We start from the raw sequence: 48,878 nt of genomic DNA on the forward strand, positions 1-48,878 counted from the left end.
TCAATAGTTGCAGCAGTTTTATGCTCAACTATGATAGGCGTTATTTTTGGTTATATGCCAGCAAAAAATGCCTCAGAACTTGATCCAATAAATGCTCTTTCAAGAGATTAATAAAGGAGAATTATGAAGAAAAAAATTATTATATTAATAGCTTTAGGAGTTATCCTAGGAAGTTGTAGTAATCTAAAAAAAGATTATCAAAAGATAGATAGTGAGATAAAAACTTACAAGGAACTATCTAAAAATTATAATATTGATAGCAAATGGTGGGAAAGTTATGGAGATGAACAATTAAATAATTTAATAGAATTGGGATTAAAGAATAACAGTGACTTAGCAAAGGCAGCTATAAATATTAATAAAGCTCTATATCAAGCTAAAATTATTGGAAGTGATTTAGTTCCAGAATTTAGTGGAAATTTAGGTTCAAGTGCTTCTAAAAATATAGAGAGTGGTGGAAATTCAAATATAGATCACTCTGGAAGTTTTAATATAAGTTATGAGGTTGATCTTTGGCAGAGATTAAGAGATATGAAAGATGCTCAAGAGTGGGAGTATAAAGCAACTATTGAAGATTATGAAAAGACAAAATTAACTTTGATAAATAGTATAATTGATTCATATTTTTCTATAATCTATCTTGAAAATTATATAGAGATCAATAAAAGTATGAGTAAAAACTATTCAGACATAGAAAAAATAGTTGATAATAAATTGAGATATGGAACAGTAGATATTTTAGATAAAAAACAAGCTGAAAGAGAGGTAATTAGAAGTAATAATACTCTTATCTCTTATGAGAAGGATAAAAAGGAACAAGAATCACTTTTGCGTAACCTTTTAAATCTCAAACCAGATGATGAGTTAAAAATAGAGTATAAAGATATATTAAAAGTTAAAAATCTAGGAGTAAATTTAGATGTACCATTGAATGTAGTTGCTAGTCGTCCAGATATAAAAGCTTATGAGTACAGATTAAAAAATGCTTTTAAAGATGCAGTTGCCAGTGAGAAACAGCTTTATCCAAATATTACTATAAGTTCTGCTCTTAGTTCAAGTAGTGATAAATTTAATAACATTTTAAAAACACCAGTAGCTTTAGGAAGTGTAAGTATAAATTTGCCATTTCTCAATTGGAATGAGATTAAATGGAATATAAAAATTAGTCGTGCTGAATATGAAGAGGCAAAATTGAATTTTCAACAGGGGATAGTCACAGCTCTTAATGAGATAGATTATAACTATTTTTTATATGTTAAAGAGCAGGAAAATTATGTTAATCTAAAAAATATCAATGAATATGACAATGAAATTGCTATTAATTATGAAAGAAAATATGAAAATGGAAAGGTAGAACTTAGAGAGTGGTTATTAAGTCTCAATGATGAGGCATTATCAAGACTTAATATTATCAACTCTAAATACCAAATGATAAAAATAGAGAATACAATCTATCAAAGTATAGGTGGTATGGTTAAAAAATAATGAGAATATGAACTTATTTCTGTAAATTAGTACTTTCTACAATAAAATTTATTTTAAAGATTATTAATATACTAGTTAATTCAATATATTAAATTATAGTAATGACTCAGCTATGTAGTTTTGCTGAAAATATTGAAGATTTTCATTTTGATATGAATAAATGTCATATTTTTTATATTGAAATAGAAAAAAATTAACTATTTAAATAAAAAAATACAGACAAGTTCTTAGAAAATAAATTTTTATTAATCTAAAGTCTGGTCTGTATTTTTTATTATTTAATTTTAAAAATTTCTTTTTTATATTTATAATAAGTTTCTCTCGACAATTTTAAAAGTGAAATTACTTCAGAATCCTTTAAATTCCCATTAAAGTGCCGAGATAGTTTTTCTATTTGAACTTTCATTTCCTTCGATTTTTTAGTTTCAAAAGTTGTACCTTTTTTCATTCCTAAAACAATCCCTTGCTTTTTTCTTTCACTTAAAGCTTCCTTGGTTCTTTCTCTTAGGTCTTGAACTTCCTTTTCAAATTGATTAAAAGCTATTATAATCTGCTTTTCAGCAAGTTTTATAAGATATTCTCTAATTCCTTTTATTATAGTATCATTTAAATCATTATTTTTCCTCTATAAAATTCTTAAATAAATGACCGTTAGATTTGATACTAAATTATGTAAAATAATTATTAAAATAAATCAATTTTGATATTTTTTTAGTACAAGTTAAATTAAGTACTGTTATTAATTATCTGTATGAAAAAAATTTAGAAATAAAAAAGAAACAGGTAAATTATCAAAAATTGATAACAAAAGTAAGTTTCAGAATATTATCATTATTGCTAAAAGTTAAAAAATATTTTTTAATAAAAAAAACAATAAGAAGAAAACAGGAATCATTTTAAAAATTTATACAATGATGAGTATTTAGATAATATTTGCATTGATTAATTAGGTAACTTTGTTAAATTAGATTATATGACGAAAAAATTTGAAAAAATTGTAATAAAATTAGAATATGAAAAGGTAACTTCCATACTTTGAGACATATAAAAAAAGCTCTCAAATTTGAGAGCTTAATAATCAAATAAGTGGTGCCTAGAAAGGGACTTGAACCCTTACTCCTTCATCAGGAAACGGATTTTGAGTCCGTCGCGTCTACCATTCCGCCACCCAGGCACGTTTGCTATATAATAATATAATATTTACCCCACTTTGTCAAGCAAAATTAAAATAATTTTGTAAAACTATCTGGTATCTTACTAGAAAAATGAAGAACCTTTTTAGTAACAGGATGAACAAAAACTATTGTGCTAGCATGAAGTCCAAGACGGTTAATAGGATTTTTAGTTGAACCATATTTTTTATCTCCAACTACACTATGTCCTAAATCTTGCATATGTACACGGATTTGATTTTTTCTTCCAGTATCAATGCTGACCTCTAAAAGAGAGTAGTTTTTATTTCTTTTGATAACTTTATAGTGAGAAACTGCCTTTTTACCCTCTTTTGGATCTTGGCTAGAGTATGTTATAAAGGCTCTATTTTCTTTTAAATAAGATATAATAGTATCACTGTCTTTTTTTACAACTCCCTCTACAAGAGCCACATATGTTCTCTCTTTTACAGACTCATTCCAAGTTGTTTGTAAAATATCTTGAGCCTTTTCATTCTTAGCAAATATCATTATTCCAGAAGTGTCTCTATCTAAACGGTGAACAACAAATATTTTATTCTTAGGATTCTTATTTTTTAAATACTCTTTAAGCATATTATATGCAGTTTTTTCCCTCTCGTTATCAGTGGCTACTGATAAAATTCCATTATCCTTTTCCACAACAATTACATCATCATCTTCATATATAATAGCAACACCTTTCATATTGCTAATAGCCTCGCTTTTACCCCAATCAACAGTTACAGAATCTCCTGGCATTAAAGGGTGATTATATTGTGAGATAACCTCATCATTTACAAAAACTTTTCTCTTTGTAAGAAGTGACTTGATGCTTGTACGACTTTTTCCAGCAAGTTTCTCCATAAGAAAAGCCATTAATTCATTTTTAACTTCAACTTTAAACACTGTATTTTTTTTCTTCATTATATCCTCCTAAAATCTGTCAGACTATATTATACCACCTTTTACAAAAAAATTCTAAACTTTTCTATTTAAGTTAAAACTTTTTATAGTTGTATGGTATAATAAAGAGTGAAAAAAAGATAGGAGGGTGAAAATGGTAGAAGTTTTAAGTTGTAATAAAATAAAAAATGGTTATGAAATAGAGTTAAAAGAAAATGTTTTCTATCCTGATGGAAAGGGCGGACAATTAGGAGATAGAGGATATATTGGAGAGAGTAAAATTTTAGAGGTTAAAGAAAGTAAAGTTATTGTGGATAGAGAGCTTTCTTTAGGTGAGTATGAGTATTCAATAGATGAAAATAGAAGAAGAGATATAGCACAACAACACACAGCACAACATCTATTTTCAGCAATAGCTTACAATGATTATCAACTAAACACAGTTGGATTTAGAATGGCTGAAGAATATACAACAGTAGATTTAGATTCAAACACTATCAGTGATGAAACAATAGAGGCGTTAGAATTTAAAGCGAATGAAATTATTGAAAAGGCTATTCAATTAAAAATATACATTATGAACCATGAAGATGCAATGAAGGTTGAAGGATTGAGAAAAGCTATTAAAGATAAGGTAACTGGAGATGTTAGATTTGTAGAGATTCCAGAGGTTGATTTAGGAGCTTGTGCTGGTTTCCATGTAGAAAATACAAAGGATATTAGAGTTTTCAAACTAATCAACCATGAAAAGATAAAAGGTAACTATACAAGATTCTACTTTATAGCAGGAGATAGAGCTTTAAATGATTACAAGTTCAAGCATAACTTATCAAGAGAGCTTTGCCATAAATTTAGTTGTAAAGATAATGAAATAGTTGAAATGGTAGATAAAGTTTTAGATGAAAAGAAGAAAAGTGAAGGGGAATTAAAAAATCTAGCATCTAACTATGCTGAGTTATTAAGTGAAAAACTTATGAGAGAGGCTGAAATTATTGGAGATAATAAAGTTGTAATCTATTTAGGGGATAAGGTTGTAGGACAATTTTTAGGAAGATATGTTGATTTAGATACTTATCTTCTTATAACTGGAAATGATGAAAACTATTCATTAATGAGTAACAAGGTTAATTGTAAGGAGTTTATAAAGCATCTTATCACTACTCAAGGTGGAATCAAAGGTGGAGGAAGTGAAACTAAGGGAAATTTCAAAGGAAAAATTTCAAAAGATGAACTTTTAACTAATCTTAAAACTTTCCTTTCCTAGTTGTATTCAAATGAATTTTTTGTTATAATAATATGTTAATAATTTATAATTGGAGGAGTAATGACAGATAAAATCAATTTATTAAACCTAAATCAAAAGGAACTTGAAGATTTAGTAATATCACTTGGAATGAAAAAATTCTATGGAAAACAAATATTTAACTGGTTACATAAAAAAATAGTAAGAGATCTAAATGAGATAACAAATCTCTCATTAAAAGATAGAGAACTTTTAGGAGAAAAGGCATATATACCATTTTTAAACCTATTAAGACAACAAGTATCAAAAATTGACAAAACAGAGAAATTCTTATTTGGACTTGAAGATGGACACACAATTGAAACAGTACTTTTAAGACATAAAGACAAAAGAAATACACTTTGTATCTCTTCTCAAGTTGGTTGTCCTGTAAAATGTGCTTTCTGTGCAACTGGGCAAGATGGGTTTATTAGAAATCTTGATGTAAATGAGATTATCAACCAAGTTTATACAGTTGAAAGAAGATTAGTTAAACAAGGAAGTAACATTAATAACATAGTATTTATGGGAATGGGAGAACCTCTATTAAACTTAGACAATGTTTTAAAAGCTTTAGACATTCTTTCAAATGAAAATGGAATCAATATCTCTAAAAGAAAAATAACTATCTCTACTTCAGGAATTGTTCCAAATATTGAAAAAATACTACTTGAAAAACTTCCTATTGAATTAGCTGTATCTCTACACAGTGCAATTAATGAAAAGAGAGATGTAATTATACCTATAAATAGAGCTTATCCTTTAGAAGATCTATATGCAGTTTTACAAGAGTATCAAAGACAAACAAAACGTAGAATTACTTTTGAATATATTCTTATAAATAATTTCAATGTTTCAGATACAGACGCTAATGCTCTAGCTGATTTTGTACATGACTTTGATCACGTAGTAAACTTAATACCTTTCAATCCTGTTGCAAATACAGAGTTTGAAAGACCTTCAGATAAGAAAATAGATAAATTCTATACATTCTTAAAAGATGTAAGAAAGGTAAATGTTACATTAAGAAGAGAAAAAGGAACAGATATAGATGGAGCTTGTGGACAACTTAGACAAAAAGGAGCAAAAAAATAGTATTTTTATCCATAAGGAGCGTTGAATAATATGAAATCACCTATAAAAACAATATTAAAAGTTTTTGTTGTTCTTATTCTTCTTGGAGGACTTGCTACTGGCGGACTTGTTCTTGGAGTAATATCAAAATACTCAAAGGAGTTACCTGATATAGCTACTTTAATTGAGGATTACTCACCTTCTCTCCCTACAGTATTGTATGATAGAAATGGTGAGGTAATTGATACTATTTATAGAGAGTCAAGAGACAGTGTAAAATTAAAAGAGGTTCCACTTTATAGTAGAAATGCTTTTTTAGCAATTGAGGATAAACAATTTTATTCACACCATGGAATACATTTAAAAAGACTTTTTGGAGCTATTGTAGCTAATATAAAAAGTGGACGTGCTGTTCAAGGGGCTAGTTCTCTTACTCAACAACTTGCCAAAAATGCCTTTCTTTCACATGAAAGAAAGTTATCAAGAAAGATAAAAGAGGCTATAATTACTTTTGAAATAGAGAGAAAGTATACTAAAGATGAGATTTTGGAAAAATATTTGAACGAGATCTACTTTGGTTCAGGAGCTTATGGAATAAAAACAGCAGCTAAACAATTTTTTAGAAAAGATATATCTAAAATCAATTTAGCTGAATCAGCAATGTTAGCAGGGATACCTAACAGACCTGAAAAATATAATCCTAGAAAGAATTTGAAAGCATCTTTACAAAGAATGAATCTTATTCTTTCAGAGATGTATAATGATGGTTTGATAACAAAAGAGGAATATGATACAGCAAGTAATTGGAAGTTTATAAATGAAGATGATCTGCCAAAAGATTTTAAACTTGATGATAATACAACTATTATTTACAATAAGAAAACTAATGTTGTAACAAACTACCCTGATTTTACAAATTTAGCTGAAGAATTTTTAGTTGATACCTTTGGTGAAGGTAAAGTTTATACTGAAGGGCTAAAAGTTTATACAACTCTTGATGTTAAGATGCAAAAAGTTGCAAAGGAAACTTTTGAAAACTATGATTTCTTTAAGAAAAACCCTAAACTTCAAGGTGGAATGGTAACTATTGATCCTGATAATGGGCATGTTATCTCTATTGTTGGAGGGCGTAACTTTAAATCTGGAAACTTTAACAGGGCAACTATGGCTAAAAGACAGTTGGGATCATCATTAAAACCTTTCCTTTACCTATCAGCTATGGAAAATGGAATGGAGATGAACTCTGTTGTAGACGATTCATTTATCTCTTTTGGAAATTGGATACCTAAAAACTATGGTAGCAGATATTCTCACAATGTAACTCTTTTAAATGCACTAGATAGATCGTTAAATATTGTTTCTATTAAACTTTTAGAGAAAGTTGGAACAAAGACATTTATAGAGATGATGGGGAAAATAGATCCTAACTTACAAATACCTGATAACTTAACAGCATCATTAGGATCTTTTGAAAATACACCACTACAACATGCTATTGACTACTCTATCTTTGCAAATGGAGGTTATGTTGTAGAACCTGTAACTGTAATAAAAGTTGAAGATAGATATGGAAATTTAGTATATGAAAATACACCAAAGAGAGAGAAAGTCTTTGATAGTGTAAATACAAGTATAATTACCTTTATGCTTGAAAGTTCTGTAAGACATGGAAGTTCAAATAGAGCCTCTGTATTTACTAAAAATAAAGAGAGAATTGAGCAAGGGGGAAAAACTGGTACTACTAATGAAAATAGAACTATTTGGTTTGCTGGTATAACTCCTGATTATGTAACAACTATCTATATAGGTTATGATGACAACAAGCCTATCAAGGGAAATGTAACAGGGGGAACAGGAGTTGCTCCTATGTGGGCTAAATACTATCAAACCCTTATAAATAAAGGGTTGTATCTTCCTACAACATTCTCTTTCTTAGATAGCCACTTAAAAAATGGAGATCTTTATACACAAACTATGACTGTTAATAATGGACTTCTTTCTAATAAAGGACGTGAGTTTTTAGTTAGAAAGGGAAGTTTAGAGTTAGAAAGTGCTGCTAAATATGAAAATGGTATCGCAGGTATTTTCGGTCAAGGAGGATTGAAGCCTTCTGAATCTTTTGATAGTAGCAATGATTTTAACAATAACTTTAATAATAATTTTGATGTAGAAGATGAAGAGAAAGCACCAGAAAACTCTACTGCTACTGACTCACTATTTAATAGACTTTTAGGAAACTAAAATAAAAAAAAAGCTGTTGAAAATCTTTTTGATTTCTTCAGCTTTTTTTATTTGTAAAATATTTAAGGATTATTTTTATCTTAATATTAAGTTGATGTAGTAGAGTTTTTCTTTTAATTGATATTAAATAAATTTTAGTATTTGATAATGATTTATGATATAATATTGAATGGAAAATAAATGAATGTTGGAGGAAATAGATGAAGAAAGCTGTACTTTTAGACACAAGTGCAATAATGTATAGAGCATATTTTGCAAATATGAATTTTAGAACCAAAACAGAACCTACTGGGGCAGTATATGGCTTTACTAATACTCTTTTAAGCATTATAAAGGAGTTTTCACCAGATTATATAGGAGCAGCTTTTGACGTTAAGAGATCTTCATTAAAAAGAAGTGAAGTTTATAGTGAATATAAAGCACAGAGAGAGGCTGTACCTGAAGACTTATTGGTTCAAATTCCTAGAATAGAAGAGGTACTTGATTGTTACAATATAAAAAGATTTAAAATAGAAGGATATGAGGCTGATGATGTTCTTGGAACTCTAGCTAAAAAACTTTCAAATGAAGGAATTGAGGTTGTTGTAGTTACAGGAGATAAGGACTTAGCTCAAATTCTTGATAAAAATATAAAGATAGCTCTTTTAGGAAAAGGAGAGGGTGGAGATAAGTTTAAAATTATTGAAACTGATGAGGATGTTATTGAATATCTAGGTGTAGTTTCAAAGAAAATTCCTGATCTCTTCGGACTTATCGGTGACTCTAGTGACGGTATACCAGGAGTTAGAAAGATAGGACCTAAAAAAGCTATACCTATGCTTGATAAATATGGAGACTTAGAGGGAATATATGAAAATATAGATAAACTTACTGAACTTCCAGGAATTGGGAAATCTTTAGTAAATAATATGATAGAGGATAGAGAGATAGCTTTTATGAGTAGAGATCTAGCCACTATTGAACAAGATATACCTATTGATTGTAATGGAGAGTTTTTAGAGTACTCTCTTGATAAAGATAGATTAGCTGAGCTATTTAGAACACTTGAGTTTAGAGTATTAATAAAAAAACTTGAGCTTGAAAATTTTGGAGCAAAGGAGAAAAAAGAAGAGGTTGTTACTAATTCATCACCACAATTAGGGCTTTTTGGTAACTCACAAATTGGACTTTTTGATAATGTTCAAAATAATGAGATAGTTTTATCTAAAGAGAGAGAGTTTGTAATTGTAGATGATGAAGAAAAATTTAAAAAGATGGTAGATAAACTATCTAAAGAGAAAAGATGTGCTTTCTATTATACAACTACTGGACTTGGAATAAGTAGTGTAAAAGATGATTTCTATCTTCCATTGAAACATACACCACTATTTCATAAAAATATAGATTTTCAACTTGTGAAAGATTTCTTTGAAAACTCTGATATTAAATTTATCTCATATGATTTTAAACCTTTCTTAAATGAGGGAGTTAAAATTAAAAATATGGATATAGATTTAATGATAGCTTATCATCTAATATCTTCACAAACTAAAGAGGGTGTTGAAATTCCATTGGAGCATCTTTCAGGAATAGAGTTAGAGAGCTATGCTGAAAAATTTGGAAAGGAAAAAGCTGAAAATATATCTACTGAAGAGTATGGAAAGTTTATTATTGAGAGAAGTAAAGGAATATTAGAAACTTATGATATAGCTATGGAGGAGATAAAGGGGAAAAATCTTCTTGAGGTTTTAGAAAAAACAGAGATGCCTCTAATTAAAGTTCTTTCAGCTATGGAAGTAAAAGGTATTAAAATTGATCCTGTATACTTTGCTAACTATCAAAAGGAACTTGAGATAGCTATTGATAAGTTACAAAAGAAAATTTTTGAAATAGCTGGAGAGGAGTTTAACCTAAATTCACCTAAACAACTTTCAGAAATTCTATTTTTAAAACTGAATTTAAACCCTACTAAAAAGACAAAAACAGGACTGTCAACAAATGTTGAAGTTCTTGAGGGTATGAAAAATGATGGAGTAGAGATAGCTGAATATATTTTAGATTATAGAAAGTTATCTAAATTGAAAAATACTTATGTTGATGCTCTACCAAAATTAGTAGATGAAAATAATAGACTTCATACAACTTTTAATCAGATAGGAACTACAACAGGTAGATTATCATCTTCAAACCCTAATTTACAAAATATTCCTGTAAAAACAGATGAGGGAATTAAGATAAGACAAGGATTTATAGCTGAAGAGGGAAATCTTTTAATGGGTATAGACTACTCACAAATTGAATTGAGAGTTTTAGCAGAGCTTTCAAAGGATGAAAATCTTATATCAGCTTACAAAAGAGGAGAGGATCTTCATAAGGTAACTGCTAAAAAGATTTTTGAGCTTGGTGAAGATGAAGAGGTAAGCCGTGAGCAAAGAATAATAGCAAAAATTATTAACTTTAGTATCATTTATGGTAAAACTGCCTTTGGACTTTCAAAAGAGCTAGGAATTACTCAAAAAGAGGCAACAGAGTATATCAATAGATATTTTGAACAGTATCCTAAAGTAAGAGAGTTTGAAAAGAAGATTATAGAATATGCTGAAAAATATGGATATACTGAAACTTTTTTTGGTAGAAGAAGAATTATTGAGGGAATAAGTTCAAAGAATAAGAATATAAAAAATCAAGCTGAGAGAATGGCTGTAAATAGTGTAATTCAAGGAACAGCTGCAGAGATTTTGAAAAAGGTTATGATTGAGTTATATAAAGTACTTGAGGGAAAAGAGGAAGAGATTAACCTATTATTACAAGTACACGATGAACTTATATTTGAGATTAAAGAGGAAAAAATCGAGGAGTATAAAAAGATAATAGAGGATATAATGAGAAATGCTGTTAAATTTGATGATGTACTTCTTGATATCAATACAAATATTGGAAAAAACTGGGCTGAAACAAAGTAGAATGAGAGGTATATTAGAAGATGTCTTACACTTTTAAGGTAAAACAAGAGATATTGACTAATGAAATGGTTACTGATATGGAGAAAATGGCTGAACTATCAGGAATACTCCTCAGTAAAGATGCTATTTTTAAAGATAAGATAGAACTTAAATTGGAAAATATCTCTTTAGCTAAAAGAGTATACAAATTTTTAAAGGAGCTTACAAATTTAAAAATAGGTATAAAATATGTTACAAGTAGAAGACTTGGTGAGCATAATATATATATTGTTACATTGGAAAGACAAAAGGGATTTAAAGATTTTATTGAAAAACTTAATTTATCAACACCTTTGATATTAGCGAGTGAAGAGATTTTAAAAGGATTTATTAGAGGGATATTTTTAGCTTGTGGATATATTAAAGATCCTGCTAAAGAGTATGCTTTAGATTTTTTTATAGATAATGAAGAGGCAGCAGAAAGATTGTATGAGATATTACAGGCTAAAAATAAAAAGGTTTTTAAAACACAGAAGAGAAATAAACCTCTTGTATATCTGAGAAATTCAGAGAATATCATGGATATAATGGTTGTTATAGGATCTATTCAGGCATTTTTTAATTATGAAGAGATGACTATGATAAAGGATCTTAAAAATAAAACTATTAGAGAGATGAATTGGGAAGTTGCCAATGAAACAAAAACTTTAAATACAGGTAACAATCAGATAAAGATGATAAACTATATTGAAAATTCAATAGGATTAAATAATATGAGTTCTGTTTTAGAAGAAGTGGCAATCATTAGATTGGACAACCCTGAGAGTTCTCTTCAAGAAATTGCTGAAATAATAGGAATTTCAAAGTCAGGAGTAAGAAACAGATTCAGAAGAATAGAGGAAATATACAATAAGCTTTTAGAAGAGGAAGAGAAAGAACAGGGGTAAACCAAGATGAAAGTAATTAAGGATATATTTGAGACAAATGAGATTTTTGAAAATAGTTACACAGCTATTGGAACTTTTGATGGACTACACTATGGACATCAGCAACTTATAAAGGGAGCTATTGAAAAGGCTAAAGAAAATGGAGGGAAATCAGTTGTATTTACCTTTGCTAATCACCCTATGGAGATAATAAATATTGATAGAGCACCAAAATGTATAAATACTATTGAGGAAAAGATCTATCTATTTGAAGAGATGGGAATAGATTATCTTATTTTACAACCTTTTAATAAAAAATTTGCTGATTTAACAGCAGTTGAATTTGTAGAAATTTTAAAAAACAAGGTAAATAGTAAGGAACTTTTTGTAGGTTTTAATTTCTCTTTTGGAGAGGGAGGAAAGGCTAAAACTAAAGATCTTATTGAACTTGGAGAGAGTATGGGAATGAAAGTAAATGAGATCCCTGCTGTATCTATTGATGGAGAGGTTATTAGCTCTACATTGATTAGAAAAAATCTTCAAAAGGGACATTTTGAAGAGGTAAATAAGTATCTAGGACATAAGTTCTTAATAATTGGAGAAGTTATCCATGGAAAGAAAATAGCTAGACAATTGGGATTCCCAACTGCAAATATAAAGATGGCAAATAGATTATATCCACCTTTAGGTATCTATGGAGCTACTTTAAAGATAGAAGGGGAAAATATCAAAAGATATGGAGTTGTAAATATTGGAGTAAACCCTACATTAAAGCCAGGTGAAAGAAGTGTAGAGGTTCATATTTTAGACTTTGATGGAGATATTTATGGAAAGAAAATCTATGTAGAAGTTATGAAGTTTATGAGAGAGGAAAAGAAATTTAACTCAATAGATGAACTTAAAAAAGTAATTGGAAATGATGTAAAAAATTGGCAGACATTTGTAAAAGTGAGGAAAAATGGATATTGTTCTAAAGATAGATAATTTTGAAGGACCTCTTGATCTGCTTTTACATCTTATTGAAAAAAAGAAGTTAAAAATATCTGAAATTAAGATTTCACAAATAATAGATGAATATCTTTCAGTACTTGAAAAGGCAAAAGAGGAAAATTTTCATATAATGGTAGAGTTTCTTGTGGTAGCCTCTGAACTTTTAGAAATAAAGGCTTCAACTCTACTTAGTATAAATAGAGAGGAAAATAAGGAAAAAGAGTTGAAAAGACGTCTTGAAGATTATAAGCTGTTTAAAGAGATAGCTTTAAAAATTGGAGAGATGGAAAATGAGTATAATATCTCTTATTCTCGTGGAGAGGGGAGAAAAATAATAAAGAAAACAGCTAAAGAGTATGATCTATCTAAGTTAAAAGCTGGAGATCTATATAATGCTTATATAAAATATCTGAAAAAAAATGAAGATAGTGAGTTTATGGAGCTTCATTTAGAAAAAAATTATACTCTTAAAGATGAGATGGATAGTTTATATATTAAGCTTTATTCACAAAATAGAACCTTTGATTCGCTTTTCCAAGAGGCTGAAAATAGAATGCACCTAATTTATATCTTCCTTGCTATTTTAGAGTTATATAAAGATGGGCTAATCTTAATTGAAGATAATGTGGTAATGAAAAGAGAGAAAAATAATTAATAAAATAATGAGGAGTTTTTAATGTTTAAAAGTGGACTTCTAGTGATGATAATAACAATGGTAAGTAGAGTATTAGGGCTAGTTAGAGCTACAATTATAGCATATTATTTTGGAGCTTCTAGTGCTACAGATGCTTACTTTAGTGCCTTTAAGATAAGTAATTTCTTTAGGCAACTTTTAGGTGAGGGAGCTTTAGGAAGCTCCTTTATACCTCTTTACAACGAGAAAGTTGAGATAGAGGGAGAAGAGAAAGGAAAGGAGTTTATATACTCTATCCTAAATTTGATTTTTGTTTTTAGTACTATAATAACTTTGCTGATGATAATTTTCTCAAATGGAATTATAGAACTTATAGTAAATGGTTTCCCAGTTGAAACTAAAATTCTAGCATCAAAACTTTTAAAGATAATGTCTGTGTATTTTATCTTTATCAGCTTATCTGGAATGATATGTGCTATGCTTAATAACTTTAAGCAGTTTGCTATACCTGCATCTACATCTATATTTTTTAATTTAGCTATAATAGGAGCATCAATGTGTTTTAGTAAAACTTTTGGTATAGATGCTCTAGCTTATGGAGTAGTAGTAGGTGGACTATTTCAATTTTTAGTGGTTCTTCCATCATTTTTTAAGATTGTAAAAGGATACTCTTTTAAGATAAATTGGCAAGATCCATATTTGAAAAAGATATTTATAATGATGTGTCCTATGCTTGTTGGAATAGTTGCAAGACAGGTAAATACAATAGTTGACCAAGTTTTTGCCTCTTATCTTCAAGAGGGAGGGGTTACAGCTCTTGAAAATGCTACAAGATTATATCTGCTACCTGTAGGAGTTTTTGGGGTATCAATATCAACAGTTATCTTTCCAGTACTTTCAAAAGCTGTAGCAAAGGATGACTTAAAAACAGCAGAGGATAATATAGTTAAAGGGTTAAATATCCTGTTATTTTTAATAATTCCATCAACTGCTGTTCTTACATTTTATGCAACTGATGTTATAAGATTAACACTGTCATATGGTAAATTTGGAGAAGAGGCAGTAAAAGTTACTTCAGAAGCACTACTTTATTACTCATTAGGACTATATTTTTATACAGCTATCTATCTTATGACAAGAGCTTTTTATAGTATGAAAAATAGTGCTTATCCAGTAAAATTTTCTATGGTATCTATTGGTATAAATATTCTTTTGAACTTCCTATTTATAAAACCATTGGCATACAAAGGTTTGGCACTTTCAACATCAATAGCATCAGGAGTAAACTTTCTTTTACTACTATTTGTATTTAGACATAAGTATATTAATTTCTCATTAAAGAGATCTTTTATATTTTTAATAAAGGTTACTTTGACTACTATTATTGCATTAATAGCTAGTTGGTATGTGTCAAATACTATTTTAAAATTGATTGTATTCTCAGCAGTTTATATGGTATTTTGGGCAAAATCTTTATTGCAGAAGAAAATGGAAGTGTTTTAGATGAATAGTAAAAAATATAATTATTGTATTTATACTCCTCAAGATGTTGCAAAGGATATGGTGAAAAGTGCTTTAGATAACTATTTTAAATTAGGTAAAAATGAAGAGAGTTTAAGAAAAGTTAGAATAGGAGATCTATCTTGTGGAAATGGAAATCTTTTATTAGAGGCTTTAGAAGAGCTTTTAAAACTTTCTAAAGAGATAGTTGGAAAATATATCTATTTAAAAGAGTGGATAACAGGTTTTGATATAAATAGTGAGGCTGTTAAATTAACAAGAATAAAAGGTAGAGGATTATTAAAAAAATATGGAATCAATGGAGAGGTAAATATTTTATGTGAAGATTCTCTACAAAAAGAAGGGGTAAAATTTAATATTCTTTTAGGAAATCCCCCATATTTAGGAGAGAAAAATAATAAATCTCTCTTTCAAGAGGTAAAAAAAACAAAGCTTGGAGAGAAATATTATGAAGGAAAGATGGATTATTTCTATTTCTTTATTGAGAAAGGGATTGAGCTTTTGGAAGAGAGTGGAACTCTAGTATATTTAACTACAAATTATTGGTTAAGAGCTGATGGGGCTAAAATTTTAAGGGGAACTTTAAGAGAGAATGGAGAGTTTATATCTATAAAAAATTATGATAACTCGCTTTTTTGTAAAGCTACTGGACAGCATAATATAATATTTACTTGGGAAAAAAATCTAATTGAAAATGAAAAGATAGAGGTTCAGTTACCAGAGAAAAGTTTTTATATAAACAGTGAAAATCTTTATGATGAGAAGGAGAAAATCCTTTTAGCTGATGAAGAAACTTTAAAATTTAATAAGAAGATACTAAAAAATTCTAACTTTTTCTTAAAAGATCTTGTAAATATAAATCAAGGAATAGTTTCAGGATTAGATGAAGCATATATTTTTGATGAATATAAAGAGGAATTTAAAGGATATTTAAAACCTTTTTATAAAAATAAAGATATAGGAAAGTATATTACAGAGAAGAATAAGTTTTGGATACTATATTTAGATGGTAATGTTGTGCCAGATGAAAAAGTTTTAAACCATTTAGAAAAATATAGAGAGAAACTTTCTAAACGTAGAGAGGTAACAATAGGAAGAATTAAATGGTGGGAGTTACAGTGGGCTAGAGAAAGAGAGATATTTTCAAAGCCTAAAATTCTTGTGAGGCAGAGATGTAAAACAAATCAATTTGCCTATAATGAAGGGGAATTTTTTGGAAGTGCTGATATCTATTTTGTAACTAAAAACAATGAGAATATCAGTCTGTTTTATATCCTTGGGTATATGAGTTCAGAAGTTTTTTTGCAATGGTTCAAATATAATGGTAAAATAAAGGGAAAGAACTATGAATTTTACTCTACTCCATTAAAAGAGACTCCAATATACTATCCAGATAATAAAAGTGAGATAGAGTATATCGAAAAAATTATAAAAGAGCAGATAGTTAGTTTCTCAGAAGAGAGAGAAGAATTGATAAATAGTTTTTTTAAAGAGAAAGTATTAGAAAAATAATATAATGTAAAGGAAAGAGAAACGAGGTGGTTGGAATGACAGATTCATCAAATAGAAAGAAAAAAGTAGGGTTACCCCCAGGGAGTATAGTTTACACAGGTGAGAACCCGAAGCATAAAATTTCTATTGAAGTCTTTTCATACAACGACAGTGTAATAAAAAAAGAGAATTATAGTGAAGATGAGGAAATTGATTTTGATACTAGCTTTAGAGGAGTTACTTGGGTAAGTGTAGATGGAATACACAATATCCCTCTATTAAAAAAGATTGGGGAACATTTTGATTTGGATAACCTAGTATTAGAAGACTTAGCAAATAGTACTCAAAGGGCTAAAGTTGAAGAGAGGGAAGAGTATCTGTTTATAGTTATGAAACTGTTAAAGCTTAATCTAATCTCTAAAGAGATAGGTTATGAGCAAGTTTCATTTATTTTAGGTGAAGATTGTCTACTAACTTTTCAAGAGAGTCCTGGGGATTTCTTTGATGGGATAAGGACAAGAATTGAGGCTCATAACTCAAAGATGAGAAAGAAAAGTGTAGGGTATCTTGCTTATACGATAATAGATACAATAGTTGATAACTACTTTATTGTACTTGATGAAGTGGAGATGGAGATAGATAGACTAGAGGCTAAAGTTATAAATGATTCTGATAAAGAGGATCTTCAAAATATAATGACTTTAAAACAAAAGTTTACAACATTAAAGAGAACAATTGGACCTATTAGAGAGTTAATTGCTAAGCTTCAATCTAAGGGGATGACAGAGTATTTTAATGAAGATATTAAAATTTATTTAACAGACCTATTTGATCACGGAACAATAGTTTGTGATACACTTGATATTTTAAATAGTAGAGTTACAGAGCTTATTCAACTTTATCATTCAACTATCAGTAATGGAATGAATGAGGTAATGAAGATACTTACCATTATTTCAACTATCTTTATGCCTTTAAGTTTCCTTGCAAGTTTGTATGGTATGAACTTTAAGTATATGCCAGAGCTTGAGTGGAAAGAGGGATACTATGCTGTTTTACTATTGATGTTTGTTTTAGTCTTAGGAATGTTGACATATTTTAAAAGAAAAAAATGGTTGTAGGAATAGAAAAAATAACATATAATCTAATTAAATATAAATGTACTTGGGAGGGAATATGGGATTACTATCAATGTTCAAAAAAAGTAATGAAGAGGAGTATTTAAAGAAAATTTCAAAGCTGGAAGAGACTATTAGTATAAAAGATAAAGAGATAGCAAACCTTGTTAATGAAGTAGAATCATTTAATAAATTTACACCAAGACAATTAGAAGTATTTGAAAAAAATTTAAAGGAAAATAGAGAAGAGATTCAAAGGTTGAAAAAATATTTAACTGCTTATTGTATCCCATATAATTTTAAAGAAAAGTATACTTATAAAATAGAGATAGAAAAATTCTTTGCATCAAGTAGATTTCAAGAACTAAATAGTTATTTAGAAGAAAATAATATGTTGTATCTTCAAGATCTTACTTTGGAAATTCTTGAGGAGCTTTCAGGGAAAATTAAAAATATTGATGATGCTAAAAAGAAATATGGAGAGTTTTTAGATAAAAAAATGAGTTGGGATATTGTAACTCAACTTAATAAAGGTGAAAGAATAAGTAAAATATATAGCAAGAATAGAAAATTTATAAATATTTTAAGTGAAGAGTATATTGAATTTATGGATGATCTGAAAAATTATAATTTTGATAATTTAGTTGATAGTGGTTTTTCAGCTGAACAGATAAAAGAGTTTAGAAATAAAAGAGATGAGTATTATCTAGATAAAAGAGTACAAAATTAATGGAGGCTAAAATGAAAAATATACTGCTTGGAGTAACTGGTGGGATAGCTGCTTATAAATCTGCTAATATTGTATCTATGTTAAAGAAAAAAGGGTACAATGTTAAGGTTATAATGAGTGAAAATGCTACTAAAATAATAACTCCACTTACATTGGAAACACTTTCTAAAGAGAGAGTTTATGTGGATATGTGGGATAAGACTCCACATTTTGAAGTTGAGCATATATCTCTAGCTGAGTGGGCAGATGTAGTTCTTGTTGCTCCTGCTACATATAATATAGTTGGAAAGGTAGCTAATGGAATAGCTGATGATATGTTATCTACTGTTATTTCAGCTACAACTAAGCCTGTGTTTTTTGCATTGGCAATGAATGTTAATATGTATAATAACCCTATTTTAAAAGAAAATATCAATAAATTAAAAAAATATGGTTATAAATTTATAGACTCTGATGAGGGATTCTTAGCTTGTAATGTAAATGCTAAGGGAAGATTGAAAGATGAGAAAGAGATAGTAAAAATTATTGAAGATCATTTTCAAGAGGAAGAATTAGATAGATATCTAACTGGAAAAACTGTTCTTATTACAGCAGGAAGAACGGAGGAAGCTATTGATCCTGTAAGATATATATCTAATCGTTCTAGTGGACAGATGGGGTATTCTCTTGCAATAGCAGCTAAAAAATTAGGAGCAGAGGTAATACTGGTTTCTGGTCCTACTGAACTTTCTCAACCTGAAGGGTTAAAGAAATTTATAAAAGTTAGAAGTGCCCAAGAGATGTATGAGGCAACTATTAAAGAGTTTCCAGAAGTTGATATAGCAATAGCTTGTGCAGCAGTTGCAGATTATAAACCTAAAAATTATTCTACTGAAAAGATTAAGAAGAAAGATGGGGATATGACAATTGTTTTAGATAGAAACCCAGATATACTTTTTGAGATGGGAAAATTGAAAGATAAACAATTTTTAATCGGTTTTGCAGCTGAAACAGAGAATATTATAGAAAATGCTATTGGAAAATTAAAGAGAAAAAATCTGAATATGATTGTAGCAAATAATGCTTCTAATATGCAAAAAACTACAAACCAAATAAGAATAATAAAATCTGAAAATAGTATTAAAGAGATACCAGAAAAAGAGAAATCTCAATTGGCATTTGATATTTTAAGAGAGATTGAGTTATAATAAAAAAGAGTTAAGTAAATTATTGATTTATTTAACTCTTTTTTATGTATACTTTATTTAAAGTGTTCTTGATTATTCTTTTAAATTATTAATTGACATTTTAAATAGTAAAACTGAAAGAATAATAGAAACATAATCAGAAACAATTTGAGTGAAGTTAATACCTGTTAAGCCAAAAAGATTATTTAAAATATATAAAAGAGGAATATAGATAAATCCTTGACGACATATTGAGATAGCAGTAGCTAAAAAAGGTCTATCAATTGCCTGTAAACTATTTATACATAAGAATAAAACTCCCAATATTGGTCCAGAAATAGCAGTAGCTATTAACATCTCTTTACCATAGAAAATAACCTCTTTATCATTTATAAAAAATTCTATAATCTCTTTGCTAAAAATAATATATATAGCTGTTAAGATACTTCCTATTATAATAGTTAAAATTCCACTAAATTTAAATATTTTTACAAAACGCTCCTTTCTTTTAGCTCCAAAGCAGTAACCTAAAAGAGGTTGAATTCCATTGGTGATTCCCATATGAATAAAGACAATCAATAGATAAACTTTGATTATAACTCCCATAGCAGCTACTGGAGCATCTCCATACACTACTAATTTATTATTTAAAATTATATTAGATAAACTCATAAGAGCAGAATTTATTCCAGCAGGGATTCCTAAGGTTAATGTTCTTTTGGCAGCCTTTCCTAAAAGACAAAACTCTTTTAAATTTAGGGTAAGAGAGGGACTCTTTATTTTTAAATAGTAAATATAGTATAAACCACCAAATATATTTCCAATAACAGTTGCAATAGCTGCTCCTGCTGTTCCCATATTAAAAGTTAAAATGAAAATAGGATCTAAAATAATATTTACTATTGTTCCAATCATTCCCCCAATCATTGAAGCATTAGCTCCACCCTCTCCTCTTACAGCGTGACCAAAAGTATTAGTAAAAAAGATAAAGGGGGCTCCTAATGCTATATAAAAAAGATATTCTTTTGAAAATTTGTATGTATTTTCACTACTTCCAAGTAATTTAAGTATAGGATCCATAAAAATAATAATTACTATACCTAAGATAGTTCCTAAGAATAGAGAGGTATAACAACAAAAAGAAGATGTTTTTTTAACTTCTATATTATTTTTTTCACCAAGAAATATAGATATTGCTGTACTTCCCCCAATTCCTAAAAGATTTGCAAAAGCCATAAACATTACAAAAATAGGATTGGTAAGGGAAACAGCTGCAACTTGAAAAGCATTATTTGTTTGTCCTACAAAAAAAGTATCTGCCATATTATAGATAACTAATACAAGTGAAGAAACAACACTTGGAATAGCCATTTTAAAAACTGCTGATTTTACAGGCATATCAGAAAAAATTCTTTGTTGATTTTCTTTCATAAAATAATCTCCTTAAAAAAGTATGCTAGCAAACTATATTTAAAAAATAATAGAGTTGCTACAATCTATATTTGCAACTCTAATTAATGCTATTCAAAATGGGTAACCATCTTTTTCAATATGTTTTTTAAAGTTTTTACCTCTTCTTTTGTAAGAGAGGAACTTAACTCCTTCTCCATCTCCTTTCTAATAGAAAGACATATACTCTTTAGTTTTTCTCCTTCTGGAAGAACTTTTATCTTTTTTAATCTTCCATCTTCTTCAGAAGAGATACGAGTAATAAGATTTTTTTCTTCCATCAAAGTTAACATTTTTGAAGCAGTAGCTCTATTTATTGAAAATTCAAATTCTATATCTTTTTGATAGATATCTTTCTCTAAATTATCTGTTAAATAGTCTATTACCCATAAACTTGAGAGAGAACATTCTTTAATCTCTTTTCTATTATAAAAAGAGTGACTACGTTTTTGAATATGATTATTTAATTTTCTTAAATAGAAACCAATATCATTATTTTTCATAATTAACCTCTTTTATAGTTTGCTTACAAACAATTTTAGTATATGTAAAATATTTTGTCAAGAATTTTATAAAATGGAATAGTAAGTTATAAAAAATTTATAAAATTATTGCTAAAAAAGAAAGTACTTTTGTTATAAAAAATTATTATAAACTTTAATAAGTAATTGACATTTATCTCTAAATGCAGTATATTTTTTACTAAAATAAGTTATTTACACAGGGGGAGATACTATGTTAAGAAGTAAATTAATGAATTTATCAGCTATGCTTATTTTTGGAACTATTGCTATTTTTGTAAGAAATATAGAGTTGACTTCTAAAGAGATTGCTGTTTTGAGAGGAGTAATAGGAAGTCTGTTTCTTTTAGGAGTTATGTTATTTTCAAAGGAAAAAAGTTCTTTTGAAGGAATAAAAAAGAATCTGCCTATTCTTGTATTGTCAGGTTTAGGAGTAGGAGCAAACTGGATATTTCTTTTTGAAGCATATAAATATACAACTGTTTCAATTGCAACTTTAAGTTATTATTGTGCTCCAATATTTGTTACTATAATGGCACCTATAATCTTAAAAGAGAAGATCTCTCTAATAAAATTTTTATGTGTATGTACAGCTATGCTTGGAATATTGTGTATTGTAGGAACTAATAAAAATGATATAGGTGAGGGGTATAATCATTTTTTAGGAATTGTCTATGGACTTACAGCAGCTGTGGGATATGCAAGTGTTATTTTAATGAATAAGTTTATTAAAGGTTTAAAAGGTATTGAAACAACAGTGACTCAACTTATTTTTGCTTCAATATTGCTTCTTCCCTATGTAATGGTTACTTCTGGCTTTGATTTTTCAAAGATGACAGGCATCTCTTGGGGATATATGACTTTTTTAGGAGTTGTACATACTGGATTTGCTTATGCTCTTTATTTCTCATCTTTAAAAGAGTTAAAAGGGCAGACAATAGCTGTTTTAAGCTATATAGATCCAATTACTGCTGTACTTATATCAGCACTATTTTTAGGTGAACAACTTACAATATTTCAAATTATAGGTGGAATTTTAATTTTAGGTTCAACATTTATTAGTGAAATTCAAGGAAAAAAGAAATAGATTTAAATAGGGGGATTATTGTAAATAAAAAAAATAAATTGCAATATTCCCTTTATTTTTAGGAAATAATAAAAATAAAATTTTAAAAATAAAAAAAATAAAAATTTTTTAAGTTTTACCTATTGACAAATGAAAGTTTATGGGGTAATTATATATCAAGAAAGAGATACAACAGTCTAGACAATAAATTGTATCTGAAGGAGGAGATACCAGTGAAACCTTAGTGAGAACAACTTAAAGAGAACAAACAAATATTTAATATATTGATAATATACCCAAGTATTAGAAATATGCAAAGTTAAATATTTGAAAATATTCCTTATCTAAAAATGTAACTATGAAATATTTATAGAAATAAGCTTTTAGTCTAAATTTCTATTAAGGCTTTATCAAAAAAGTTTTATAGAAGTGAATATTAAGTAAAATAAAAAAGATAAAAGATATTTTATAAATTTCAAGTTATAAAAAATTCTAGAAAATTAAATTATGATTTAAAAAAAGAGATAAACATTAAAATAGATTATTTAATCTTAAATATTTTGGAAAATGTTAGAGAACATTGCTAATTATAGAAAAATAATTGAAATAATGGTTTAGACTCTAAGTAAAATATAAATTTAATTGATTATCATAGGTTATGAAGTAAGTTTAAATATATTAAAATATTTAAAATACTTATAAAGGTGATAAAATTAAAATAGAAGAACAAATTTATAGTATAGATATTGGGGTATAAGAAATCTTTAATATTTGGAAGAGCAAAAGCTTTTCTAAGAAATATGTAGATGATTTCTTGAAAAAGGAAGAAAGATGATAAGGAAGTAGAAATTAATATAGATAGGAGGCAACATTGAATATTGAGGAAATAAGTTAGAGGGGCTGTTTGGTAATCAAATATCGGACAGCCCTTTTAATCTTTTTCATTTTATTCCTCTAAATTATTCTGATATTACTATTTAGATGTTCTAGTTTTAATTCTTTTTCATTCTTTTTCTCCTCTTTTAAAAACTTCTCAATAATATTAAACTCTTCATTAAATAGATGAGAGTTATAAAACATAAAGAGAGAGAAATTTCTTTTATCTCTAAAAGTTTTCATCAATTCAATATCTTGTTTGTATGAAAAATAAGCTAAAGAGGTTAAGTTAAATTTCATTTTACACAAGGTTATTGAGTCAATACCATAATTTTTAAGTGGAAAAAATGCACCAAAATAAATAGTATAAATAAAAATAGAGAAAAATAGGATTAATCTAAATTTTCTTATCTTAAGAAAAAGAAAGATAAGTATGATTATAACTGGTATAGCTGTTTTGTAATAAAATAACTTTGAAAAAATTGTTAAAATATATATTCTCATAATTTAAATTATAGTTTCCTTTCTAATTTTTAGTTAAGTAATTCAATATCTTTTCCTTGGCTAAGTATCCATCTATCTATTCCATTACCAAAAACTTCAGCACTAATTACACTATACTTATCATTTTGCTCTAATATTTGAGCTGTAGGGATCTTATCTAGTACAGCTTCTAGAGATGTTCCACTATATTTAAAAGTTATTTTCTTCAATCTACCACCAGTCATAAATTGTACCCTTTTTCTAAACTCTCCCTCTTCAAATCTATTTTTATATATTATAGGGAAATGCTCATCTAATATTTTATAACTTTCTATTCTATCAAAACGGTATATTGTTGGGAAAATATCATCTTTATTGGCAAAATATTTCTCCTTATCTATATTATCAATATGTCCTAGAAGATAGAAATAATACTCTGAAAACATAATTCCTACTGGTTGAATAACTCTCTTCACCACTTTTTTATCCATTCTTTTGTATTCAACTTCTATTTTTAATTGATTTTGAACAGCCTCTCCTATCTCCCAAATATTGTTAATAAAACTCTTTTTATGACATAACTCCATATAGTGAAACTTTTCATTTTCAACTAATTTACTAACTTTAGTATAGTTTTCTATTGGGATACACTGTCTCATTAACTTATTGATAATAGTTATCATCTCATCTTTTAAGAAAGCTCTACTATCTAATAATATTTTACATACAGCTAATATTTCACTATTATTAAGTTTTTGATTATCCTCATTAACGAGTACATAACTATTACTTTTATCATCATAGATTATCTCTGCTGAATTATTAGTTGAAATTAAAAAATTTCTCAAATCACTAATATCTCTATGTATACTTCTTTCGCTTACTTGATATTCCAATGCTAATTTTTTTCTATTTACCTCTCTGTTATTTAATAATCTTAAATAGATATCTAAAACTCTTTGATTTTTCATAATCTCACCTTTTTAAAATCTATATAATTGTGATACATAATCTTTTAACTTTTTAAAACTAACATTTACTATCTCATCATAATCCTTCTCTGTATAAATTGTTGCAACAAACTCTTTAGTTCTTGGATTGTAATAAGGATACCTTAAATTATTGTGAAGTTTGTCATAATTTATTTTTCCTAATATCTCTCTAACTTGACTGCTTAACTGCTCTCTAATTAATTTATCAGCTACTGATATCTCTATAAGTAAAATCATTAGATCTTTAATAGAGTGCTTATTTACTAACTCATGAGTATATTTATTTTCTATAGATATAAGTTTAGAGATTTCAGATTTAATAAATTTCTCCATATATTGACTTGAAAAATATATTGCTTGGTTGTATAATCCAGCTTCTGCTAATAGTTCCCCTGCTTTTCTATCCTCTTCAGCCTTTGTTAGATAATAATCAGATATATTTATAATTGATTGTCTTTTCATACATGCCCCCTAAATTTATAAAGTATTATTAACTTTTATTTTTATTATATCTTTTTAATATAAATTATTCAATTTATACTTTTTATTTTATATGAGCAACTCTCATTTTTTCTTCTGCTTTCTTTCCTTTGCTCAAATTTTCTTTTGTAGAAAGATAGCCAGAAACTCTTCTTAATTTTTTTATGTTTTTACTATTACATTTTGTACAATGATCTTCTAAAAATATGCCAGTAGTTTTACAGTCCAAACAATAATCTAAAGGGAAGTTTATCCCCAGATAAATATGTTCCTGTTCTATTCCATATTTAATTATATCAAAAATAGCCTCACTATTTACCAATATAGGTGTTTGAAATTCAATATATGATATCTCTCCACCATTACAATATTTTAAAAACTTTCCTTCAATATCTAATTTTTCAAAAGGATTTATATCTATATATACAGGAATATGAAAAGAGTTAGTATAAAATTCTTTATTAGAATCCTCTTCTGCAAATCTGCCACTAATTCCTTCACCAGAACTTGCTAATAAAGAAAAATTTAAATGATATTTTTTTGTCCAAGTATCTGTTAACTCTCTCATAAATTTTAATATCTCTTCTCCAAGTTCAATATTTTTAATTATAGTTTGGTAATTTAATTTTTCTCCTGTTAAATATTCAATGCAATCAAAAAGTCCAATGAATCCTATTGATAAACTTCCATTAGAAAATATTTTTCTTAAATTTACATTATTTTCATCTATCCCTAAATAAAGTTTATTTCTTAAAATATAGTTAAAGTTTTCTATATCTAAACTGCAAAGAGTATTATATTTTTTTAATAAAATATTCTTACTTTTTATACAGATAGATTTTAAATTTTTAAAAAATTCTTTTTTATTTTTACTTTCTTTAGCTATTTTAGGCAAATTTATAGATATACTTGCTATATTTCCTCTATTTTTTGCTCCCTCTGTTCCATTTATATTTTTAGTTAGTAAAGTTCTACAACCCATTATACCAATATTCTTACTGTTTATATTATTTAAATATATGCTATCACAATTGAAATATGTAGGATTCATTCTAACTCCACTAACTTTTAAAGCCAATTTCAATAGATTATAATTTTCCTCTTCTTTATTTAAGTTAATACCATTTTTTATTTTAAAAATTATATTTGGAAAGATAAAGGGTTCTCCAGTTTCTAAATCTCCTAGTTCTAATCCTTTTAGAAAAGCTTCTGTAACTTTTTTACCTCCACTACTTGTTTCTAAACCTAGATTAAAAGATACATATGCTCTTTCATAACCATTTCTTAAGGGTAAATTTAATTTTTTAAATAATCTTCTTATGGAATTGATTGCTTTATCTAAAGGAACATTATCAAAAATAGTAGCCAAATCTTCATCTATATTTATATAGCCTATTCCTCCAGATTGTTCATTAGTTAAATATACAATTTCTTGAAAAAGTTTTTCTAAATTTAACTCTAGATTTTCTATTTTATCCACTTCTTTATATTCTTTTGGAGTAAATGTAATTCCTATACAATTATAAGTGACTCCATTATATTCATTATCATGAATATGGATATACTTTTCTCTATGTAGTTTACTATTTAATTTTTTTGTATTTCTAATTCTATAAGATGCATTTTGAAATATATTAGCTTGTTCTTTTCTCATTTATAATCTCTCCCTCTTTAGAAATATAAATTTTTGATTACTTGAGCCGTAAAATTTATTCTCTATTTTTAATTTATCAATATATTTTCCAACTTTTATAAAATTTAGGTATTTTAATAATTCTTTAGGAACTTCTTCTATTTCATATGAAGTATATAGTCCTATATCATAATTTTTCTCTTTTAATTTAATTACAAGTTCAAATAACTCTTTTAATTGTAGTAATGGTTCTCCACCAGAAATTGTAACTCTTTTATATGGATTTTTATGTTGTTCAATCATATTTAAAATTTTATCAACAGTTAAATTTTTTCCTTCTGTAATATCCCAAGAACTTTTGTTATGACAATTATAACATTTTCTATCACAACCTTGAAAAAATATAGTTGTTCTTATTCCTGGTCCATCTTCATATCTTAAATATTCAATAGATGATATCTTCATAATTTCTTACCCCCTTTTCTACATTAATTATACCACTCTTCACTGACAAAATTTGTCATTGAAAAGAAAAAAATCTTAACACTATAATAGCATTAAGATTTACTAAAAATTTTTATTTTTTTACTAATTTTGCCCAATAGGAAAATATTTAAACTCCTCTCTTATATGGGTATTTCTTGCATATACATTTCTTAAATCAAAGTAGAAATTACCTTTCATTCTAGCTCTTACCTTATCTAAATTCATTCCTCTAAATTGATTCCACTCTGTCATCAACACTACTGCATCTGCCTCATTTACTACTGAATATTCATCTGCACAATATGTTATTGAGTTTTCACAATCTTCCAATCTCCATCTTGCCTCTTTCATTCCCTCTGGACAATATGCTTGTATCTTTGCTCCTGCTTGAACTAAACCTCTTATTATATCTAAGCTTGGAGCATCTCTCATATCATCTGTATCTGGTTTAAAAGATAACCCTAAAATTGCTATATGTTTTCCCTCTACTCCTTCCATTTTATCAATTATCTTTTCTACCATCTTCCTCTTTTGTTTTTCATTAGCATCTATAGCTGCTTTTATCACATACATATCCTCTCCATGTTTCTTAGCTATGTCAACTATTGCCTTTGTATCTTTAGGAAAGCATGAACCTCCATATCCTGGTCCACAATGTAAAAACTTAGGTGAGATTCTGCCGTCCTTTCCCATTGCTTTGGCTATCTCCTGTGTATTTGCTCCCACTTTCTCTGCCAAAAGAGATATCTCATTGATAAATGAAATTTTTACTGCTAAGAAAGCATTAGAAGCATATTTTATCATCTCTGCTGTCTCTATATTTGTAAATACAAATGGAGTCTCATTGATAAAGAGTACATCATATACTTTTTTCATTATCTCCTTTGCTCTTTCGCTCTCTGTTTCTATTACCACTCTATCTGGTCTTAAACAATCTCCTACTGCTTTTCCCTCTCTTAAAAATTCTGGGTTTGAAACTATATCAAATTCATAGTCTAAATTTCTATTATTTAATTCTTTTTGAATAGTTTCTCTTACAAGTTTACCTGTTCCCACAGGGACTGTTGATTTATCTACTACTACTTTATAACCATTCATATATTTTCCAATATTAGTTGCTACCTCTAAAACAAAGCGTAAATCTGCTGAGCCGTCCAATGCTGGTGGTGTTCCTACTGCTATAAATATCACATCTGAATTTTCTGTTGTATATTTCATATCTGTTGTAAACTCTATTCTTTCAGCTTTCATATTTTTTTCTAATAACTCTTTTAAACCAGGCTCATAGATTGGTATTATTCCATTTTTTAAACTATTGATTTTTTCTTCTGATACATCCATACAGATTACATTTAGCCCAAATTCAGCCATTATTACACCTTGAACTAAACCTACATACCCTGTACCTACAACTCCTATTTTCATTTTACTATCTCCTTACTGTCTTTTATACCATTCAATAAATTTTTTAATCCCCTCAGCAAAATTAGTTTGAGGATCATAACCTATCATTGCCTTTGCCTTTGATATATCTGCATAAGTTTTTTCTACATCTCCAGGTTGCATAGGTTGAATATCTAAAATAGCTTTCTTTCCTAGAGCATTTTCAATAGTTTCTACCATCTCTTTCAGTGACACAACGTGAGATTCACCAAGATTAAATATCTCATAAACATTTTTATTATTGAAAAGATAGCTCATTGATTTTAAAATTCCATCTACTATATCATCAATATATGTATAATCTCTTTTAGTTGTTCCATCTCCATAAAATGGAATAGGCTTATCTTCTAGTATCATCTTAGTGAACTTATGAATTGCTAAATCTGGTCTTTGCTTTGGTCCATATACAGTAAAGAATCTTAATTGAACCATATCAATATTATATAGCTTATGGTATACATGTCCCATAACCTCACATGATTTCTTAGTTGCTGCATATGGAGAGATTGTAAAATCAACTATTGCTGTTTCTTTAAATGGAACCTCTTTATTATTTCCATAAACTGAAGATGAAGATGCTTGAACAAACTTTTTAACTCCATATTTTTTACAAAGTTCAAGCAGATTCATATATCCTCTTACATTTACATCTTCATAAAGCATAGGATCTAAAAGAGATGGACGAACTCCTGCCATTGCAGCTGGGTTAAATACTAAATCAAAACTATTTTCAGCAAAAACTCTATCCATAGCCTCTCTATCTCTAATATCCCCATATATAAGAGTAAATCTATCTGAATTAACTATCTCTATTAATTTACTGATTTTTTCATCTTTTAAAAGATTTTCAAACTCATTAATTTTATTAAAGTTATTTGTAATCTCTAAAATATTTCTAATTTTTCTGTTGTAATCATAAAAATCATTAAAATTATCTACAACAACAACTCTATCTCCGTTATTTAAAAGTTTCTCTGCAACAGTTGAACCTATGAAACCTGCTCCTCCTGTAATTAAAAAGTTTTTCATTATTTAAGCCTCCATTTTTTCTAAATATGTCAATTTAGCAAATTTTCTATCATCTTTTACATATGTTTCCTCTTTTAATACCCTATAATTTTCTAATAACTCTTCTGGAACATCATTAAAGAAAACTATTTTATTAGGTAACTTTTCATTTAAGTTATAATCATTTATCTTTTTTCCAACTCTCCAAACATCTTCTATCTCATAATTATCACTATAAATACTATATTTAGGTGGATCTTTTTGAATAATCTCTATATTTGAATATTTATTATTTAAAGTTGATCTAAAAACATTATTACTAGATTCTTTATCAAAAAAACTATTAACAGTTAAATTTACTATTAACATTAAAGCTCCACTTCCTAAAATAACTATTTTATTTAATCTCTCTTTTGAAACTTTAAATAGTATTAGGACAAATGATAAAAACAACAGAGATATTGAGATCATATAGTTTTTAGTAATAAGATTTTTACCATATCCTTTAAAAAATAGAGCAGTAGGAATAGAGATAGCAAGAACTATTAAAAAATATTTTTGAAGATAGATCAGATATCTCTCATATCTTTTTAAACTTTCCCATGTTCTGTTGTAGAAATAATTGCAAATTATTCCAACTTCAAGAACAGAGGTTATATATATTGGTATTCCATATCTTTTCTTTTTCATCTTTACTAGTGAGAGAAGAATAATTATAAAAATATTCCACCAAAATATAAATTTAGAATAATCTTTATTCTCACTATCTTTATATGTTTTTATTAGAGCAAATAGAGAGAAAAAAATCCAAACTCCCATATAGATAAAAAAATCAAGATAGTAAAATATTGATTCTGTATGTCTTGTTGTCCAAGTATTTTTCTCTTTTAATAGAACACTTACAAAAATATCTGGATATTTCAAATACATTAAAAGAGGCCAAATACTAGCTAAAACTCCTCCAACTAAAAGCATCAATAAGATTTTTTTAAAGTTTTTTCTATAATTTTCTAAGCCGAAGATAAAAATATGTGAAAGTAGAAAAGGTAGAAACAATCCATATATTGCAACAGGACCTTTGCTTAAAATAGAGGCTGCAAGAAAAATTCCACTAATTATAAAATCAAAATATCTACTTGTATTAAATCCCTTTAGTAAAAAGGTAACAGCTCCAAAAATAGCCACATATGAATATATATCCCAAGTATTTTCTCCGCTCAATTTTATTATCATAAAAGTTGTACAACCAACAAAAGAGGTTATAAAACTTGCAAAGCTATTTTTTGTTAATAATTTTACAAAATAGTAAAGTAGAAGAATAAAAACAACTCCAGCTAATGCAGAGGGAATACGTAAAATAGATTCATCTGTATAATTTTGTGTTAAATTCATAGTTAAAACTGTAAGCCAAGTAGGCAATGGCGGTTTCTCAAAACGTAAAGCTCCATTAAGTGTTGGAATAATATAGTTTTTACTCTCTATCATCTCTCTTGCTGTAATAAAATTTCTTGCCTCCATAAGATCAGCAGGTCTTATCCAAAGAATTGAGAAAAAAGCAATTATTGATATTGGAATAATTATTTTTAAATATTTGAAATCCTCTCTATTCATACTATATCTCCTAGAATTATTTTTTCTTAATCAACCATATATTTCTTGAATATATTAAAAGATTAGGTGCTTGTCCCAATATAAAAACAGGATCTTTTCTATAGATAGCATATATTAATAAAAATATACTTCCTCCTAAACTAAATAACCAAAATGAAAAGGGAACTACACTTTTTCCAGCTTTTTCACTTGCTATCCATTGAACAATAAATCTCATTGAGAAAAGTCCTTGTCCTAATAACCCTATCAACATCATAAAATCTAAATTAAACATAACTCTCACCTAATCTTTAATCTTGTAGTTTAATTTTCTTTGTTCCATCCATCTAACAGCAAAGGCATCTTTTAAACCTTTAAATAGACGGTTAAAAATTCCATATTTAGAAGTTCCAAACTCTCTATCATAGTGTCTAACAGGTATTTCTATAACAGAGAAACCATTTATCTTAGCCAATGTTGGTAAAAATCTATGCATTCCCTCAAAAAGATAGAAACTTTTTACAACCTCTTTTTTAAACAGTTTAAGAGGACAACCAGTATCCTTTATATTATCTCCTGTAACAAAATTTCTAACTCCGTTTCCAACTAAAGATGAGATTTTTCTTTTAAGTCCATCTTCTCTACTCTCTCTCATTCCATTTACCATATCATATTTTTCTATATATGGTAGCAAAGTATAGATATCTTCAGGGTTTGTTTGTAAATCAGCATCCATAGTGACTATCAAATCTCCAGTAGCAATTTTAAACCCAGCATCTAAAGCAGCTGTTTGTCCATTATTTTTAGTAAAATGAGCAACTTTTATATGTCCATTTTTATTAGCCTCTTCATCTAACAACTCTCCACTTCCATCTGTACTTCCATCATCAATTAAGATAATTTCATATGATAAAAATCTCTTCTTTAATGTCTCCTCAATCTTAGTGATCAACCTAACTATATTTTCCTTTTCATTAAAAATAGGTGCTATTACTGATATTCTTTCCATTATTTATCCTCCAAATTATATTCAATTTTTGTTAACAAGTTTATGTTAAAATAGAAATATTAAAAAATGGTTAAGAAAATTAAAATAAATAAATTTTAACTTAAATTTAACATTGAGGGTGTATAATAAAAAAAACAGTTAAGGAGGAGCTATGAAAACTATTCTCATTATAGAAGATGAAAAGAAAATAAGAAGATTTTTACAACTTGAGTTAGAGCATGAGGGATACTCAGTTATAACAGCTGAAGATGGAGAAGAGGGATTGAATAAGGTAAAAAATAATCACTATGATATTGTACTTCTTGATCTTATGTTACCTAAACTTTCAGGAGAAGAGGTGTGCAAAGAGATTAGAGAGTTTTCAGAAATTCCAATTATTATTCTTACAGCTAAAGATCAAACTCTAAATAAAGTTGAACTTTTAGATATGGGAGCTGATGATTACTTAACTAAACCATTTGCAATAGAGGAGCTTTTAGCTAGAATAAGAGTAGCTCTAAGAAATAAAAAGGATTTTACTGATAATAGATTTTTAACATACCACTCTTTGAAACTTGATTTAGAGACAAAAATTTTATATAGAGATGATGAGGAGATCTCTCTTACTAAAAAAGAATTTAATCTTTTCTACCTTCTTATGTTAAATAAAGAGATTGTTATCTCAAGAGAAAAGATTCTTGAAGAGGTTTGGGGATATGATTTTCTAGGAGATGAAAAAATTGTTGACGTATATATAAATGCTCTTAGAAAAAAAATAGAGAATGAAGATGAAAAATATATCCAAACTGTTAGAGGATTTGGATATACTTTAAAAAGTAGAGGTTAAAATATGAAAAAAATATCAAAGGAGTTAAGAAAAAGTTATATTGTTTTAATTTTTCTATTTTTACTATCTTATATTGGAATTGTAATCTTTTTTGCTTGCTATATTAATAAAGTAACCTATGAAGATCTTAAAACAACAGATGGTTTTATGAATTATGAATTAGGGGAATTTGAGCATAAATTGAAACTTGGAAAAACTATTGAGAATCTTTTTCAAGGAGCTTTAGATGAGTGTCCTAAAATAGATGGACTTTCAGCTCTTTTTATTTATAATAATAAAATTTATGGAGAAGATTATCCAGAAGATACAGTTAAAAAAATAGAAAAAGAGATAAAATCACAAGAAGTTCAAAAATTAGGTTTTTATAGGTATCAATTTATTTATAGAGAAGTTAAAGTCAATAATAATATTAAATTTGATCTTATCTTAGTAAAAAATATGCAAGAGGATAGGGAAATCTTACAAGGAATTATTAAAATTATACTCTTTTTAGCTATTTCTACTATTTTAATTGGTACTTATATATCAAAAAATTTTTATCATAAATTTATGAAACCTCTAAACAGTTTGCAAGATATAACTAATAAATTAAACTTAAATACATTAGATAACAAATTTAATACTTCTAGTCAATTTATAGAGTTTTCAAATATTATCACAGCCTATGAAAATATGTTGAAAAGATTAAAAACACAAACTGATTCACAAATAGACTTTGTTAATAATACTTCTCATGAATTGAAAACACCTATTTTTATAATTAATGGTTATATCAATCTTATAAAAAGATGGGGACATGAAAATCAAGAGATTACTCAAGAGGCTATTGATTCAATAGAGGAGGAAACTAAAAATATGTCAACTTTAGTTTCTAAACTTTTATTCTTAGCTAAAGATAATATAAGTGATATTGAACATAGAGAGTTTTTTTTAAAAGCTCTTATAGAAAATATTATAAGTGATTTAAAAATAGTATATCCATATGAAAAAATCAATCTTATTGGAGAAGAGGTATCTATAATCTCAGACTATAACCTTATCAAACAACTTTTAGTAAACATCATAGAAAATAGTATAAAATATGGAAGAAAAAATGATATAGATATTAAAATTATTAAGGGACAAAATATAGTTATTGAGGTAAAAGATAGAGGGGAGGGAATTAGTAAGGAAAATCTTGAACATATTTATGATAAGTTCTTTAGAGTTGATAAGGCTAGAAGTAGAGAAATCAACAGTCATGGACTTGGACTTTCAATAGTAAGAAAAATTACTGATGCTTTAAATATTGATATAAATATAGAGAGTGAATTAAATGTGGGAACAACAGTTACACTTACATTACCAAAATTATAATAATTTACTAATTAAGCTCACTTCCCTAGCATATCGTTAGATTTTGACAAAGTTCCTTTGTTATTTGTGAGTATTAGTCAAGTTTAGTTATTCAAGTTTCTTTTTAACATCAAGTTGTCTCCATGTCAGTGAATAAAGAATCTCTATGGCTCATTTCGTTGAAAATGCAAAACTCGACTTCGTCTCAAACACGTTGCATTTTCTTAACTTCATTTCGCTGAGGAATTCTAATATTCACTTCCAAATTACGTCAACTTGATGTTAGGGATAATTTATTTTTTTTAACTATTTAGGGGATACATTACATTTTTTAACTAAATCTTAATTTTTATATGAGAGAATAGAAAATATTTAAAAGGAGGCAACTATGCAAAAAATCTCATATAAGAATATTTTTAAAATTTTATTTATCTATCTAATAATCTATATCCCAATAGCTTTAACAAGGTTTCCAGATATAAAAAATGAGATAAAATACTATGCAATAACAGATAATCTAATTAAAAGCAGAGAGTTTTTTATCTTGAAATATTTTTCAGAACTCTACCCAGATAAGCCACCACTATATTTTTGGTTAATCAGATTTTTTAAAGAAAGCTTTGAGAATTTTAATTTTTTATCTATTGTATTTGGAAGTATCATTCCCTCTTTTATAATAGTTATTTTAATGTACCATCTTTTTGCCAAATTAAAAAGTGAAAAATTTGGTTTTTTAGTTGCTATTTCATTAGCAACAACTCCATTTTTTATGGGAATATCTGTCTTTTTAAGAATGGATATGTTGATGAATCTATTTATAACTATTAGTTTATACTATTTTTTTAGTATATACTTTAATTTGATAAAAAATAGTTGGATTAATAAAGTAATTTTATATCTTTCAATCTTCTTAGGAATTTTTACTAAGGGGATAGCAGGAGGAATGGTTCCCCTTTCAATTATCTTGGGATTTTTAATTTTAGAGAAAAATCTTATTTTTTTAAAGAAGATAAATTTTTTAGCAGGGTTAGGACTTATTCTATTTTGTGCTTTAGCTTGGTTTTTATTTATCTATCTGCAACCAGAGGGAAAAGAGTATCTATCTTTAATGTTTAAACAAGAAACAGTTGGAAGAATTGTAAAGGCTAAAACTCATATAAAACCTTTTTATTACTATTTTGTAAGATTGAGCTTTTTAATATTTCCATACTCTCTATTCTGGTATTGTGGTATTTTTCACTATTTGAAGGATATAAAAAATTATAGTAAATGGAATTATTTAGAAAAAATAGGTGTTATTTGGAGTATAGTACCTCTTATTTTATTCTCTTTAGCTAGTGGGAAATTGGATATCTATATGCTACCACTTTTTACTGGAATGATTTTATTGAGTCTAAATTTTTTTATTAAGATAAAAAATAAGAAAATAGGAAAAGTTTTATTAAAAATTCTTTCAACTATTTTGATTATTTCACTTTTTCTTAATAAAATCTTAAAAAATAGAGGAAATCAGTACAGAAGATTTTTAACAATTCCCCTTTCAATTGTAATTATCTTTGGGATATTGGCACAGGGAATGGGAACATTTAATAGATATTTTACTCTAAAACCTGTAGTTGCTCAAATCCAAGATAATAGAAAGATATATACATATAGATTTGAAGATTTTAAAAATATAGAGGGGATAGAACCTAAAATAAAAGATAGTAATATTACAAATATTCAAGAGCTAGAGAAAATAAAAGATATATTGAACAAAGATAATTCTAAAAATTATTTTGTGATAAAAAGCAAGTACAATGATAAATTTAATGATGTGAAAAATTTGAAATTGAAGTTTACTAATAATTCATACTCTATTTTTGAAAGAGAATAATAATTTACTTAAAATTAGAAAGGCTTTAAAAAATAACCATAATTAGTTAAAAGAAAAACTGTTGTAATTGATAAGTTTTACCAATTACAACAGTTTTTTAGTCTCTTATATTAAAATCTGTATTTTACCCCAATAGCAACAGATGTATCAATATATTTTTTATTAATAATACTATCCAAAGCTAGTGAATATTCAGTTGAAGAATCAGTTTTGTAAGTTGTAGTAAGATTTAAACTTTGTATATCCTTTGAAGTTTTTAAAGTTGGAATAGTGTAGTGTACATCAGGTTTAAAAATAAAGTTTGCATCATTGTCCTTGTAATTTTTCTCTCTATGATACCATTGTAAATCTCCATTTATATGTAATTTCTCTGTAAAAGAGTAGTTAAATTTCAATCCTGTTTTAAAAATAGCACTAGATTCTATATTTTTTCTCACATTTAAAGAGTAATCATCTTCATCTCTGTTAATTAGTTGCTTTTCTCTATAACTATTATCTTTGTTCCAAACATAATCTACTCCTATAAAAGGGTATAGATATTTTTTATTTGTTCCAAGAATATAGCCTGTTTCCCATCCAATAGAGTATAAATTTGAACTGTAATCACCTTTAATTTCACGTTTATTAAAATTATCCTCTCTATCTAAAATATATCTTTTTAAATCATGTCTTGAGTAACCAGCTCCTCCTTGTAAAGTGTTTAGCCAGTTGTTGTTTAAATAGGAGATACTTCCAACAACTATAAAAGAATCTATATTTTCTTTACTATTAGCCATATCTTTATAATCAACTTTACTACCTATATAATCATAGTTTAAGCCTAAAATTAATTTATCACTTATAGGAAAACTTGATTGTCCATTTACTCCGTAAGAATTATATGAGTAAGCAGGATGCCAAGAACTACCATAATATTTTCCGTGACTTCCAATTAGTTGGAAATCATTTTTAGAATCATCTTTGTTGATAATACTTTCTCTATTAAAATTATAATTTTTTTCTCTAGTTTTTAAATTATTTAGTTGATGAATATTTGATTTTGGATAGTTATAGATAGATTCATAGAAACCACCAACAATGTTTCTGTTTATAATAGATTCATCAAGTTTATTTAAAATTAAATAAATAATTCCATTATTTTTATCAAAATTATATTTTCCTTCCCAACCTTCAGCAACATTTACTATTTTTATATTTCCAATATTACTATTTTTAACATCTTTAATATAAATAGTAGGAATTAAAATTTGTTTATCATTTGTTACATACATAGAATCTATTGGTCTTTTAATAATTGTTCCTTCATTTAGTAAAGTTCCAGTAGATATTGTTGGTGTAAGTAGATCACTGACTTCTATATTCATAATTAAATTTCTATTTTTTTCTATTTTGAAATTTCCATTCATATCATTAATGGGGAATGGAGGTTGAGAAAATGCAGTATTTTTATCTTTATATTTATCAGGTACAGCTAATACAAGGTTATTATCAAGAGTCCATGTTCCAGATTTTACTGCAATATTTGAGAAATTTTTTATCTGATAATCTATTTTTGCAGTTTTTCCAATGGGGGATTCTGATAAGATTAAAGTATCAGTTCCTCTATTCCCTTCAATAATTCCCTTTATTTTTGAATCTGTTCCTAGTTCTAAAATATTATCTCCCCCACCTAAAAGAATAGCAGTTTCTCCTTTTTGAGAGATAGTTCCATGATTAACAAAGGTTCCTGAATTTTCAACTTGAACTCCATAATTCCCTTCATTAGCAATAGTTCCATAGTTTACACCGTAGCTTTTTCCTTCAATTACAACTCCATAATCTCCCTTATTTTCTATTATTCCAGAAGTTGAATTTTCAAAATTACTATTTTTAACATAAACTCCATAATTATTTCCATTACTAACAATCCCTTTATTAGTGAATTTTGAATTTTCTAAATAGATTCCATGTTCACCAGTATTTTTAATAATAGCCCCTTCATTATTTAAAACTTCAGTAACATGATCAGCATAAATACCATAATTCCCTTTATTCTCTATTACTCCTTTATTTGTTATATTTTGCCCATTAACTATTTTAATTCCATAATCGTTATGGTTATTGATGAAACCACTATCTTCATTAGTAACAGATACTATATTATCTCCTTCAATACCATAACTTCCTTTATTCATTATCATACCACTGTTTTTTATTGTATTTCCATTATATAATCCAATACCAACACTACCACCATTACTGATAACTCCATGAAGGTTGTTGGTAATGTTTAAAGCTCCCTCTCCTTCAACACCATAATCCCCTTTATTTGAGATAGTCTTGTTATTATAAACAGTAGAATTTTTTAAAGCTTGTACTCCTGTTGAATCATTATTTTTAATGACTCCATTGTTGTAAAAAGTCTCTCCTTCTTTTACATTGATTCTTTCTTTAACATCCTTATCGTTGTAAATTACCTTATCTTCAGTATAGCTAAAAAAAGAAAGAGTTAGAAAGAGTACAGATGCTTGTTGCTTCAGTTTTTTTCTTTTAAACATTATTCCTCCTTAATTTATTGTTAATTTTTTAACTTCACTTTATTTATATTAGTTAAAAGAATTAAATTCCTTTTTTTAAATAAAAATTTTTTTATCGCATCTTAACATATTGGAATTTACTGAAAGCTAGGGTATAATTAAATATATAGATGAAAGGAAAGGATAATATGAATGTTTTAATAACAGGGGCAACAGGTGGGATAGGACAAGCACTAATTGAGGTGTTTTATAAGAATAGTTGGAATATATTAGCTGTTGGACGGAATAAAAAAATATTAGAAGAGTTAAAGTTAAAATATGGAGATAAAATAGAAATATATAGTAGAGATATTGGCAAGGAAAAGGAGATAATAGAATTTTTAGAGGAGATTAGGGGTAGAGAGATAGATTTATTAATCAATGGAGCAGGTATAGGAGAGATAGGAGAGTTTGAAAATATATCGCTGATTGAGGAGCAAAGAATGATAGATATCAATATTCAAGCTCTTTTGATACTAACTAAATATTTTTATAAGAAGATGCTAGAGAGAAAAGAGGGAGGAATAATCAATATCTCATCTACGGCAGGGTTTCAAGTTGGAGGACCTTTAATGTGTGGTTATTATGCAACTAAAGCCTATGTAAATAGCTTGACTTTTGGTTTGATAGAGGAGAGTAAAGGGAAAAATATAAAGATAATGTTACTATGCCCTGGACCAACAGCAACTAATTTTAAGGGAATGAAAAGTGAGATAGAGGGAGCAAAAAAATTCTATATAACTACTCCAGAAGAGGTAGCCAATCAGTGTTACAGAGATTATATTTCAGGAAAAAAACTTTCAATTCCTGGGAGAGTAAATAGGATTTTATACTATCTAAATAAGTTTATTCCTTGGAAAATACAATTAAAAAATATAGAAAAGATTCAAAGGAAAAAACAGATAGAAACTTTGAATTAGGGAGGAAATATGAAGAGAAAAATAGTTTTTCTTTTAAGTTTAATATTAATTTTTAGCAGTTGTACATATTTTCAAGTGAGAGATGCTTATAAAACTGCTGAAAAGGGAGATTATACAAAATCTTTATACAGTTTGTTAGAAATATTGAAAAATGATCCCAATGATAGAAGAACACTAGATGCCTTTGAATTGATCTATCCAGAAGGGGAGAGAAAATATTATAATAATATAGAGATGACAAAGGATAGAGATATTGAAGGGTATACTAAAGCACTTTTAAATCTTTTAAGAGTACAGGAAACATATTATGCTTTACCAGAGGCTAGTAAAAATCAGATAGCTATAATAAAGCCACCTTTTGAAGAACAAACTTCAATAAAGAGAGAAACGTCAGATAGTTTCTATAAGATTGGAAATAGTTTTCTAGCTACTAACTATGAAGATAAACTTAGAAAATTTGGATTTTATAGTGAGGCTAAAAAATATAATATAGATAATCGAAGAGATATTTTAAATAAGTACAATGAAAGTAGAAAAAATGCTGAGGGAAGATTTAATTTAGAGATTTCTAGAAGTAGAGTTAACGATCAGTTTTTTAGTAGATTTAGAACTGTTGTTCAAAATGATATTAAATCTTATCCATTGTTTTCTGTAAATAGAGAGAAGGCAAATCTTGATTTGAAAATAGATTTAGAAAATTTCAGATATATTCCACCTACTGTTCAAATGTTTAGTGGAATAGATAGCTATTTTGAAACTAGAACAAGAACTGTTATAAAAAGAGTTGTAGTTGAAGAGATAGTTAATGGACAGGTTGTAGAGAAGGTAAAGTATGTTCCTGTTGAAGAAGAATATGAAGTAGAGATTTTTTATAGATATGAGAGATATGTTAAAACAACTGTTGCTGAGTATGGTTTATCATATATTTTAAGTGAGAGAAAGGGAAATAGAGAGATAGCAAGTGATAGTAAAACAATTAGATATGTTGATGAAGTAGCTTGGACAAGATATTACCCTTTGAGAATTTTACCAAGAGATATGTATAGATTTCCTGTAAGTGAACCTGAGAGATTTGTAATGGGAAAAAATGAGATGATAAATAAAGTTTTAGATATTGGGACTTCAGAAATAAATAGTGAATTAGAAAGATTAGATTCAAATAGAATAATTGGTTGGTAAGATATTAAACTATAATTTCCAAAAGTAGAGGAGTGCAAACGACTACTACTTTTGAGACGCAGAAACAAAGTTTCTGTGATCCTTAAAGCTATATTAACAAAACTTATATTACCCCTAACATCAAGTTGACGTAATTTGGAAGTGAATATTAGAATCCCTCAGCGAAATGCAGTTAAGAAAATGCAACGTGTTTGAGCGAGCTTGCGAGTGAGTTTTGCATTTTCAACGGAATGAGCCATAGGGATTCTTTATTCACTGACATGGAGACAACTTGATGTTAAAAAAGAAATATAGATAACTAAAATTGACTATTAATCGCTAAATATAAAGGTACTTTGTCAAAACCTAGCGATGTGCTAGATAACTGAGCTTAGTTAGATATATTGTAGTTTTAATAATTAAAGTTAGAGAAAAACTGTACAATTATATTTATACAATATATTTATTATTAATAAAATAAATGTAAAACTGACTAAACATTTTAAATTTCTATTAGTAAAACTATTCAATAATTGTATGAAATGTGGTATTATCTTATTATAGAAATACAAATTTGTACCTTTTAAAATACTAAAGGAAGGGTGATATATAATGAAAGAATTAGATTTACAAAGAGTAACTGATGAAGTAGAAAGAATGTGTATCGAAGGAAACTACTTTATTGGAAAAGAAGTTTTAGACAAAATTAAAGAAGCTTATGCTAAAGAAGAATCAGAAGTAGGAAAAAATATTTTAGGACAAATCATTGAAAATGATGAGATTGCTGCTAATGAACAAGTTCCTATGTGTCAAGATACAGGAATAGTAGTAGTATTCTTAGAAGTTGGAACAGAAGTAAGAATACCTGGAGATATATATGCTGCTATTAATGAAGGAGTAAGAAGAGGATATGAAAAAGGATATTTAAGAAAATCAGTAGTTAAAGATCCTTTAGATAGAGTAAATACTAAAGACAATACTCCAGCAGTTATTCATACTACATTAGTTCCAGGTTCAGATAAAGTAAAAATCGTTGTAGCTCCAAAAGGTGGAGGTTCTGAAAACATGAGTGCTTTAAGAATGTTAAAACCATCTGACGGAATCGACGGAATCAAAAAATTAGTAGTAGAAACTATTAAAAATGCAGGTGGAAACCCTTGCCCACCAATTATAGTAGGAGTAGGAATCGGAGGAAACTTTGAAAAATCTGCAATTCTAGCTAAAAAAGCTGTACTTAGAGATATCAACGACAAGAGCAGCAGCCCTATCAATGCAAAATTAGAAGAAGAATTACTAGAACTTATCAATAAAACAGGAGTAGGACCTTTAGGACTTGGAGGAAGAACTACAGCTTTAGCAGTTAAAGTTGAAACTTATCCATGCCACATAGCAGCTCTACCTGTTGCTATTAATATTAACTGCCATGCAGCTAGACATAAAGAAGTAGAACTATAATTTGAGGATATTAAAGGTTATTGAAAATAAGTTTTAGGAGGGAATATAAATGGAATATCATATCACTACACCATTAAAAGAAGAAGATATAGCTAAATTAAAAGCTGGAGATACAGTAAAAATCACTGGAGTTATCTATACTGCTAGAGATGCTGCACATGCTAGATTAGTAAAATTACTAGATGAAGGAAAAGAACTTCCAATAGATGTAAAAGGACAAGTTATCTACTATGTAGGACCAACACCTGCTAAACCTGGAAGACCTATCGGAAGTGCAGGACCTACTACAAGTTACAGAATGGATGCTTATGCACCTAGACTTATCAAAGAGGGACTAAAAGGAATGATAGGTAAAGGAGCTAGATCTAAAGAGGTTAAAGATGCTATAAAATCTGAAAAAGCTGTATACTTTGCAGCAGTTGGAGGGGCAGCAGCTCTTATAGCTAAATCTATTAAAAAAGCTGAAATCATAACTTATGAAGATTTAGGAGCAGAGGCATTAAGAAGAATGGAAGTTGTAGACTTCCCTGCAATAGTTATCAATGATATCTATGGTGGAGATCTTTATCAAGAAGGTCAAGCTAAATGGAATGAACTAGATAAATAGTTTGATTTTTTAGGAATTAGAGTATTCAAAACGAACCTTTATGTTAAAATAACACTTTAGGTTCGTTTTTTTTTGTTTTACTACCTCTTTTTTTTTCCTTCAATTCAAGGTATAATATTAGTAACAATACATACTAATGGGAGGGGTTAAAATGCTAAGATTATTTATTATTATGTTACTAACAACTGTCACAGCTTTAGGGGGCGAACTTATCAAGATAGATAATCTTATATTTGAAGAAGTCCCAATAAAAAGAGAGTTTAAAGATTACAAGGTAGGAAGGGTATTAGATGGAGATAAACGATATATAGGGTTATATGGTATTATTGATAAAGATAACCAGTTAATAACTAAACCAAATAATATGCTAGTTTCTATTCAAAAAGATTATGTATATTTAGTCGATATAAATTATAGAGAGGGAATTTTATCAAAAGAGGGAAAATGGATTGGTAAAATGGGAGAATTTAAATATAAAAATAAAGAATCTCAAATGTATAGTGAACTTAATGATAAAAAAACAAATAAATATTTTATAATCTATAAAGTTGAAAATAGAAAATATAAATATGGATATCTTAACTTTAATGGTAGTGTTCAAGTGCCAATGATATATGAGGATGCTAGAAATTTTTCAGAAGGGTTTGCATTAGTTAAGAAAGATGGAAGATGGGGCTATATAAATGAGGATGGAAAGGCAATAACAGAGTTTAAATTTTTAGATGGTAGACCTTTTAAAAATGGTGAAGCTTATGTAAGAGAGAATTCTGAAAGATATTACATAGACACAAATGGAGAAAAAAAGGTTTTTAAGAGTTTTTGTGGTAATATTAAAGATGTAGTTGTAAATTTCTTATATGATACAAAGGGAAAAGTAGGAACAATTTGGAGTGATAATATTAAGGAAAAGAAAAAAATAGATCTATAAACATCTTGGGGGCAGTATAAAAAGGAGATGACGAAATGGATTTTTTAGCAACAATTACTGCACTAGAAAATGAGGATGGAAAAAAAATATTTGAGGTAATGGTGAATGACACAATCTCTCTTTGTGTTAGAGTTTTAGTTTTTGTTTTAATATTTTATATGGGAAAAAAACTGATCAATGTTATTTTAACCTATGTAGATATGATGTCTAAAGACAGATTTGATGTAGGAGCAAGGCAATTTAGCAAATCTTTTATAAAATTAGGAATGTATATAATTTTATTCTTAGTTGGATTGCTTGTTTTTGGATTTAAAGAACAATCTATCATAACTATGATAAGTGCTGTGGGACTAGGTATAGGAATATCTTTAAAGGGATTTCTTTCAAACATTGCAGGAGGAGTAGTTATTCTATTTACTAAACCATTTACTGTTGGAGAGTATATAGAGGTAAATGGAGCTTTTGGTGAGGTTTACAAAATTGATGTATTCTCTACTCATATTAATACCCTAGATAGTAAAAGGGTAATTATTCCAAATAATGTTATGTTGAGTAGTAATGTTATCAACCACGATGCTAATGAGTATCGTAGAATAAAGCTTGAAATTCCTGTTTCATATGAGTGTGATCAAAAGAGAGCCGTTGAAGTTCTTGAAAATATCAGTAAAACATATGATGGATTAGAACATGATAGAAAACCATTTATAAATATAATGGCTTATGGAGATTCTTCAGTAAATATCTACTTTATAGTTTGGACAAAGAGAGAGGGATATTATAGAACTAGAGGAAATTTAATAGCACATATTATAGAGGTATTTAATAAGGAAAATATTGAGATTCCATATAATAAATTGGATGTTAATATAAAAAATTGTAGAGGTGATTAAAATTTCAAATAAATTTATAAAATTAGGAAAAGACTATTTTTTTATGACACTAGGGTGTTTTATCTATGCTTTTGCAGTAAATTACTTTTATGTAAGTAATCATTTAGCAGAGGGAGGAGTTACAGGGATAGCTCTTATTATATATTATCTTTTTAAAACTCCAGTGGGAATAACTTATTTTGTTGTAAATATTCCACTTTTAATATTGGGATGGAAGATGTTAGGAAAAGATTTTATTATAAAAACTTTATATGGAACTATTATGATGTCAGTTGCTTTAGGACTTACTGAGGGAATGAATGGAGCTACTTCAGATACAATTTTAGCATCTCTTTATGGAGGATTTATAGGAGGTATAGGTCTAGGACTTATATTTTTATGTGGAGGTTCTACAGGGGGAACTGATATAGTAGCTAGAATTATGTCAAAATATAGAGGTATTCCTGTGGGAAAAGCTATGTTAATACTAGATGTAATTGTACTTTCAGTAGTAGCTTTTCTATTTGGAAAAGAAGTATTTATGTATACTCTTATAGCAGCAGTAGTTTTAACTAAAACTATTGATTTTGTTCAAGAGGGTATGGATAAGGCAAAAGCTGTTACAATAATCTCTAAGAAATCAGATCTTTTAAAAGAGGAGTTAATGAAGGAGACAGAGAGAGGAGTAACTATTTTAAATGGAATGGGAGCTTATACAGATAACAATTTAGATATTATCTATTGTGTTGTAAGTAAATATCAAATAATAAAGGTAAAAAGAATAGTAAAAGAGATAGATCCACATGCTTTTTTAACGATAACAGATGTTTCTGAGGTTTTAGGAGAAGGGTTTAAAAATATAAAAGATGAGTAATTTAGTTAAAAAATGGAGTTAAACTTCTTTAAAAAGGAGGAAATATTTATGTTAAAAGAATTAAAAGAGAAGATAAAAGATTTGGCTGATAAAGATCCTAGTGGAGCAATAGAGGAAATTTTAAAAATAGATGAAAAAGAGAGAGATTATGAGATAATTTCAGAATGGGGAAGAGCTGAGAATAATATTGGAAATTATAGTAAAGCTTTAGAACTATTTATGTCTATTAAAGAAGAGGGAGAAAAGGATAAAAAGTGGAATTATAGAGTTGGTTATGCTTATAGTGGACTAGAAAATTATGAGGAAGCAAATAAGTTTTTAATGAAAGCTTTAGAGATAGATCCCAACTATCCTTGGCCATATTTTGAATTAGGTTGGAATTTGAAAAAACTAGGTAAAGAAGATGAAGCGTTAAGCTATTTAGAAAAGATGCTAGAGTTTGAGCCTAATGATGTAAATACCCTTTTAACAGTAGGAGATATCTATTTTGAAAGATCGCAGTTTGATAAAAGTTTGGAATATTATTTAAAAGTTGAAGAGCTAGGAGAAAAGGACTTTGTATTAAATTTAAATATTGGTTTCTGTATGAATGAAGTTGGAAGAAGTGAAGAGGCTTTGAAATATTATCTAAAAGCATTGGAAGAGGCATCTGATAATTCGCTTCTTATTTCACAAATAGGTGTAACATATGGAGTACTTGGAAATTTAGAAGAGGGGATAAAGTTTTTAAAAAGAGCTCATGAAATGGGAAGAGATGATATTTGGTTAAATTCTGAACTAGCTTGGCAACTTTCAAAAAGTGGAAATTATGAGGAAGCTATTGAGCATTTGAAAAAAGCTGAAGAACTAGGAAGAAAAGACTCATGGCTTTACAATCAAATAGCTTGGAATCTTGGAGTTTTGAATAGATATGATGAAGAGTTAGAGTATCTTGAAAAATCAAAAGAGGTTGAGAATAACGATAATATTTGGCTTGAATCTGAATTTGGTTGGACTTTAAGAAATAAAGGAGATGCTAAAGAGGCTATTGAACATCTTGAAAAAGCTATAAGGTTAGGAAGAGATGATGCTTGGTTACATATGGAGTTAGGACTTGCTTATGGAGATATTGATGAGCATGAAAAATCCATAGAAGAGTTGAGGAAAGCTGAAGAGAAAGGTGAAAAGAGTATAAGACTTTATTCAGGTATAGCTTGGAATTTAGGTCAACTTTCTAAACATGAAGAGGCTATTGAAATATTAAAAAAAGTAGAGGAAATGGGAAGAGAAGATATTTGGCTATGCTCTGAACTAGGTTGGAATCTTGATGCAGTTGGAAAAACAGAAGAGGGAGAAAAATATCTTCAAAAAGCTGTTGAATTAGGAAGAAAAGATGACTGGATATATTCAGAAATTGGATATAGTAGATTGAGAAATAATAAGGCTGAAGAGGGAATTGAGTATTTTTTAAAAGCTAAAGAACTAGGAAGAGATGATGCTTGGTTAAACTCTGAATTAGCATGGGCTTATGATGAATTAGGAAATTATAAAGAGGGAATAAAATATCTTCAAAGAGCTGAAGAATTAGGCAGAGATGATACTTGGTTAAACTCTGAATACGGAATAGCCTTAGGAAGAACAGGAAAGAATGCACTAGCTTTAGAAAAACTTTTTAAAGCAGTTGAACAAGGAAGAAAGGATGATTGGATATATTCAGAAATAGCTTATAATTATGGTAGATTGAATATGCCAAAAGAAGCCTTAGAATATCTTGAAAAATCTGAAAAACTAGGCAGAGATGACATTTGGTTATATTCTGAAAAAGGTTGGAACTTAAATAGTTTAGGTGATTATAGAGAAGCTCTTCTATATTTTAAGAAAGTTATTGAGATGGGTAGAGAAGATGACTGGATATATTCACAATATGCATGGACTTTAGAGAAGTTAAATAAAGATGAAGAGGCTATAGAAAATTATAAAAAAGCTTTAACTTATAATAAGTATGATTCTTGGATACTTTATCATTTAGGAATATGTTTAAGAAAAACAGGAAGCTTTATTGAGGCTATTAAATATATGAAAAAAGCTGAAGAAAAAGGTGAACTAAATGGCTGGGTAGATTTAGAGTTAGCATGGAACTTTGCTGAAATTGGAGAAAAAGAAGCTGCTAGAACTTATTTGACAAATGTTGAAAAATATCTTGATATTAATGATAAGGGAGTGAGCAGAGATTATAAAATAGTAAAAGCTCAAATAGATTCTCTTCCAACGTTGTTAGCTTAAAATAGTAGAGTTGTTGTAAATCAATAATTTTTATTTATTGATTTCTTCAACTCTTTTCTTTTTATATTTTGAAAAAATAAATTATAATTTCCAAAAGTAGAGTAGTGTAAACAACTACTACTTTTGAGATACAGAAATAAAGTTTCTGTGATCCTAAATATTTATAAAGCTTGTATTTATTATTCTGATAACTTAACTTGATTAATAATCGCTAAATGCAGAGGTACTTTGTCAAAATCTAACAATACACAAGAAAAAATGAGTTTAGCTAGATATATTATAGTTTATATTCAACATAAAAAATAAAATAAAAAAAGTTATTGACAGAAAATATTATTTGTGGTAATATAAATCTTGTCTGTGAGAGAAAAGGACAAAATAAAAAAAGAAAATAAGGACATTAGCAACAGAATAGAGAAAGATGATAAAATCAACAAACAATAAATTGGTGTAAATATCAGTTATGCAACTGAGTAAAATAGATTGAACGAAGAGTTTGATCCTGGCTCAGGATGAACGCTGA

The 48,878-nt window shown here is 27.9% G+C and carries 41 protein-coding genes and 1 tRNA gene (1 of these 42 only partly in view); 26 read left to right on the forward strand and 16 right to left on the reverse strand.

The features are described from left to right. On the forward strand, nucleotides 1–111 hold the 3' portion of the coding sequence (locus I6E31_02385) for a MacB family efflux pump subunit (GenBank protein ID MCF2638817.1). The gene continues 1,827 nt to the left of window position 1, outside the view; only the last 111 of its 1,938 coding nucleotides appear in the window; the start codon falls outside the window, past its left edge; its stop codon occupies nucleotides 109–111. A gap of 12 nt (nucleotides 112–123) precedes the next feature. Further along, entirely contained in the window at nucleotides 124–1,485 is a 1,362-nt protein-coding gene (locus tag I6E31_02390; GenBank protein MCF2638818.1) for a TolC family protein, read from the forward strand. A gap of 274 nt (nucleotides 1,486–1,759) precedes the next feature. On the opposite strand, the gene I6E31_02395 is transcribed toward I6E31_02390, so the two are convergent. The 3 genes from I6E31_02395 to I6E31_02405 form a co-directional block, all read right to left on the reverse strand. Then, entirely contained in the window at nucleotides 1,760–1,933 is a 174-nt protein-coding gene (locus tag I6E31_02395) for a hypothetical protein (protein ID MCF2638819.1), read from the reverse strand. 639 nt (nucleotides 1,934–2,572) lie between these two features. Then, a tRNA-Leu gene (locus I6E31_02400) sits at nucleotides 2,573–2,659 on the reverse strand. Between the two features lie 49 nt (nucleotides 2,660–2,708). Next, nucleotides 2,709–3,581, reverse strand: a complete 873-nt coding sequence (locus tag I6E31_02405) for an RluA family pseudouridine synthase (protein MCF2638820.1) — start codon at nucleotides 3,579–3,581, stop codon at nucleotides 2,709–2,711. Between the two features lie 133 nt (nucleotides 3,582–3,714). On the opposite strand from I6E31_02405, the gene I6E31_02410 reads away from it, so the two are divergent. From I6E31_02410 to coaBC, 12 genes are all read left to right on the forward strand, one after another. Further along, nucleotides 3,715–4,824: an alanyl-tRNA editing protein gene (locus tag I6E31_02410; GenBank protein ID MCF2638821.1), complete on the forward strand. Its 1,110-nt coding sequence runs from the start codon at nucleotides 3,715–3,717 to the stop codon at nucleotides 4,822–4,824. Between the two features lie 60 nt (nucleotides 4,825–4,884). Next, a complete protein-coding gene (gene rlmN, locus I6E31_02415) occupies nucleotides 4,885–5,937 on the forward strand; it encodes a 23S rRNA (adenine(2503)-C(2))-methyltransferase RlmN (GenBank protein ID MCF2638822.1) in 1,053 nt (350 codons plus the stop codon). 30 nt (nucleotides 5,938–5,967) lie between these two features. Beyond that, nucleotides 5,968–8,157: a penicillin-binding protein gene (locus I6E31_02420; GenBank protein MCF2638823.1), complete on the forward strand. Its 2,190-nt coding sequence runs from the start codon at nucleotides 5,968–5,970 to the stop codon at nucleotides 8,155–8,157. Nucleotides 8,158–8,357: 200 nt separating this feature from the next. Further along, entirely contained in the window at nucleotides 8,358–11,099 is a 2,742-nt protein-coding gene (gene polA / locus I6E31_02425) for a DNA polymerase I (protein ID MCF2638824.1), read from the forward strand. Between the two features lie 20 nt (nucleotides 11,100–11,119). Further along, nucleotides 11,120–12,025, forward strand: coding sequence for a DNA-binding protein WhiA (gene whiA, locus I6E31_02430; protein ID MCF2638825.1), 906 nt, complete (start codon nucleotides 11,120–11,122; stop codon nucleotides 12,023–12,025). Nucleotides 12,026–12,031: 6 nt separating this feature from the next. After that, the gene (locus I6E31_02435) at nucleotides 12,032–12,988 is read left to right on the forward strand and encodes a bifunctional riboflavin kinase/FAD synthetase (protein ID MCF2638826.1); all 957 of its coding nucleotides are present in this window, start codon (nucleotides 12,032–12,034) and stop codon (nucleotides 12,986–12,988) included. Beyond that, nucleotides 12,963–13,649, forward strand: coding sequence for a segregation/condensation protein A (locus I6E31_02440; protein ID MCF2638827.1), 687 nt, complete (start codon nucleotides 12,963–12,965; stop codon nucleotides 13,647–13,649). The genes I6E31_02435 and I6E31_02440 overlap by 26 nt, the downstream gene beginning before the upstream one ends. A 21-nt stretch (nucleotides 13,650–13,670) precedes the next feature. Next, the gene (murJ, locus tag I6E31_02445; GenBank protein MCF2638828.1) at nucleotides 13,671–15,131 is read left to right on the forward strand and encodes a murein biosynthesis integral membrane protein MurJ; all 1,461 of its coding nucleotides are present in this window, start codon (nucleotides 13,671–13,673) and stop codon (nucleotides 15,129–15,131) included. After that, nucleotides 15,132–16,661, forward strand: coding sequence for an Eco57I restriction-modification methylase domain-containing protein (locus I6E31_02450; protein MCF2638829.1), 1,530 nt, complete (start codon nucleotides 15,132–15,134; stop codon nucleotides 16,659–16,661). A 35-nt stretch (nucleotides 16,662–16,696) separates the two neighbouring features. After that, the gene (gene corA / locus I6E31_02455; GenBank protein ID MCF2638830.1) at nucleotides 16,697–17,761 is read left to right on the forward strand and encodes a magnesium/cobalt transporter CorA; all 1,065 of its coding nucleotides are present in this window, start codon (nucleotides 16,697–16,699) and stop codon (nucleotides 17,759–17,761) included. A gap of 55 nt (nucleotides 17,762–17,816) precedes the next feature. Then, a complete protein-coding gene (locus I6E31_02460; GenBank protein MCF2638831.1) occupies nucleotides 17,817–18,488 on the forward strand; it encodes a hypothetical protein in 672 nt (223 codons plus the stop codon). Nucleotides 18,489–18,499: 11 nt separating this feature from the next. After that, complete coding sequence (gene coaBC / locus I6E31_02465) at nucleotides 18,500–19,675, forward strand: bifunctional phosphopantothenoylcysteine decarboxylase/phosphopantothenate--cysteine ligase CoaBC (GenBank protein MCF2638832.1); 1,176 nt, start codon at nucleotides 18,500–18,502, stop codon at nucleotides 19,673–19,675. A gap of 72 nt (nucleotides 19,676–19,747) precedes the next feature. Here the strand turns inward: coaBC and I6E31_02470 are convergent, their stop codons facing one another. Together I6E31_02470 and I6E31_02475 are read right to left on the reverse strand one after the other, a co-directional pair. Further along, nucleotides 19,748–21,085, reverse strand: coding sequence for an MATE family efflux transporter (locus tag I6E31_02470; GenBank protein MCF2638833.1), 1,338 nt, complete (start codon nucleotides 21,083–21,085; stop codon nucleotides 19,748–19,750). An 89-nt stretch (nucleotides 21,086–21,174) separates the two neighbouring features. Then, nucleotides 21,175–21,606 carry a MarR family transcriptional regulator gene (locus I6E31_02475; protein ID MCF2638834.1) on the reverse strand — a complete coding sequence of 144 codons (432 nt, stop codon included), beginning with the start codon at nucleotides 21,604–21,606 and terminating at the stop codon, nucleotides 21,175–21,177. A 232-nt stretch (nucleotides 21,607–21,838) separates the two neighbouring features. Here I6E31_02475 and I6E31_02480 point away from each other — a divergent pair, with 232 nt between their 5' ends. Next, the gene (locus I6E31_02480; GenBank protein MCF2638835.1) at nucleotides 21,839–22,711 is read left to right on the forward strand and encodes an EamA family transporter; all 873 of its coding nucleotides are present in this window, start codon (nucleotides 21,839–21,841) and stop codon (nucleotides 22,709–22,711) included. A gap of 933 nt (nucleotides 22,712–23,644) precedes the next feature. Here I6E31_02480 and I6E31_02485 read toward each other — a convergent pair. The 10 genes from I6E31_02485 to I6E31_02530 form a co-directional block, all read right to left on the reverse strand. Further along, nucleotides 23,645–23,866, reverse strand: coding sequence for a hypothetical protein (locus I6E31_02485; protein ID MCF2638836.1), 222 nt, complete (start codon nucleotides 23,864–23,866; stop codon nucleotides 23,645–23,647). 233 nt (nucleotides 23,867–24,099) lie between these two features. After that, nucleotides 24,100–25,020, reverse strand: coding sequence for a WYL domain-containing protein (locus I6E31_02490; protein ID MCF2638837.1), 921 nt, complete (start codon nucleotides 25,018–25,020; stop codon nucleotides 24,100–24,102). Nucleotides 25,021–25,032: 12 nt separating this feature from the next. Further along, entirely contained in the window at nucleotides 25,033–25,503 is a 471-nt protein-coding gene (locus I6E31_02495; protein MCF2638838.1) for a HEPN domain-containing protein, read from the reverse strand. 82 nt (nucleotides 25,504–25,585) lie between these two features. Beyond that, nucleotides 25,586–27,175, reverse strand: coding sequence for an anaerobic ribonucleoside-triphosphate reductase (gene nrdD / locus I6E31_02500; protein MCF2638839.1), 1,590 nt, complete (start codon nucleotides 27,173–27,175; stop codon nucleotides 25,586–25,588). Then, complete coding sequence (locus I6E31_02505) at nucleotides 27,176–27,619, reverse strand: radical SAM protein (protein MCF2638840.1); 444 nt, start codon at nucleotides 27,617–27,619, stop codon at nucleotides 27,176–27,178. Nucleotides 27,620–27,742: 123 nt separating this feature from the next. Further along, nucleotides 27,743–29,065 carry a UDP-glucose/GDP-mannose dehydrogenase family protein gene (locus I6E31_02510; GenBank protein MCF2638841.1) on the reverse strand — a complete coding sequence of 441 codons (1,323 nt, stop codon included), beginning with the start codon at nucleotides 29,063–29,065 and terminating at the stop codon, nucleotides 27,743–27,745. Nucleotides 29,066–29,077: 12 nt separating this feature from the next. Further along, nucleotides 29,078–30,112 (reverse strand): GDP-mannose 4,6-dehydratase, encoded by a 1,035-nt coding sequence (locus I6E31_02515; GenBank protein MCF2638842.1) that lies wholly within the window; start codon nucleotides 30,110–30,112, stop codon nucleotides 29,078–29,080. 3 nt (nucleotides 30,113–30,115) lie between these two features. Further along, nucleotides 30,116–31,702, reverse strand: coding sequence for a glycosyltransferase family 39 protein (locus I6E31_02520; GenBank protein MCF2638843.1), 1,587 nt, complete (start codon nucleotides 31,700–31,702; stop codon nucleotides 30,116–30,118). 16 nt (nucleotides 31,703–31,718) lie between these two features. Continuing rightward, entirely contained in the window at nucleotides 31,719–31,976 is a 258-nt protein-coding gene (locus I6E31_02525; GenBank protein ID MCF2638844.1) for a lipid-A-disaccharide synthase N-terminal domain-containing protein, read from the reverse strand. Between the two features lie 9 nt (nucleotides 31,977–31,985). Further along, a complete protein-coding gene (locus tag I6E31_02530) occupies nucleotides 31,986–32,690 on the reverse strand; it encodes a glycosyltransferase family 2 protein (protein MCF2638845.1) in 705 nt (234 codons plus the stop codon). A 151-nt stretch (nucleotides 32,691–32,841) separates the two neighbouring features. Between I6E31_02530 and I6E31_02535 the strand changes: the two genes are divergently transcribed. From I6E31_02535 to I6E31_02545, 3 genes are all read left to right on the forward strand, one after another. Then, nucleotides 32,842–33,516: a response regulator transcription factor gene (locus I6E31_02535; protein ID MCF2638846.1), complete on the forward strand. Its 675-nt coding sequence runs from the start codon at nucleotides 32,842–32,844 to the stop codon at nucleotides 33,514–33,516. 3 nt (nucleotides 33,517–33,519) lie between these two features. Next, entirely contained in the window at nucleotides 33,520–34,872 is a 1,353-nt protein-coding gene (locus I6E31_02540; GenBank protein MCF2638847.1) for a HAMP domain-containing histidine kinase, read from the forward strand. A gap of 367 nt (nucleotides 34,873–35,239) precedes the next feature. Beyond that, the gene (locus I6E31_02545; GenBank protein ID MCF2638848.1) at nucleotides 35,240–36,727 is read left to right on the forward strand and encodes a glycosyltransferase family 39 protein; all 1,488 of its coding nucleotides are present in this window, start codon (nucleotides 35,240–35,242) and stop codon (nucleotides 36,725–36,727) included. Nucleotides 36,728–36,837: 110 nt separating this feature from the next. Here the strand turns inward: I6E31_02545 and I6E31_02550 are convergent, their stop codons facing one another. Then, nucleotides 36,838–39,264, reverse strand: coding sequence for an autotransporter domain-containing protein (locus I6E31_02550; protein MCF2638849.1), 2,427 nt, complete (start codon nucleotides 39,262–39,264; stop codon nucleotides 36,838–36,840). Nucleotides 39,265–39,431: 167 nt separating this feature from the next. Between I6E31_02550 and I6E31_02555 the strand changes: the two genes are divergently transcribed. The 8 genes from I6E31_02555 (at nucleotide 39,432) to I6E31_02590 (ending at nucleotide 48,355) form a co-directional block, all read left to right on the forward strand. Next, nucleotides 39,432–40,202, forward strand: a complete 771-nt coding sequence (locus I6E31_02555) for an SDR family NAD(P)-dependent oxidoreductase (protein MCF2638850.1) — start codon at nucleotides 39,432–39,434, stop codon at nucleotides 40,200–40,202. A gap of 9 nt (nucleotides 40,203–40,211) precedes the next feature. Next, nucleotides 40,212–41,381: a hypothetical protein gene (locus tag I6E31_02560; GenBank protein ID MCF2638851.1), complete on the forward strand. Its 1,170-nt coding sequence runs from the start codon at nucleotides 40,212–40,214 to the stop codon at nucleotides 41,379–41,381. 591 nt (nucleotides 41,382–41,972) lie between these two features. Next, nucleotides 41,973–42,815: a fumarate hydratase gene (locus tag I6E31_02565; protein MCF2638852.1), complete on the forward strand. Its 843-nt coding sequence runs from the start codon at nucleotides 41,973–41,975 to the stop codon at nucleotides 42,813–42,815. Between the two features lie 49 nt (nucleotides 42,816–42,864). Beyond that, nucleotides 42,865–43,422, forward strand: a complete 558-nt coding sequence (locus I6E31_02570) for a Fe-S-containing hydro-lyase (protein MCF2638853.1) — start codon at nucleotides 42,865–42,867, stop codon at nucleotides 43,420–43,422. Nucleotides 43,423–43,573: 151 nt separating this feature from the next. After that, nucleotides 43,574–44,350 carry a WG repeat-containing protein gene (locus tag I6E31_02575; protein MCF2638854.1) on the forward strand — a complete coding sequence of 259 codons (777 nt, stop codon included), beginning with the start codon at nucleotides 43,574–43,576 and terminating at the stop codon, nucleotides 44,348–44,350. Nucleotides 44,351–44,385: 35 nt separating this feature from the next. Further along, the gene (locus I6E31_02580) at nucleotides 44,386–45,240 is read left to right on the forward strand and encodes a mechanosensitive ion channel family protein (protein MCF2638855.1); all 855 of its coding nucleotides are present in this window, start codon (nucleotides 44,386–44,388) and stop codon (nucleotides 45,238–45,240) included. Between the two features lies 1 nt (nucleotide 45,241). Then, entirely contained in the window at nucleotides 45,242–46,093 is an 852-nt protein-coding gene (locus tag I6E31_02585; GenBank protein ID MCF2638856.1) for a YitT family protein, read from the forward strand. 48 nt (nucleotides 46,094–46,141) lie between these two features. Continuing rightward, nucleotides 46,142–48,355: a tetratricopeptide repeat protein gene (locus tag I6E31_02590; protein MCF2638857.1), complete on the forward strand. Its 2,214-nt coding sequence runs from the start codon at nucleotides 46,142–46,144 to the stop codon at nucleotides 48,353–48,355. The last annotated feature ends 523 nt before the right edge of the window (nucleotides 48,356–48,878 follow it).

This window comes from Fusobacterium varium, from assembly GCA_021531615.1.
GTDB lineage: Bacteria > Fusobacteriota > Fusobacteriia > Fusobacteriales > Fusobacteriaceae > Fusobacterium_A > Fusobacterium_A varium_C.

What these genes read in the sequence shown, in the direction of transcription:
- I6E31_02390 (MCF2638818.1), top strand. Translation starts at nt 124, where the DNA reads ATGAAGAAAAAAATTATTATATTAATAGCTTTAGGAGTTATCCTAGGA.
- I6E31_02395 (MCF2638819.1), bottom strand. Translation starts at nt 1,933, where the DNA reads ATGAAAAAAGGTACAACTTTTGAAACTAAAAAATCGAAGGAAATGAAA.
- I6E31_02405 (MCF2638820.1), bottom strand. Translation starts at nt 3,581, where the DNA reads ATGAAGAAAAAAAATACAGTGTTTAAAGTTGAAGTTAAAAATGAATTA.
- I6E31_02410 (MCF2638821.1), top strand. Translation starts at nt 3,715, where the DNA reads ATGGTAGAAGTTTTAAGTTGTAATAAAATAAAAAATGGTTATGAAATA.
- rlmN (MCF2638822.1), top strand. Translation starts at nt 4,885, where the DNA reads ATGACAGATAAAATCAATTTATTAAACCTAAATCAAAAGGAACTTGAA.
- I6E31_02420 (MCF2638823.1), top strand. Translation starts at nt 5,968, where the DNA reads ATGAAATCACCTATAAAAACAATATTAAAAGTTTTTGTTGTTCTTATT.
- polA (MCF2638824.1), top strand. Translation starts at nt 8,358, where the DNA reads ATGAAGAAAGCTGTACTTTTAGACACAAGTGCAATAATGTATAGAGCA.
- whiA (MCF2638825.1), top strand. Translation starts at nt 11,120, where the DNA reads ATGTCTTACACTTTTAAGGTAAAACAAGAGATATTGACTAATGAAATG.
- I6E31_02435 (MCF2638826.1), top strand. Translation starts at nt 12,032, where the DNA reads ATGAAAGTAATTAAGGATATATTTGAGACAAATGAGATTTTTGAAAAT.
- I6E31_02440 (MCF2638827.1), top strand. Translation starts at nt 12,963, where the DNA reads ATGGATATTGTTCTAAAGATAGATAATTTTGAAGGACCTCTTGATCTG.
- murJ (MCF2638828.1), top strand. Translation starts at nt 13,671, where the DNA reads ATGTTTAAAAGTGGACTTCTAGTGATGATAATAACAATGGTAAGTAGA.
- I6E31_02450 (MCF2638829.1), top strand. Translation starts at nt 15,132, where the DNA reads ATGAATAGTAAAAAATATAATTATTGTATTTATACTCCTCAAGATGTT.
- corA (MCF2638830.1), top strand. Translation starts at nt 16,697, where the DNA reads ATGACAGATTCATCAAATAGAAAGAAAAAAGTAGGGTTACCCCCAGGG.
- I6E31_02460 (MCF2638831.1), top strand. Translation starts at nt 17,817, where the DNA reads ATGGGATTACTATCAATGTTCAAAAAAAGTAATGAAGAGGAGTATTTA.
- coaBC (MCF2638832.1), top strand. Translation starts at nt 18,500, where the DNA reads ATGAAAAATATACTGCTTGGAGTAACTGGTGGGATAGCTGCTTATAAA.
- I6E31_02470 (MCF2638833.1), bottom strand. Translation starts at nt 21,085, where the DNA reads ATGAAAGAAAATCAACAAAGAATTTTTTCTGATATGCCTGTAAAATCA.
- I6E31_02475 (MCF2638834.1), bottom strand. Translation starts at nt 21,606, where the DNA reads ATGAAAAATAATGATATTGGTTTCTATTTAAGAAAATTAAATAATCAT.
- I6E31_02480 (MCF2638835.1), top strand. Translation starts at nt 21,839, where the DNA reads ATGTTAAGAAGTAAATTAATGAATTTATCAGCTATGCTTATTTTTGGA.
- I6E31_02485 (MCF2638836.1), bottom strand. Translation starts at nt 23,866, where the DNA reads ATGAAATTTAACTTAACCTCTTTAGCTTATTTTTCATACAAACAAGAT.
- I6E31_02490 (MCF2638837.1), bottom strand. Translation starts at nt 25,020, where the DNA reads ATGAAAAATCAAAGAGTTTTAGATATCTATTTAAGATTATTAAATAAC.
- I6E31_02495 (MCF2638838.1), bottom strand. Translation starts at nt 25,503, where the DNA reads ATGAAAAGACAATCAATTATAAATATATCTGATTATTATCTAACAAAG.
- nrdD (MCF2638839.1), bottom strand. Translation starts at nt 27,175, where the DNA reads ATGAGAAAAGAACAAGCTAATATATTTCAAAATGCATCTTATAGAATT.
- I6E31_02505 (MCF2638840.1), bottom strand. Translation starts at nt 27,619, where the DNA reads ATGAAGATATCATCTATTGAATATTTAAGATATGAAGATGGACCAGGA.
- I6E31_02510 (MCF2638841.1), bottom strand. Translation starts at nt 29,065, where the DNA reads ATGAAAATAGGAGTTGTAGGTACAGGGTATGTAGGTTTAGTTCAAGGT.
- I6E31_02515 (MCF2638842.1), bottom strand. Translation starts at nt 30,112, where the DNA reads ATGAAAAACTTTTTAATTACAGGAGGAGCAGGTTTCATAGGTTCAACT.
- I6E31_02520 (MCF2638843.1), bottom strand. Translation starts at nt 31,702, where the DNA reads ATGAATAGAGAGGATTTCAAATATTTAAAAATAATTATTCCAATATCA.
- I6E31_02525 (MCF2638844.1), bottom strand. Translation starts at nt 31,976, where the DNA reads ATGTTTAATTTAGATTTTATGATGTTGATAGGGTTATTAGGACAAGGA.
- I6E31_02530 (MCF2638845.1), bottom strand. Translation starts at nt 32,690, where the DNA reads ATGGAAAGAATATCAGTAATAGCACCTATTTTTAATGAAAAGGAAAAT.
- I6E31_02535 (MCF2638846.1), top strand. Translation starts at nt 32,842, where the DNA reads ATGAAAACTATTCTCATTATAGAAGATGAAAAGAAAATAAGAAGATTT.
- I6E31_02540 (MCF2638847.1), top strand. Translation starts at nt 33,520, where the DNA reads ATGAAAAAAATATCAAAGGAGTTAAGAAAAAGTTATATTGTTTTAATT.
- I6E31_02545 (MCF2638848.1), top strand. Translation starts at nt 35,240, where the DNA reads ATGCAAAAAATCTCATATAAGAATATTTTTAAAATTTTATTTATCTAT.
- I6E31_02550 (MCF2638849.1), bottom strand. Translation starts at nt 39,264, where the DNA reads ATGTTTAAAAGAAAAAAACTGAAGCAACAAGCATCTGTACTCTTTCTA.
- I6E31_02555 (MCF2638850.1), top strand. Translation starts at nt 39,432, where the DNA reads ATGAATGTTTTAATAACAGGGGCAACAGGTGGGATAGGACAAGCACTA.
- I6E31_02560 (MCF2638851.1), top strand. Translation starts at nt 40,212, where the DNA reads ATGAAGAGAAAAATAGTTTTTCTTTTAAGTTTAATATTAATTTTTAGC.
- I6E31_02565 (MCF2638852.1), top strand. Translation starts at nt 41,973, where the DNA reads ATGAAAGAATTAGATTTACAAAGAGTAACTGATGAAGTAGAAAGAATG.
- I6E31_02570 (MCF2638853.1), top strand. Translation starts at nt 42,865, where the DNA reads ATGGAATATCATATCACTACACCATTAAAAGAAGAAGATATAGCTAAA.
- I6E31_02575 (MCF2638854.1), top strand. Translation starts at nt 43,574, where the DNA reads ATGCTAAGATTATTTATTATTATGTTACTAACAACTGTCACAGCTTTA.
- I6E31_02580 (MCF2638855.1), top strand. Translation starts at nt 44,386, where the DNA reads ATGGATTTTTTAGCAACAATTACTGCACTAGAAAATGAGGATGGAAAA.
- I6E31_02590 (MCF2638857.1), top strand. Translation starts at nt 46,142, where the DNA reads ATGTTAAAAGAATTAAAAGAGAAGATAAAAGATTTGGCTGATAAAGAT.